A 55,426-nucleotide genomic window follows, 5' to 3' on the forward strand; every position below is an offset into this window, starting at 1 on the left:
ACCATGTGCGCGGCCGCGTCAACGCCGTGAACATGGTCTTCGTCGGCGCGTCGAACGAGCTCGGCGAATTCCGGGCCGGCACCATGGCGCGCTATTTCGGCGCCGTCCCTGCCGTCGTCATCGGCGGCATCGGTACGCTGGCCGTCGCGATCATCTGGGCAACCGGTTTTCCGCAACTACGAAAGATCGACAGTCTGAACGCGCCGGACCGAGAGGGTGAGCCGCAGGTGGCGTGAGCCACAATTTTCTTGTCATGCTGGCAACTCCGCGCGCATGTTGTCGCCATGAGCAACACGACGAGCAACGGACCGATCGAACCGGAGCCATCTGCGCCGCCGCCGGATGTGCCAACCGAGCGCCGGCGTGCGTTTCGGCTTGTCGTGGGCATAGCCAGCCTGCTGGCGCTTTGGGCGGTTTGGCAGGTTTTGACGTCATTCGTCGCCTATACCGATGATGCCTATGTCACCACGAATTTCGTGACGGTTGCGCCGCAGGTGACGGGCGTCATCGTGAGCGTCGATATTGCCAACGACCGGGAGGTACGGCGCGGCGATCTTTTGGCTGTCATCGACAAGCTGCCGTTCCAACTCGTCGTCGATCAACGCAAGGCAGCGGTTCAGGAAGCGGCTGCGAACCACAAGCTTGCCGATGATGAGCGGAAGGCCGCTCAGGATCGGCTGACGGCGGCGACGACTGCATTACAACAGGCCGGCAATGATCAGAAGCAGGTGGCCTTGACTGCCGCCGATAGGGGGGCCGCGCAACAGCGGGCGGCCACGGAACAGGCGGCGGCGCGTGAGGCGGTCGACAAGGCATCCCGGTCTGTCGCCAGCCAGGATGCCGTCGTCGCGCAGGCGCAGGCCGCGCTGGCCTTGGCGGAATGGCAGCTCAGCCAGGCCGAGATCCGCGCGCCCGTCGATGGCACGGTCAACAATCTCTCCCTGAGCGTGGGCGATACGGCCTCGGCCGGAAAGGCGCTGGTCGGGATTGTCGATGCGGCGGGCTGGCGCATCGTCGCCAACTACAAGGAGAACTACATCAGGAAGCTTGAGCCCGGCAAAGCAGCATGGGTGTGGCTCGACACGCATCCGTGGCGCCTCTATCGTGCTCGCATCGAGGGTGTCTCGCGCGGCATCAGCAGAGGTCCCGATGAGGATGGGATATTGCCTTATGTCGCTCCCACCACCGATTGGATCAGGCTGAGGCGCCGCTTCCCGGTAACATTCAAGCTGGTCGATCCTCCATCCGACCTGACCCTTTATATGGGATCGGATGCCAGCACGCTGATCTTCCCATGAGGCGGGCTCTTGCAGAGCTCGTCCATGCGATCCGCGGCGAGCTGGCGGAGCTGAGCCTTTCCGGTCCACGCTCGCTGCAAGCCAATATCGCCGCGCTGGCGGTCGGGCTCGCGCTCGTTTTCGCTCTGCTCCTGAGGCTCAACAATCCCTGGTGGGCCGCCATCAGCGCCTTCATATGCGTGCAGGCGAGCCATCCGCAATCGTGGCAGAGGGGCGGGCTGAGGATCGTGGGAACGCTGGTCGGCGCGGTGTTGAGCTTCGCCCTTGTGCCTTGGGCCGTCTATGATCCCGTGGCGACGGTGCTGCTTCTTTTCGCCACCGGCACGCTTGCCATCCTTGGTGCGTTGCTGAGCCCCCACGGCTATGCTTGGCTCCTTGGCGGGATCACGGCGATGATAGTCACGCTCGGCTCGTTGGACGATCCGACACTGGCGCTTTCCATTGCCTTCTATCGTGCCATCGAGATCGTGCTCGGCACCGCCACGGCCTTGCTGGTGACATGGCTGCTGGCACCTGCGGAAGGCGAGGTCGTGGCGCCACCGCCCGGCTGGCATAGTCTGCTGGGTGGAAACTGGCATGTATTGTCACATGCCATGCGAACGGGCATGGCGGTTGCCGCCGTGCCGCTGGTCTGGCGGCAGTTGGAATTGCCCAACCTCAGCCAGATGGCGATTTCGATCGGTGCGGTCATGGCTGTTCCCACGCTCACCGGGGTCTCGGAGGAGGACCAATCGGCGATTGCTCAGCGCATGTTGCAACGGGTGGCCGGATGCATCCTGGGCGGCTGTTTTGGCACGATGGTGCTATTCTTGCCGATCAGCCAATCCTTCGTGCCCTGGCTTCTGCTGCTGATGGCAGGCACCTGGCTTGCCATGCAGATTCAGAACGGGCAACACGGCATCGCCGGCGTCGGTTCGCAGGCGGCCATCGCATTGATCCTGACGCTCGTGCAGGATACCGGCCCCGCGGACAGTCTGCTGCCGGCCATGAATCGCATCGCCGGCATGATGGGGGCCATAGGACTGTTGGTGCTTATCAACCTGTTGCTCGGTCCGCCGATCGGCGCCCAATCCGTGAGGGAAGAAAAGCAGGGGTGACGCTTGGGGGATATGATCGTGAGCCGATCAAGCCGCCATCGCCTGCTTGCCCTCGAAAATGAGATCGAGGAAATCGGACAGCCAGGCTCTGAGCGGGGGGTCAAAGATCATGCGACCCTCCAGATGCTCGCGACCCTGTTGGGCGTTCGGCATGCAAAAGCGATGCTCGCCATGCACGACCCAGCGCTGCATCATGGCGCGGGTGAGTTCCGCGTGGAATTGCAGGCCCCAGGCATTGGCGCCATAGCGATAGGCCTGGTTAGGGTAGGTCTCGCCGGTCGCCAGAAGATCGGCGCCATGCGGCAAGTCGAAACCTTCACGGTGAAAGTGATAGACCATTTGCGGCCAGTGGCGCATCAAAAGCCGGCCCTTTTCCGTCGGCTGCAGCGGATACCAGCCGATTTCGGTCTTGCCGTCGTCGCGGGCCTTCACCTTGGCGCCGAGGTGGCGGGCGAGCATCTGTGCGCCGAGGCAGATGCCGAGATAGGGGCGATTTTCCTTCAGCGGCACGTCGAGCCAGTTGATCTCAGTCTTGACGAAATCGTCGGGATCATTGGCGCTCATCGGCCCGCCGAAGACCACTGCGCCGGCATGCCCCTCCAGTGTTGGCGGCAATCGGTCACCGAGTACCGGCCGGCGGATGTCGAGATCGTAACCCTTGTCCAAGAGCATCTGGCCGACACGGCCGGAGCTGGAGCGTTCCTGGTGCAGGATGATCAATACAGGGCGATGTCCACCGCCCTGCGGCGCCTCAATCATCATCCGCACTTTCCCTTCTGTGACCCGGGGCGCGGGCGGCTGCCTCCTGGCGTTTGACAACGCGGTCACGGTCGGAGATGCCCATGAGGTCGGCAATGCGCCAGATCGCATGATCCTCCATCTCGCTGCGTTCGCCATCGGCATAGACGATATCCCAGAGGATGCCGAGAAGCTCGAGGCGCTGTTCGCTGTTGAGATGGCGCTTCAGATCGGAGGTGAAGCGATAATAATCGACCGCCTCACTCTCGGCCTCCTGGCCTGCGGCGATCAGGGCGTCGAGCTGACGGCCATCGAGACCGTATTGGCTCTTCAGCAGCTTGCGAAGCCGCTTCTTCTCGCTTTCCTCGATCTTGCCGTCCGCTTCCATCACCTGGAAACAGAGCGCCGCAACCGCGATACGCGGATCGTCGGGAGCAAAGCCGGATTTAGGGTGTTCCTTGGTCAGATTCTGAAAGAATTCCTGAAAGCGTTCGAACATTCGATTCCATTCTTAGAAGAGCTTCAGCCGTGTCTTGGGTTCCGGTTCAAGCTTGAGATCTTTTACGCCCGGATCGTCCGGCGCGCCGCCGAAGAAGGGCTTTGGTTCCGGCTCCTTCGCCGGCTCGGTTTTGGCGGCGGGTACGGGCGCCGGCTTTTTTGCGATCGGCTCCAATTCTATAACAGAGGTGCCGGCAGCCGGCGAAGCAACTGTTGGTGAAGCGGGTTTTGTCGCAGCAGTTGCGGGCGGAGCGGTCTCGCGCACCGGCGGCAGCGACCTCAGCGCGGCATCGACCGAGACGGTCGTGCCCTCTTCCACCGGCCCTTCGAGTTGGCCGAAGGGTGCCTTCCATTCGAAGGCGTCGAGGCGGCCGGTGATCGGCGACAGCGGCAGCCATTTGTCGGAGACGAAACCATCGGCGAGCCAGGCCGGATCGCGCGGCGCGCGCAATGCCTGCGCCATCCAATGGCGGATGCGCCCCTGGTCTCCAGTCTCGGCCTCTTCTATATCGGCCAGCAGCAGGAAGGCGCCTTCGCGGGCATCGATGCGAGCCGCGGCTTCCGCCTTGGAGCGGGCTTTGGCGAAGTCGCGGGCGTCGAGTGCCGCCTTTGCCGTGATCAGCAGCGCTTCGACATTGTTCGGGCGCATCGCTTCCAGCCGTTCGGCACGCTTCAGGCGATCGGAGACGGAATCGCCGCTGCGGGCGCGGACATAGGCCCTGCCGATCTCCGGATGCGGCTCTGCCTTCCACACCTGTTCGAGAATGGAAGCGGCCTTGCGCACCTTGTCTTCGCGAAACAACGCCTTGGCGGCTGTCAGCGCGGCCGGCACGAAATCGGGGGACAGCTTCAATGCAGCCAGCGCATCGTCCCGGGCGCCGGACGGATCGCCTTCGAGCTTTTCATTGGCGCGCGCGGTCAGCAATACGGCGCGCTGGCGGTTGGCGGTATCCTTATCGATGACGCGGGCGATCTTCTGCTGGTCGAGAAGCTTGATGGCGTCGTCCCAATGGCCTGCCTGGCTGCGGTATTCCAGCGTCGCCTGCGCGGCCCATGGCAGATAGGGCGCCTGGTCGGCAGCCTTTTCGGCATAGTGCCGCGCCGCCTCGTGTGCGCCAAGCCGTTTGGCTTCGAGATAAAGGCCGCGCAGACCCAGTTCGCGGGTTTCCGGGTCGTTGGCCATCAGCTCGAATTTTTGGCGGGCCTCGTCATGCTTGCCTTCGATCAGCGCGGCCTGTGCTTCCAGCAGGTTGATCAGCGGCTCCTGGTCGGCGCGGATCAGACCGCGGGTGCGCGCCGCCATCTTGCGGGCAAGCAGCGCGTTGCCGGCACCGGCGGCGATCAGCCCCGTGGACAAGGCCTGATAGCCGCGGTCGCGCTTGCGGGCGCGAAAATAGCGGGTGACGGAATGCGGCGAGGTCCAGATGAGGCGGATAAACCACCAGACCACCATGACGGCGGCGATCAGCGCAATCAGGATGCCGGCAGCGACGATGAGCTTGGTCTGATAGAGTTCGCCACCCCAGACCAGGGAAAGATCGCCGGGGCGATCCGCCAGCCAGGAAAAGCCATAGCCAAGCAGCAGGACGAGAACGGCGAAAATAAGCAGTCTGATCATTCTCTTCCCCGCCTCAGCTTTGTTTTCCAGTGTCGGCGATCGCCTTCGACAGCGCGTCGCTGACTAGGTCTTCGACCCGGATGCGAGCTTCCAATGATTGCTTGAAGGCGGCGGAGGCCGATTTGGCGGCGTCCGGCAGGCTGTTCCATTCGGTGATCGCTCCGGGCAGATCGCCGTTCTTCACCTTGTCCTCGAAGCGGGCGGTAATGGCCTCGACGCTATCGCCGGTGACGTTGCCGACCGGGCGCACCTGCACCAGGGATTTGGCGCTGCTCAGCAGCCGGTCGCTCCAGCTCTGGTTCGGATCGTCCTGCTGCGTCGAACTGACGATCGCCGTCGCAACATCGGAGACACGGCGAATGAGATCGGCGCGCGAGGGAATGCCCGTCTGGGCGAACGCCTTCAGATCGGCAACCGCAGGGTCATCAGGTGCGACATTGGCGTAGGTATCGAGTTCAGGCTGAAAGGGACCGCCACGATCGATCGCCGCCTTCAGGGCCGCAGCCGCAATGGCGCGGGCGACAGCGCTTTCCTGGCTCGGCGCGTTCAGCTTCTTTTCAGCGTCGTCAAGGCGTTTGCTGACATCGGCGTCGGATGAGGCCTGACTTTGCGTCGCCTGAGCAAGGCTCGCCTTCAATTGATCCACTTCGGCGCTGAGCGCTGCGATCTTCTGGTCCGCATCGCCGCTGCTTGTACCGGACGATCCGCTTGCGGCCGTATTGTTGGCGGCGGTTGTCTCAAGGGCTGCGACGCGGGCTGCAAGGGTGGTGTCCGATGTTGCTGCGGGGTTGGCAGCGAGATTGGACACGGTCTGCTTCAGCCCGTCGATTTCGTCTGTGAGCGCGGCAATATCGGCGGAATGGTCTTTTGCCGGCCGGCCGCCGGGCAGGAGGCCGGCATATTGGATGGCGCCGACGCAGATGAGGGAGATCAGCCCGCCGACGATGCCCGCGGCGATCAGGCCAGACGTTGCCCCTTGCTGCCGCTGGGGCGCAGAAGGTTGCTCGGCATCGGAGCGAGGAGGTTCCGGTTCCCCCGCGGTTGCGGCTTTAGGATCTTCTGCCGCAGGCTCCGCGACCGGTTCGTCGGCCTCTTCCGCCACCGGTTCCTTTTCCATTTCCGGCGGTATTTCCACCTCATTGGCGGACGAACTGCCGGGGTCGCTGTGATTGCGCTCCGTCATCTCCTCGGAAACCGCGGTTCGAGCGGTTTCCTCAGCTTCCAGATCGATCGTGATCGGCTCGTCGTTGGGCTTCGAATGGTTTGGCGGATTTCCCGATACCATGAGGTCCTCTTTTCATGCGCTGCAGCGAAAGTAGACAGACAGATCGATTATGGAAAGAGGTTAGATCAAAATTGCGACCTCACTTCGCTGCCAGAAGCGCCAGAAGGCTGTCTTCGTCCGGCACGGCGGCGATTTCCACAAGTGATTGCAGCGCCGCCGGCACCACCTCGGCAACTGCTCCGCTGAGACAGAGCATTCGCGTTTGAGCGAGGGTGTCAGAGTGCACGCGCAGAAAAGGCAGGGCGAAAAAGCGGCGGGCGGTCTCGCGGGAATAGAAGAGGATCGCATCCGCGGGAGTATCGACAAGGACGCGGGCCAGCGTGCCGATGTCGGGCATGACGTCCTCCATGCGGTAGCATTCGACCGTTCGGAACGCGATCCCGAGCTGCGCCAACCGCGCTTCGAAGCCGGCTGCGCGCGGGGAGCCTGCCAGATAGAGCAGTGGCAAATCTCCGAATTCGGCGCTTTGCTGGCTGATCAGCTCCGCTAGCTGGGCTCCGTTGCCGCCGCCCACGCCCACGGCACTCTTGAAGCCGATCTCCCGGGCAGCCTGCGCGGTCGCGTTGCCGACCGCAAAAAGCGGCCGATGGATAATCGACCGCAATGACGGCTTCACATGTTCCAAGACACGTATGATTTCGGCGCTGGTGACGGCGATGGCGCCGCTTGTTTCCTCAAGCCCCTTTAGAGCCGCCTCGGCATCATGCACGGGCTTTGTCAGCGGCAAGAGGATCGCCTCATGCCCCATCTCCGCAAGCCGTCGGGCGGTGCGTTCACCCGAATGCTCCGGACGGGTGACGACGACACGCATCGGATATCAGGTCCAGTCTTCGAAGAAGGTGCTGCCGGCTTCAGTGCGGATCGCCTGGCCGGCATTGGTGCCGAGCGCCTCGGCGTCCCGGCGATGACCTTCGATGGTGGTGGTGTGCACTTGCTGGCCATCGGGCGTCAGGATCATGCCGAAGAACCTGATATGGTCGCCCTCGCAGACGGCATAGCCGGCGATCGGCGTGCGGCAGGAGCCGTCCAGTGCCGCCAGGAAGCCGCGTTCGCAGGAAACGGTGTCAAAGGTCGGTGCGTCGTTGATGGCGGCGAGCAGGTCGTTCGTCCTGTCGTCGCTGACGCGGCTTTCGATGCAGATCGCACCTTGCGCTGGCGCCGGCGGGAATTCATCTGGGTCGAGAATGTCAGTGATCACATTCACCTTGCCGAGCCGTTTCAGGCCGGCGAGAGCCAACAATGTCGCGTCCGCTTGGCCTTCCTCCAGCTTGCGCAGACGCGTTTCGACGGCGCCGCGAAAGGTTATGACGTTGATATCTGGGCGCAGGCGCCGGATCAGCGCCTGGCGGCGCAGCGAGGCGGAGCCGACGGTTGCGCCATGCGGCAGGTCGATCAGCTTCGGCGCGGTGCGGCCGATAAAGGAATCGCGGATATCCTCGCGCGGCAGATAGGCCGATAGCGCCAGCCCTTCCGGCAGCTTTGTCGCCATGTCCTTTGCCGAGTGTACGGCAAAGTCGAGCTCGCCTTTGGTCAGTTTCTGTTCCAGCTCTTCCGTGAACAGGCCTTTGCCGCCGATCAGCGCCAGCGAACGGTCGGTAATGCGGTCGCCCTTGGTGCTCAGAACGACGATCTCGAACATCTCCTCCGGCAAGCCATGCGCCGCCATCAGGCGGTGGCGGGCCTCGTGTGCCTGCGCCAGCGCCAGCGGGCTGCCGCGCGTGCCAATCCGGAAAGGTTTTGTTTGCATCCGCTTTGATCCGTTGTTACCGACAGTTCCCGTAACCATATTTCCGCTTCATCGCAATCGACCAACAGGCAACGAACAGCTTCCATGGCGTCCTTTCTTCGCATTCTCGGCATCGAAACAAGCTGCGACGAAACCGCCGCGGCCATTGTCGAGCGCCGGGAAGATGGCACGGCCACGATTGCCTCCGACGTGGTTTTGAGCCAGTTGGACGAGCATAGCGCCTATGGCGGCGTCGTGCCGGAAATTGCCGCGCGGGCCCATGTCGAGGCGCTGGATACGTTGATCGACGAGGCCCTGAAGCGCGCCAATGTGTCGCTGTCCGATGTCGACGCCATCGCGGCCACATCCGGCCCCGGTCTGATCGGCGGCCTGTTGGTCGGGCTAATGACCGGCAAGGCGATTTCGAGGGCGACCGGCAAGCCGCTCTACGCCATCAATCATTTAGAGGGCCATGCGTTGACGGCAAGGCTGACGGATGGCCTCACCTTTCCCTATCTCATGTTGCTCGTCTCCGGCGGCCACACGCAACTGATTTTGGTGCGCGGCGTCGGCGACTATGAGCGCTGGGGCACGACCATCGACGATGCGCTGGGCGAAGCCTTCGACAAGACGGCGAAGCTGCTCGGTCTTCCCTATCCCGGCGGCCCGGCGGTCGAAGCGGCTGCGCGAAACGGCGACGCGGATCGATTCGACTTCCCTCGGCCGCTGGTCGGCGAGACGCGGCTGGACTTTTCCTTTTCCGGCCTCAAGACTGCGGTGCGACAGGCAGCGACGGCGATCGCGCCGGTGAGCGAGCAGGATATCGCCGATATCTGCGCCTCCTTCCAGAAGGCGATTTCGCGCACCTTGAAGGACCGGATCGGGCGTGGCTTGCAGCGCTTCAAAAAGGAGTTTCCAAAGAGGGCGGACAAGCCGGCGCTGGTCGTCGCCGGCGGTGTCGCCGCCAATCTCGAGCTGCGCCGCACGCTGCAGGAGCTTTGCGATCTCAACGGTTTCCGCTTCATCGCGCCGCCACTGCACCTCTGCACCGACAATGCGGTGATGATCGCCTGGGCGGGGCTGGAGCGCATGGCGACAGGTGCGGCACCCGACGGCCTCGATGTGCAGCCGCGCTCGCGCTGGCCGCTCGATCAGAAGGCGGAAACTCTCTTGGGGCATGGCAAACGAGGAGCGAAGGCATGAGCGATAGTGAACGCATCGCAGTGGTTGGCGCCGGCGCCTTCGGCACGGCGCTCGCCGCCGTCATCGCCTTGACCGGCAAGAGCCAGGTGACGCTGGTCGGGCGCAAGGCGGCTCTGATGGCCGATCTCAGGGATGATCGTCTGCATGATACGGCTCTGCCGGGCATAGAATTGCCGGATTCGCTGCAATTTTCGGCCGAGCCGGACGCGATTTCGGACGCCGGCATCGTGCTTTTCGCCATGCCGTCGCAGGCGCAGGCGGATGCGGCGCGCCATTACGGGCCTTACCTGGCGGAAGATGCCGTCGTCGTCACCTGCGCCAAGGGCATCGACAAGGTCTCCGGCGATCTCCTGACCGACATGCTGGAGCGGGAATTGCCGCATCACACCATTGCGGTTCTCTCCGGTCCGGGCTTTGCGACCGACATTGCCAAGGGCCTGCCGACGGCTATGGCGATCGCCGCCGGCGATATGGCGGTGGCCGAACGGCTGGCGCAAGCGATTTCAGGGCCGACATTCCGTCTCTATGCCTCCGACGATCGCGTCGGTGTGCAGCTTGGCGGCGCGCTAAAGAATGTATTGGCGATTGCCTGCGGCATTGTCGAAGGGCGCGGCATCGGCGATTCTGCGCGCGCGGCACTGATCAGCCGCGGCCTTGCGGAAATGTCGCGCTTCGTCGTCGCCAAGGGCGGCAAGGCGGAAACGGTGCGCGGTCTCTCCGGCCTCGGCGACCTCGTGCTGACCGCGACCAGCCACCAATCCCGCAATCTGCGTTTCGGCATCGCGCTCGGCCGCGGCGAGGCGGCGGATCCATCGCATGGCGACCTCGTCGAAGGCGCTTATGCCGCCTCGATCGCGGCGCGTCTGGCGCTTGGGCTGGGCGTCGACATGCCGATCACCGAAGCGGTCTCGGCCATCATCGATGGCAAGCTCGACATAGCGACCGCCATTGGGCAATTGATGACCCGGCCGATTACGACGGAATGACTTGAACTTGAATGCACCGCGATTACTGGATATATTACCGGTAATATCGCGGAGGCCAGAATGGGCAGTTCACAGAAGCGTGCAATTCAAAATTACCGCTCACGTATCGAGGAGCGCGGCCTGGCTCGTTTCGAAGTGCTGGGCCTTGATAGTGATCGGGCGCTCATTCGTTCTGTGGCGCGGCGTCTGGCGGAAGGAGGGACCGAAGCGGCATATATCCGTAATGTCCTGAACCAGACGCTCTCCGGCGAGCCGCCGAAGAAAGGTGGCGTTTATGCCTGGCTGCGTAGTTCGCCCCTCGTCGGCGCGGATATCGATCTTGAACGAGTTCGTGGCAAAGTGCGCGAGATCGATCTTTGACCCGTTATTTGCTCGATACCAATATTATCAGCAACACGATCAAACCAGAGCCGTCACCTGATCTTGCCAGATGGCTTCAAGCCCAAATAGACGATGATCTCTTCATCGCAGCCTCCACGATCGCCGAGATTCAGCGCGGCATCCTGATCATGCCGGCGGGGCGTATGCGCGATGACCTCGAAACCTGGTTTCTCGGTGCACAAGGACCACTGGCGTATTTCGCCGGACGTATTCTTTCCTTCGATGAGAACGCGGCCTTGGTATGGGCGCAACTCATGGCGGAGGGGCGAGCAGCGGGGCGGCAGCGTGACCCGCTGGATATGTTGATCGCTTCCGTCGCAATCGCGAATGAATGCATCATCGTCACGCACAATGAGGCCGATTTCTGGGGCCTCGATATTATCAATCCGCTTCGCGCAGAAACAAGATGACCTTCGGTGGATGAGACTTTATCCATCACCCCTGATGATCTGCTGATTTCCATAGGAGAATGAAACAATGCTGTTTGCCTTTGTCTGCAAGGACAAGCCCGGTCATTTGAATGTCCGCATGGACACGCGCCCTGCGCATCTCGAGCATTTGAACAAGCTCAATGCCGAGGGTACGCTGAAGATGGCGGGTCCCTTCCTCGATGCCGAAGGCAAGCCGAATGGGAGCCTGGTTGTCGTCAGTGCCGAAACGATCGAGGCGGCGAAGGCGATCGCCGATGCCGATCCCTACACCAAGGCTGGCCTGTTCGAGAGCGTAGAGATCAAGCCGTTCAACTGGGTCTTCAACAATCCGGAGGTATGAACATGGCGCACTGGCTGTATAAATCCGAGCCGTCCTCCTGGTCCTGGGAGGCACAGAAGAAGGCTGGCGAGAAGGGCACGGAATGGACCGGAGTGCGCAACTATCTCGCCCGCAACAACATGCGGGCGATGCAGATCGGCGACAAGGGCTTCTTCTATCATTCCAACGAAGGGCTGGAGATCGTCGGCATTGTCGAGGTTTGCGCGCTGTCGCATCCCGATTCGACCGCCAAGGACGATCCGCGCTGGGATTGCGTGGATATCCGCGCCGTGTGCGACATGCCGAAACCGGTGTCGCTAAAGGATATCAAAGCCAATCCGAAGCTCTCGCAGATGTCGCTCGTCACCTCGATGCGGCTTTCCGTGCAGCCGGTGACCGATGAGGAATATCTCGAAGTCTGCCGCATGGGCGAACTCGACAATCCGCCCGTCTGACCCGTAATTCGAGGACGCTTTGAAGACCGATCCGGAGAGTTTCATCCGTGCGAATACCAGTCTCATGGCGCCGCCGCATGTGCCGGAAATCCGGCTGCATCTGGCAAGCGAGGCCCATGATCTCTGGCTGAAGACGGAGGAAGAACTCGAGGAGATCGGCCTGCCGCCGCCCTTCTGGGCTTTTGCCTGGGCGGGCGGGCAGGGGCTTGCGCGCTATGTGCTCGATCATCCCGACATGGTCGCCGGAAAACGGGTGCTGGATTTCGCCAGCGGCTCGGGCCTCGTCGCGATTGCGGCGAAGCTCGCGGGCGCAAGCCATGTGCTCGCCGCCGATATCGATCCCTGGGCGGAAACCGCGGTAAGGCTGAATGCCGCGGAAAACGGGGTGGCGCTCGACTTTACCGGCGACAATCTCATTGGCCGGGCGACGGATGCCGACGTCATTCTTGCCGGCGATGTCTTTTACGATCGCGATTTCGCCGATCGGCTGATTCCCTGGTTCCGGCAGCTCGCGGGAGAGGATCGCCTTGTGCTGGTCGGCGATCCGGGCAGGGCCTACCTGCCCAAGGATCGTCTGGAGCTTCAGGCGACCTATCAGGTGCCGGTGACGCGGGCGCTGGAGGATAGCGAGGTCAAGAAGACCACGGTCTGGCGATTTCTAGCCGGCTAACGACCGTCAAGGGCGAATCACACAGACGCCGGCCTCGTAGGAGCAGGCATTGCCGGCACGTTTGACGTTGATGATCTTGGCTCTCGGCTTCAATGCAGCCGGTTCGCCCTGATATTGATCATAGCCGCCGCCATAGCCGACAATATAAGTCCCATCGTCGGCCTGATACATATCGGCCGTGCCCGCATAGGTGCCGATGTCAGCGGCATATTGCCGATCCATGAGGATGATTCTGGTCGGTTGCGGCTGCGTGTAGTGCTGCGGCCAGGAGATTTGTTGCAACCGAACCGGGCCGCGATGATGGAACGGCCGATATCCATGGCGATAGCCGGTCGAAAAGGCGACCTCCGTGGCATAGGCACCGACGCGTGGGGGGTGCAGCGGAAATGGCCCATGATGCTGGAACGGGCGGTACCCATCATGATAGTCGCCTGCGGAGGCCGACATGGACGACAGGGCGGCGGCTGCCGCTAAGACGAGCGTTGCTGCCTTGAAAAGATGCTGTCCCATAGGTTGCCTCGCTCTCCAAATGCTTAATAAAATATGAAGAACAGAGTGCCGCAAGAGCGACGCCAAGTCTACTCGGTTGGCGGGAAAATCGTGTGGAATGGCCAATCGGAGAATGTCGTTTCTGCGCACTCGCTAAAAGTGTCGGCTGATCCGAATCGATTAAATTCAGGGCAGACAGCAATTGTGCTTGTCGACGTGCCTTTCCGTGATTAATGGTCGCAATTGATGCAACGCACACAGGACTTCCCCCAGGCGTGTGTTGCCCCGGAGATATTCCGGGATAGAAGCGTATCGTAACGCCGCGAGGTTCTGATGGCGAACGTCACACAAAACCGGCCCCTGTCGCCGCATCTGCAAGTCTACAAACTTATTCCCACCATGGTCATGTCGATCGTCCACCGCATCACCGGCGGCGCGCTTTATTTCGGCACGCTGCTGGTCGCCTGGTGGCTGATCGCGGCGGCGACCGGCCAGGGCTATTTCGATCTGGTCAACTGGATCATGGGCTCGATCATCGGCCGGCTCGTCCTGCTCGGTTATACCTGGGCGCTGCTGCACCACATGCTCGGCGGTTTCCGCCATTTCGTCTGGGATCTCGGATACGGCTACGACCCCGCTGTCTCGACCAGGATGGCCAAGGCGACGCTCGTCGGCTCGCTCTGTCTTACCGCGCTGGTCTGGATCATCGGCATTATCATCCGGCTGATTTGATTGGCATGATTGTTCTCGAAAGCGCTCGGACGCTCTTCGGGATCATGCTTTAAAGGATATTTCTCATGGATATGCGCACTCCCCTGGGCAAAGTCCGCGGTCTTGGTTCCGCCAAGGAAGGCACGGAGCATTTCTGGCGCCAGCGCCTGACCGCCGTCGCCAACGTTCCTCTCATCATATTCTTCGTCATCTTTCTGATGATCTATGCCGGCGCGCCCTACGCGGAAGTCGTGCACGCGCTGTCGAACCCGATCGTTGCCGTTATTTTCGGCCTGATGGTGGTCTCCGGCGTCATTCACATGCGGATCGGCATGCAGGTCATCATCGAGGACTATGTCCATAGCGAGATCAGCAAGATCGTCCTTCTTATGCTCAACACATTCTTCGCGATCATCGTGGCCGGGCTCTGTCTCTTCGCCATTCTGAAGATCGCGTTCGTAGGATAATTACCGATGGCACCGAATTCATCCGCTCAGAATGGGCCCGCTCAGAACGGGAAAGCCTATAAATATGTCGATCACTCCTACGATGTGATCGTTGTCGGCGCCGGCGGCGCTGGCCTGCGCGCCACGCTCGGCATGGCCGAGCAGGGTTTCCGAACCGCCTGCATCACCAAGGTATTCCCGACCCGCTCGCACACGGTCGCAGCCCAGGGCGGTATCGCCGCCTCACTGCAGAACATGACGCCGGATAGCTGGCAGTGGCATCTCTACGACACCGTCAAGGGTTCCGACTGGCTCGGCGACGTCGACGCCATGCAGTATCTCGCCATGGAAGCGCCGAAGGCGGTCTACGAGCTCGAGCACTACGGCGTGCCCTTCTCGCGTAGCGAAGAGGGCAAGATCTACCAGCGCCCGTTCGGCGGCCATATGCAGAACTACGGCGAAGGCCCGCCGGTTCAGCGCACCTGCGCCGCTGCCGACCGTACCGGCCACGCTATCCTGCACACGCTTTATGGCCAGTCGCTGCGCAACAACGCTGAATTCTTCATCGAATATTTCGCGCTCGATCTGATCATGTCCGACGATGGCAGCCGCTGCACCGGCGTCGTCGCCTGGTGCCTGGATGACGGAACGATCCATCGCTTCGCCGCCAAGATGGTGGTGCTGGCGACCGGCGGCTACGGCCGCGCCTATTTCTCGGCGACTTCGGCCCATACCTGCACCGGCGACGGTGGCGGCATGGTTGCCCGCGCCGGCTTGCCGCTGCAGGATATGGAATTCGTACAGTTCCATCCGACCGGCATCTATGGTTCCGGCTGTCTGATCACCGAAGGCGCACGCGGCGAAGGCGGGTATCTCGTCAACTCCGAAGGCGAGCGCTTCATGGAGCGCTACGCGCCGTCGGCCAAGGACCTTGCCTCGCGCGACGTCGTTTCGCGCTGCATGACGCTGGAAATCCGCGAAGGCCGCGGCGTCGGCAAGAACAAGGACCACATCTTCCTGCATCTCGACCATCTCGATCCGGCCGTGCTGCATGAGCGCCTGCCGGGTATTTCCGAGAGCGCGCGCATCTTCGCCGGCGTCGATGTCACCCGCGAGCCGATCCCGGTCCTGCCGACCGTTCACTACAATATGGGCGGCATTCCCACGAATTATTGGGGTGAAGTGCTGAATGCCGACAGCAACAATCCGGAGCGTGTTCTGCCGGGCCTGATGGCCGTCGGTGAAGCCGGTTGCGCCTCGGTGCACGGCGCCAATCGCCTCGGCTCCAACTCGCTGATCGACCTCGTGGTCTTCGGCCGCGCCGCCGCCATCCGCGCCGGCCAGGTCATCGACCGCAACAGCCCGGTTCCGCCGGTCAATGTTGCCGCCTGCGACAAGATTATGGAGCGTTTCGACCGCCTGCGCCACGCCAGCGGCTCGACGCCGACGGCGGTGCTGCGCGAAAAGATGCAGCGCGCCATGCAGGAAGACGCCGCCGTGTTCCGCACCCAGGAATCGCTGGAATCCGGCTGCCGCCGCCTTTCGGAGATCTGGAAGGAAATGCCCGATATCAAGGTCACCGACCGTTCGCTGATCTGGAATTCCGACCTTGTCGAGACGCTGGAGCTGCACAACCTGATGGCAAACGCCATCACGACGATCTACGGCGCCGAAGCCCGCAAGGAAAGCCGTGGCTCGCATGCCCGTGAGGACTATACCGAGGGCAAGTTTGCCGGCCGCGACGACGAAAACTGGCGCAAGCATACGCTTGCCTGGGTCAACGAGGCAGGCGACGTGAAGCTCGACTATCGTCCCGTTCACACCGACCTGATCGCCGAAGGCATCGATCCGCACAAGATCGAGCCGAAAGCACGCGTGTACTGATCTGAGAGGAACTGACCATGGTTGAACTCGCTCTCCCCAAGAACTCTCAGATGCGTGAAGGCAAGGTCTGGCCGAAGCCGGCCGGTGCCACGAACACCCGCGAATTCCGTGTCTATCGCTGGAGCCCGGATGACGGCCTGAACCCGAGCATCGACACTTATTACATCGATGTCGACGATTGCGGCCCGATGGTGCTCGACGGTCTGCTCTACATCAAGAACAAGATCGATCCGACGCTGACACTGCGCCGCTCCTGTCGCGAAGGCATTTGCGGCTCCTGCGCGATGAACATCGACGGCACCAATACGCTCGCCTGCACCAAGGGCATGGACGAGATCAAGGGCACGGTGAAAATCTATCCGCTGCCGCATATGCCGGTCGTCAAGGATCTCGTGCCGGATCTGACGAACTTCTACGCCCAGCACCGCTCGATCGAGCCCTGGCTGAAGACGGTGTCGCCGCCGCCGGCGAAGGAATGGAAGCAGAGCCATGAGGATCGTCTGAAGCTCGACGGCCTTTATGAATGCATCCTCTGCGCCTGCTGCTCGACCTCCTGTCCGAGCTACTGGTGGAATGGCGACCGCTATCTCGGCCCGGCCGTTCTTTTGCAGGCCTATCGCTGGCTGATCGACAGCCGCGACGAGGCAAAGGGCGAGCGTCTCGATAATCTCGAAGATCCGTTCCGCCTCTATCGCTGCCACACGATCATGAACTGCGCCCAGACCTGCCCCAAGGGTCTGAACCCGGCCAAGGCGATCGCCGAAATCAAGAAGATGATGGTCGAGCGGCGGATCTGACCGCCGCCGACCGTTCGTCCCTGTTGCGGCGGGAATAGCCTGACCGCCATGATTACCGCTTCGACCACATCGGATCGGAGCGGGATCATTCTGTAGGCCGCTCTCGGTGAAGAGGCGGATGCCGCCGCTGCAGCTCACGGAATTTTTATCGGCCTCGCTTGCATGTTGTTCCGATTTCTCCAGCAAACTTCGCCAGGACGCGGACCTGCAGGAACTCGTCGGATGAGGTTTGTCTGGTTAAGCCTTGAAATGACCGGATTCTTGCGGAGCTATGCCCTCCAGCGATTTGTGCCCCGTAGCGACTTGATTAACCAAAGTGAAATAAGATAATCCCAACCTAACTAAGCGCCAGTGCAAACCTCGATGGTGGACAATTAGGAGTATGATGATGCAATTGAGATATGCAGCGACGGCTGCGGCGATAGGTCTGTCGCTTGCCGGTTGCCAGCGCACAGCATACAACGACGAATATTCTGCCGCGCCATTGCAGGCTCAACCCGTTCCTTCCGTCCAATCCAGCCAGCTTCCGCCGACCACCGGCGGCGCCTCGCAGTTTCCGGCAGCGCCGACGAATACGCCGAATGCTGCCAACCAGCAGCAACAGCAGGCGATGGCCGCTTCCGCGCAGGACGTGACCAAGGAATCCATGGTCGGTAGCTGGAAGGTCAGCAATGGCGGCGCGAGCTGCGACATGTTCCTGACGCTCACCAATCTCGGCAGCGGTTCGCGCGGCGGCACGCGCGGTTGCGCGGGCGAGCTGACGACAATGGGTTCCTGGGAAGTGTCCGGCAAGCAGGTCATCCTCAAGAATCGTGACGGCAGCCAGATCGGCTCGCTCTACAAGACGGCCGCTTCGCGCTTCGACGGTTCCACGGCATCCGGCCAGCCGCTCAGCCTCAGCCGATAAGCTCTTTTGAAGCGGCTGGGCCGTCCAGCCGCTTCCTCCTTGCACAGGCGGGTATTTCCCCATGCAGCCCATGCCCGACTATTCCATCAGCGTCGTCGAACATCTAAAGACGCTGACGGCTTCCGGATCGCTTCAGGTGGATTCGGCGCAGATGGATGTCGCAAAATCCCTCGATCGCGTGCTTGCCGATCTCAAGCGGAAGCGACCGGCGACCAAATCGAGCGCGCTTGGCTGGATGTTTGCCGCGCGCAAGAGGCCGACGGGGATCGTTCGTGGCCTCTACATCCATGGCAGTGTCGGGCGCGGCAAGACCATGCTGATGGACATGTTCTTCAACATGGCGCCTTGCAGCAAGAAACGTCGGGCACATTTCCATGAGTTCATGGCGGATGTGCACAACCGCATCGCTGCTCACCGGCTGAAGTTCAAGAATGGCGAGACCAAGCAGGCCGATCCGGTACCGCCGGTCGCAGCCGACCTTTATGGTCAGGCGGAGCTGCTGTGCTTCGATGAATTCACCGTGACCGATATCGCCGATGCGATGATCCTGTCGCGGCTGTTTTCCGAATTGTTTTCGCTCGGCTGCGTCTTGGTTGCCACATCGAATGTCGAGCCGGACAATCTCTATCGCGATGGCCTCAATCGCGGCCTGTTCCTGCCTTTCATCGATCTTTTGAAACGCCATGTCGATGTCGTCACGCTGGACTCGCCAACGGATTACCGCATGGAGAAGCTGAATAGCCAGCCGGTCTATCTGACCCCGATCAATGATCGCACCGATATGGCAATGGATGCGTCGTGGGTGCAGGTGCTGCACGGACGCAAGGCACAGCCGTCAGACATTCCGATGAAGGGGCGTTCCATCCATGTGCCGCTCGCCGTCGATCGCGCGGCGCGCTTCTCGTTCGCCGATCTCTGTGAAGCGCCGCTGGGTGCGGCCGATTTTCTGGCCATCGCCAATCGGTTCGACACGATATTTCTCGACCGCGTTCCGAAGCTCGGGCCGGAAAAGCGCAACCAGACCAAGCGCTTCATCATTCTCATCGACACGCTTTACGATCATGCCATCCGGCTTTACGTTTCGGCCGAGGTGATGCCGGAGGAGCTTCTGATCGAAAAACGCGGCACGGAAGGCTTCGAGTTCGACCGCACCGCATCGCGGCTTTTCGAGATGCGCAGCGCGGAATATCTTGCCCAGACTCAGGCAAAACGCGCCGCCGAGTAACGCTTTGGTGACAAAATGTCTTACGTTTACGTAAGACATTTTCGATCTAACCGATTGAAATACCTGATCCAAAAATAATCAATTGCCAATTTCGACCTTTGGGTCTATGCGATTGGCGGCAATGGTGGATGCCTTGCAAGGTGTCCCGCCACGGATTTTGATCGCAAAGGATACACCGAAATGGCGCGCAACAAGATCGCACTTATTGGTTCTGGCATGATTGGTGGCACGCTGGCGCATCTCGCCGGCCTGAAAGAATTGGGCGACATCGTCCTGTTCGACATCGCGGACGGCATTCCCCAGGGCAAGGGTCTCGACATCGCCCAGTCTTCTCCTGTCGAAGGCTTCGACGCCAACCTCACCGGCGCCAGCGACTATTCCGCGATCGAAGGCGCTGACGTCTGCATCGTCACCGCCGGCGTTCCCCGCAAGCCGGGCATGAGCCGCGACGATCTTCTCGGCATCAACCTCAAGGTCATGGAACAGGTCGGCGCCGGCATCAAGAAATATGCCCCGGACGCTTTCGTGATCTGCATCACCAATCCGCTCGACGCCATGGTCTGGGCTCTGCAGAAGTTCTCGGGCCTGCCGACCAACAAGGTCGTCGGCATGGCTGGCGTGCTCGACTCGTCGCGCTTCCGCCTTTTCCTCTCCCAGGAATTCAACGTCTCCGTCGAAGACGTCACCGCTTTCGTTCTCGGCGGCCACGGCGACTCGATGGTGCCGCTCGCCCGTTACTCCACCGTTGCCGGCATTCCGCTGACCGACCTCGTCACCATGGGCTGGGTCACCAAGGAACGCCTCGAAGAAATCATCCAGCGCACCCGTGACGGCGGCGCCGAGATCGTCGGCCTCCTGAAGACCGGCTCGGCCTACTATGCTCCGGCCGCTTCCGCCATCGCGATGGCCGAATCCTACCTCAAGGACAAGAAGCGCGTCCTGCCGTGCGCTGCCTACCTCTCCGGCCAGTACGGCGTGAAGGACATGTATGTCGGCGTTCCCACCGTCATCGGTGCCGGCGGCATCGAGCGCGTCATCGAGATCGACCTGAACAAGGCCGAGAAGGAAGCCTTCGACAAGTCCGTCGCAGCCGTTGCCGGCCTCTGCGAAGCCTGCGCTACCATCGCGCCGTCGCTGAAGTAATTTCCGCGTTCCAATAGGGATAAATCCATGAACATTCATGAATACCAGGCCAAGGCTCTGCTGAAGACCTATGGCGCACCCGTCGCGGACGGCGTTGCCATTTTCTCCGCCGATGAAGCCGAAGCCGCCGCAAAGCAGCTTCCGGGCCCGCTTTATGTCGTCAAGAGCCAGATCCATGCCGGCGGTCGCGGCAAAGGCAAGTTCAAGGAACTCGGCCCCGACGCCAAGGGCGGCGTTCGCCTCGCCAAGTCGATCGAGGACGTCGTTGCCAACGCCAAGGAAATGCTCGGCCACACGTTGGTGACCAAGCAGACCGGCCCGGCCGGCAAGCAGGTCAACCGCCTCTACATCGAAGACGGCGCCGATATCGACCGCGAGCTCTACCTCTCGATCCTGGTCGACCGCTCGGTCGGCAAGGTTGCCTTCGTCGTTTCGACCGAAGGTGGCATGGACATCGAGACCGTTGCACACGACACGCCGGAAAAGATCATCACCGTCGCCATCGACCCGTCGACCGGCGTTACGGCTGCCAACTCGGCTGCCCTATCCGACGCGCTGAAGCTCGAAGGCGCTGCCCGTGAAGACGCTGCCAAGCTCTTCCCAGTCCTCTACAAGGCCTTTGTCGAAAAGGACATGGCCCTGCTCGAAGTCAACCCGCTGATCGTCATGACCAACGGCAACCTGCGCGTCCTCGACGCCAAGGTCTCCTTCGACGGCAACGCGCTGTTCCGCCACGAGGACATCGTTGCGCTGCGCGACACGACTGAGGAAGACGCCAAGGAAATCGAAGCGCACAAGTATGACCTCGCCTATGTCGCCCTCGACGGCAACATCGGCTGCATGGTCAACGGCGCCGGCCTTGCCATGGCGACCATGGACATCATCAAGCTCTACGGCGCAGAGCCGGCGAACTTCCTCGATGTCGGCGGCGGCGCTACCAAGGAAAAGGTCACCGCGGCCTTCAAGATCATCACCGCCGATCCGGCTGTCGAAGGCATCCTCGTCAACATCTTCGGCGGCATCATGAAGTGCGATGTCATTGCCGAAGGCGTGCTCGCAGCTGTCAAGGAAGTCGGTCTGAAGGTTCCGCTCGTCGTTCGCCTCGAAGGCACGAACGTCGAGCTCGGCAAGAAGATCATCAACGAATCCGGTCTCAACGTCATCTCCGCTGATGACCTGGACGATGCCGCCCAGAAGATCGTGAAGGCAGTCAAGGGCTGATCGGGATGGCTGCTTCCTTCGCTCCAACGGCTGCTCATCTTCGCCTCGGTGCCTTCGCCGGCACCTGGGAAGGGGAAGAGCATGTCGCGGCCTCGGCCTGGACGAAGGAAGGAAAGGCAACCGCGCAGCTCACGGCCGAGTGTCTGTTCGGCGGATTTTTCGTCGAACAGCGCTACGTGCAGACGCGGGACGGCAGCACATCGTTCGAAGCCCGGAACATTCTCGGCTTCGACGCTGCGGATCAGGCCTACAAGCTCTATCAGTTCGATACGGTCGGCTTCGTGCCCGCCGCGCCGGCTTCCGGCGAGTGGATCGACGACAAGCTTGTCCTGACCAAGGTCTCGCCGCGCGGTCAACAACGCACTCTCTTCCAGTTCGAAAATGAAGACTGCTACCGCATGGGCGTCACTTTCTCGCCCGCCGGCAGCGATACATGGCAGGAGGTCGTCAGCGGCGTCTATCGTCGCGTTGCCTCCGCGTCTTCCAACCTCTCGTAACAAAGGCCTCGCATGTCTATTCTCATCAACAAAGACACCAAGGTCCTGGTTCAGGGCCTGACCGGCAAGACCGGTACTTTCCACACTGAACAGGCGCTTGCCTATCACGGCACGAAGATGGTCGGCGGTATCCACCCTTTCAAGGGCGGTGAAACCTGGGCCGGCAAGGACGGCGAAAAGCTGCCGATCTTCAAGTCCGTCGCCGAAGGCAAAGAAGCAACCGGTGCCAACGCCTCGGTCATCTACGTGCCGCCGGCAGGCGCTGCGGCCGCGATCCTCGAAGCGATCGAAGCCGAGATCCCGCTGATCGTCTGCATCACGGAAGGCATTCCGGTCGCCGACATGGTCAAGGTCAAGGACCGTCTCATCAAGTCGAAGTCGCGCCTGATCGGGCCGAACTGCCCGGGCGTTCTGACCCCGAACGAATGCAAGATCGGCATCATGCCGGGCTCCATCTTCAAGAAGGGCTCCGTCGGCGTTCTCTCGCGTTCCGGCACGCTGACCTATGAGGCCGTGTTCCAGACCACCAATGAAGGCCTCGGCCAGACGACGGCTGTCGGCATCGGCGGCGACCCGGTCAAGGGCACCGAATTCATCGACGTCCTGGAAATGTTCCTCGCCGACGACGAAACCAAGTCGATCATCATGATCGGCGAAATCGGCGGCTCGGCGGAAGAAGACGCCGCGCAGTTCCTCAAGGACGAAGCCAAGAAGGGCCGCAAGAAGCCGATGGTCGGCTTCATCGCCGGCCGCACGGCACCTCCCGGCCGCACGATGGGCCATGCCGGCGCCGTAATTTCCGGCGGCAAGGGCGGCGCGGAAGACAAGATCGCAGCGATGGAATCGGCAGGCATCCGCGTGTCGCCGTCGCCGGCGCGTCTCGGCAAGACGCTGGTAGAAGTCCTGAAGGGCTGATCCTACCTATTGCAAGACCCGGACGGGAAGCGGCAGTCGCCAGCCCGTCCGGCCTTCGAATTCGTAAAAGCAGATACGTGATCCCAAGGGATCGCGGACGAAATATGGTCGCCGGATTTCCATAAGCCGGCAAAGCAAACAAGTCGGGAGGCGGACGAGAGCGTCCGCATATCACCATGGCAAGGCAAGAAGCCAACGAGCAATTTCAGATCACCTCGTTCCTGGACGGCGCCAACGCTGCTTATATCGAGCAGCTTTATGCGCGCTTCGAGGAAGACCCATCGTCGGTCTCCGACGAATGGCGGTCGTTCTTCAAGGCACTGGAAGACAGTCCTGACGATGTGAAGAAGGCGGCCAAGGGCGCCTCCTGGCAGCGCAAGAACTGGCCGATCCAGGCAAACGGCGAGCTCGTCTCCGCGCTCGACGGCAACTGGGGCATCGTCGAGAAGGCGATCGAGACCAAGGTGAAGGCCAAGGCCGAAGCCGCAGGTAAGCCGACGGACACCGCCGACATTCTGCAGGCGACGCGCGATTCTGTCCGCGCCATCATGATGATCCGCGCCTATCGCATGCGCGGCCACCTGCACGCCAAGCTCGACCCGCTGGGTATCGCCGCTGCGGTCGAAGACTACAAGGAGCTGTCGCCGGAAGCCTATGGCTTCACCGAGGCCGACCTCGACCGCAAGATCTTCATCGATAACGTGCTCGGCCTCGAATATGCGAGCGTGCGCGAGATGATGGAAATCCTCGAGCGCACCTACTGCTCGACGCTCGGCGTCGAATTCATGCATATCTCCAATCCGGAGGAGAAGGCCTGGATTCAGGAACGCATCGAGGGCGTCGACAAGGGCATCGCCTTCAGCGCGGAGCGCAAGAAGGCGATCCTGCAGAAAGTGATCGAATCCGAGGGCTACGAGCAGTTCCTTGACGTCAAGTTCAAGGGCACGAAGCGTTTCGGCCTCGATGGCGGCGAATCGCTCATCCCGGCACTGGAGCAGATTCTGAAGAGCGGCAGCCAGCTCGGCCTCAAGGAAGCCGTGTTCGGCATGGCCCATCGCGGCCGTCTCAACGTGCTTTCCCAGGTCATGGGCAAGCCGCACCGCGCCATCTTCCATGAGTTCAAGGGCGGCTCCTACGCGCCGGACGAAGTCGAAGGCTCGGGCGACGTCAAGTACCATCTCGGCGCCTCCTCGGACCGCGATTTCGACGGCACCAAGGTGCACGTTTCGCTGACAGCCAACCCGTCGCATCTGGAAATCGTCAATCCGGTTGTCATGGGCAAGGTCCGCGCCAAGCAGGATATGAGCGCCACTCTCTGGGACGGCGATATCATTCCGCTCTCCGAACGCGCCAAGGTCGTGCCGTTGCTGATCCACGGCGACGCCGCTTTCGCCGGTCAGGGCGTCGTGGCTGAAATCCTCGGCCTATCCGGTCTGCGCGGCCACCGTGTCGCCGGCACGATGCACGTCATCATCAACAACCAGATCGGCTTCACCACCAATCCGGCTTTCTCGCGTTCGTCGCCCTATCCGTCCGACGTCGCCAAGATGATCGAAGCGCCGATCTTCCACGTCAACGGCGACGATCCGGAAGCGGTGGTCTATGCGGCCAAGATCGCGACCGAATTCCGCATGAAGTTCCACAAGCCTGTTGTGGTCGACCTGTTCTGCTACCGCCGCTACGGCCACAATGAAGGCGACGAGCCGTCCTTCACGCAGCCGAAGATGTACAAGGTCATTCGCGCCCACAAGACGGTGCTGCAGCTCTATTCCGAGCGGCTGGTCGCCGAAGGTGTCTTGAGCGAAGGCGAAGTCGAGAAGATGAAGGCCGACTGGCGCGCCCATCTCGAACAGGAGTTCGAGGCCGGCCAGTCCTACAAGCCGAACAAGGCCGACTGGCTGGACGGCGAATGGTCGGGCCTGCATACGGCTGACAATGCCGACGAGCAGCGTCGCGGCAAGACTGCGGTGCCGATGAAGACGCTGAAGGATATCGGCCGCAAGCTGTCGGAAATTCCGGCCGGCTTTCATGCGCATCGCACCATCCAGCGCTTCATGGAAAACCGTGCTGGCATGGTCCAGACAGGCGAAGGCATCGACTGGGCAATGGCGGAAGCGCTCGCTTTCGGCTCGCTCGTGGTCGAAGGCCACAAGATCCGTCTGTCCGGTCAGGATTGCGAGCGCGGCACGTTCTCGCAGCGTCATTCGGTTCTCTACGATCAGGAAACCGAAGATCGCTACATCCCGCTCGCCAACCTGTCGCCGACCCAGGCCCGCTACGAAGTCATCAACTCGATGCTGTCGGAAGAGGCGGTTCTCGGCTTCGAATACGGCTATTCGCTGGCCCGTCCGAATGCGCTGACGCTGTGGGAAGCGCAGTTCGGTGACTTCGCCAACGGTGCGCAGGTCGTGTTCGACCAGTTCATCTCGTCGGGCGAACGCAAGTGGCTGCGCATGTCCGGCCTCGTCTGCCTGCTGCCGCATGGCTATGAAGGTCAGGGTCCGGAACACTCTTCGGCCCGCCTGGAACGCTATCTGCAGCTCTGTGCCGAAGACAACATGCAGGTCGCCAACGTCACGACGCCGGCGAACTACTTCCATATCCTGCGTCGCCAGTTGAAGCGTGACTTCCGCAAGCCGCTGATCCTGATGACGCCGAAGTCGCTGCTGCGCCATAAGCGTGCGGTATCGGGCCTGGCGGAGATGGCGGGGGAAACCTCCTTCCATCGCCTGCTCTGGGACGATGCGGAAGTGATCAAAGACGGCCCGATCAAGCTGCAGAAGGACGCCAAGATTCGTCGCGTCGTCATCTGCTCGGGCAAGGTCTATTACGACCTGCTGGAAGAGCGCGAGAAGCGCGGCATCGACGATATCTACCTGCTGCGTATCGAACAGCTCTATCCGTTCCCGGCCAAGGCGCTCATCAACGAGCTCAGCCGCTTCCGCAATGCGGAGATGGTCTGGTGCCAGGAAGAGCCGAAGAACATGGGCGCATGGTCCTTCATCGATCCGTATCTGGAATGGGTGCTCGCCCATATCGACGCTAAGTACCAGCGGGTTCGCTACACCGGCCGTCCGGCCGCCGCCTCTCCCGCGACGGGCCTGATGTCCAAGCATCTGGCGCAGCTCGCTGCATTCCTTGAGGATGCGCTCGGCGGTTAAGGCATGAGCCGGAAAGGGGGTGCGCGATGGCCTATTTTCATCTGAAACTTGTGCCGCCGCGCCCCAGCTTCCCGCATGACGCCACAGGGGAGGAGATGGCCGCCATGCAGAAACACGCCGCTTATTGGCGCGATCATGCAAGTGGCGGAACAGCTGTTATCGTCGGTCCGGTTTTCGCGGCCGATGGTGCTTTCGGCATGGCTGTCCTCGACGTGGAAGACGCCGATGCCGCTAAGGCGCTTGGCGATGCCGATCCCGTCCTTCTCGCCGGGCTCGGTTTCCGCATCGAAATCTCGCCGATGCCCTCACTCATTCTCCGGCCGTCCGTCGCCGGTAATTCTATCTCAGTCATAACGACGAAAAATCAGGATCTGAACAATGGCCACTGAAATCCGCGTTCCTACCCTCGGCGAATCCGTCAGCGAAGCGACCGTCGGTACCTGGTTCAAGAAGGTCGGCGATGTCATCAAGGCTGATGAGCCGCTTCTCGAACTCGAAACCGACAAGGTGACGATCGAAGTCCCTGCGCCTTCGGCCGGCACGCTTTCCGAAATCGTTGCCCAGGCCGGCGAAACCGTAGGCCTCGGCGCGCTGCTCGGCCAGATCTCCGCCGGCAACGGTGCTGCGGTTGCTCCGGCCCAGGCTACCGCACCGGCCGCTGCTGCCGCGTCTGCACCGGTCGCCGCTGCACCAGTCGCCGCACCGGCTTCCGCCATGCCGGCTGCTCCGGCCGCCGCCAAGCTGCTCGCCGAAAACAATCTTTCCGCCGATCAGGTCGATGGCAGCGGCAAGCGCGGCCAGGTCCTGAAGGGTGATGTCATCGCCGCCGTCGCCAAGGCTGCCTCGGCGCCTGCCGCCGCACCGGCTGCTCCGGTTGCCGCCCGCGCCCCGACCACCGTCGAAGATGCCGGCCGCGAAGAGCGCGTGAAGATGACGCGCCTGCGCCAGACGATCGCCAAGCGCCTCAAGGATGCGCAGAACACCGCCGCCATGCTCACCACCTATAACGAGGTGGACATGAAGGCCGTCATGGACCTGCGCAACAGGTACAAGGACATCTTCGAGAAGAAGCATGGCGTGAAGCTCGGCTTCATGGGCTTCTTCACCAAGGCAGTCACGCACGCGCTGAAGGAACTCCCGGCCGTCAACGCCGAGATCGACGGCACCGACATCATCTACAAGAACTACTGCCACATCGGCGTTGCCGTCGGCACGGACAAGGGCCTCGTGGTTCCGATCGTGCGTGATGCCGACCAGATGTCGATCGCCGGCATCGAGAAGGAAATCGGCCGCCTCGGCAAGGCAGCCCGTGACGGCCAGCTCTCCATGGCCGACATGCAGGGCGGTACCTTCACCATCTCCAACGGCGGCGTCTACGGCTCGCTGATGTCCTCGCCGATCCTGAATGCGCCGCAGTCGGGCATTCTCGGCATGCACAAGATCCAGGAGCGTCCGGTCGCCATCGGCGGCCAGGTCGTCATCCGCCCGATGATGTATCTGGCGCTCTCCTACGATCACCGCATCGTCGACGGCAAGGAAGCGGTTACCTTCCTCGTGCGCGTCAAGGAAAGCCTGGAAGATCCGGAACGTCTGGTTCTCGATCTCTAAGGGAGCGCTGGCTCATGTCGAAATGGCCCATGCGGACGATGCGCGGACTCTTGTGCGCCGTCGCCGCGTGGATGCCATTTTCCGCCGCCGCGGATGATTTCGACGTTGCCAAGCTCAGCAGCAATCTCGATCTGGCGTCGCTGAGCGACGCCGATCTCGCCGCCCGGTCGATCACTGTCTTTCACATGGGCGATGTCGAATTGACGTCCGGCCGCATCGTCGCCAGCGATCCTCTGGTCGGGCCGGATCGTCCGGCCTTCGTCCGGACCGTTGCGCCGGGCAACTATCCCGTGTCCATCTACAAGGCCTTCGGCCGCGTTGCCGCGGCCGGCCTGCGCTTTGCCGATGGCAAGCCGGCGCGCTGGGAGCTGGCGCTCATTCCCGGCCAGGATATCAAGTCGCTGAAGAACGACGAGTTCTTCGGTTATCCGGTCGATGCCGGTCTCGGCTGCTATATGGATGCGGAAACATACGCCCTGATCCAGGAACGGGAGCAGCAGGTCCGCACCCAGAAGTCCGCCACCGACATCAATTACTACGATGATGTGCTCGCTCCCGAGATCGAGGCGAATGACGACAAATATGTCATGCATCGGCCGGTGACCGGCAAGCGCGGCAACGTCGCCGTGTTCTGGAGCGGATGGGGCGACGGTTCCTACCCGGTGTTCTGGGGGCTCGATGCGGAGGATCGCCCGCTTGTCCTTTTCACGGATTTTTGGGTGACTGAAAATGCAGACGGTCGGCACGAACCGGGGGGAGGGTGATCATGCTGGCGAACCGAGGGATGGCACGACTAGGCCCCGTGCACTGGGCGATGATGGCGTTTGCGGCAATTCCGGCGCCGGCGCTTGCGGATGAATGCGTACAGGAAAAGGCTGTTTATGGGGACATGGACGATGCCTACGAGCTGCGTTTCGAACCGGTCGATTCCGAGGCGGCGGCCACCAGCAACAAATTCAAATTCTCTGTGCGCAACACGCCGATCGTGGCGGATGGCGTGGTGATGCGCTCGGATGATCAACTGCGCGCCAACGGCCTGATCATGTTCAACTGCCCGGAAGGCGATGTGACCGGCGCCGATCTCCGCGCCTGCACTGTTTGGCAGGGCATGATCTACGCCTCTGACCTGAAGGGCAATATCGGTGTCTTGCCGGCGGAGGGCGCAGGCGCCGCGGCGCGGCTGTTCCTGCCGGCGCTCGGACCTTCGATCCGTGAATCCTCCATCTGGGGCAAAGGCAAAGCGACCGTCGCCCCCTGGGATGTCCTGACCTTGAAAGGATGCGGCGAATGACTGGCAAATCCCCTGTTCTTCTCGTCACCGGCGGCAGCCGCGGCATCGGGGCGGCAGTGTCGATTGCGGCTGCCCGGCAAGGCTGGGCCGTGGCCGTCAATTACGCTTCGAACAAGGCGGCTGCTGAGGCGGTCGTAACCGCGATCCGGGATGCCGGCGGCGAGGCGATTGCGGTCGCCGGCGATGTCGGCTCGCCTGATGATATCAGATCCATTTTCTCCACCGTCGACCAGCATTTCGGCCGGCTGGACGGTCTCGTCAACAATGCCGGCATCGTCGATCGCGTGCAGCGTCTGGATGAGATGACGCCGGAGCGCCTCGACCGCATGTTTCGCATCAACATCACCGGCTCCATGCTGGCCGCCGCGGAAGCTGTTCGCCGCATGTCCACCCGCCATGGCGGCAAGGGTGGCGCGATCGTTAACCTCTCCTCCGTGGCAGCCACCCTTGGTGGCGGTGGGCAATATGTCGATTATGCGGCTTCCAAGGGCGCGATCGATACGTTCACGCTCGGCCTGGCGCGCGAGGTGGCGGCCGAGGGCATAAGGGTCAATGCGGTGCGGCCGGGCATTATCGATACGGAAATCCACGCGGCGGCAGGCCTGCCAGACCGTGCGCGCGAGATCGCTCCGCAACTGCCGATGAAGAGGGCGGGGACCGCGGAAGAGGTGGCGGACGCCATCCTCTACCTCTTGGGGCCACAGGCATCCTATATAACGGGCGCCGTCCTCGATGTGAGCGGCGGCCGCTGATCGGAAAGGGCAGAAATCATGCAATATGTCTTGGAATTCCTCGGCCTGATGGCGGTGTTTTCGATTTTCATCGTCGCACCGGGCGCTGACTTCGCCGTCATCCTGCGCCAGAGCATCGTGCGTGGCCGCCGCGCGGCCGTCATGACCGGCCTCGGCATGGGCTTTTCGCTGCTTTTCCACGTCAGCTATACCATTCTCGGCCTCGGTCTCATCGTCTCGCAATCGCTGATGCTCTTCAGCCTGATCAAATGGGCCGGCGTCCTTTATCTCGTCTATCTCGGCATCAAGTCTTTCCGGGAGCCCGGCTTCAAGGTGAAGGAGATCGAGATCGGCGAGGAGGATCGCAAGCCGGTTTCCATCTGGCGCTGCCTGGCAACGGGTTTCATCACCAATGCGCTCAATCCGAAGCCGGTGCTGTTTTTCCTGTCGCTGTTTTCGACGCTCGTGCATCACGACACGCCGGCGCTCATTCAGTTTTCCTATGGGATCGGCATGGCGACGGCGCTCGTCGCCTGGTTTGCCGGCGTTTCCGTCTTCTTCACCGTCAAGCCGGTTCGCGATCGTTTCATCGCCGGCGGCAAATGGTTCAACCGCATCACTGGAGCGGCACTTGTCGGCTTCGGTATCCGCCTCGCATTGGCGCGGGCGACTGACTAACAGAGATACAAAACAAGGAAATTAAAACCATGTCCTACGATGTGATCATTATCGGAACCGGCCCCGGCGGCTATGTCTGCGCTATCAAGGCGGCGCAGCTCGGCCTCAAGGTGGCAGTCATCGAAAAGCGCGCCACGTTCGGCGGCACCTGCCTCAACATCGGCTGCATCCCGTCCAAGGCGCTGCTGCATGCCTCCGAAATGTTCCATCATGCCGGCCATGGCATGGACGCGCTCGGCGTCGAAGTCGCAGCACCGACGCTCAATCTTTCGAAGATGATGGCGCACAAGGATGCGACGGTGAAGGCGAACACCGACGGCGTCGCTTTCCTCTTCAAGAAGAACAAGATCGATACCTTCCAGGGCACCGGCAAGATCGTCGCTGCCGGCAAGGTTTCCGTCACGGCCGAGGATGGCAAGGTGACCGAGATAGAGGGCAAGAACATCGTCATCGCCACCGGCTCCGACGTTGCCGGGATTCCGGGCGTGTCGCTCGAAATCGATGAGAAGGTGATCATTTCGTCCACCGGCGGCATCGCGCTCGACAAGGTGCCGGCCAACATGATCGTCGTCGGCGGCGGTGTCATCGGCCTCGAGCTTGGCTCGGTCTGGTCGCGCCTCGGCGCCAAGGTCACGGTCGTCGAATATCTCGACACCATTCTCGGCGGCATGGACGGCGAAGTCTCCAAGCAGTTCCAGCGCATGCTGGCCAAGCAGGGCATCGACTTCCATCTCAGCGCCAAGGTCACCGGCGTCGAGAAGGTCGGCGACGGCGCCAAGGTCACCTTTGAGCCGGTCAAGGGCGGCGACAAGGTGGTGCTCGACGCCGATGTCGTGCTGGTATCGACCGGCCGCAAGCCCTACACGGCCGGTCTCGGCCTGGAAGAGGCAGGCGTTGTCCTCGATGTCAGGGGCCGCGTCGAAAGCGATGGCCATTTCAAGACCAATGTTCCCGGCATCTATGCCATCGGCGACGTGGTGAAGGGCCCGATGCTGGCGCACAAGGCGGAAGACGAGGGCGTGGCGCTTGCCGAAATCCTCGCCGGTCAGGCTGGCCATGTGAATTACGATGTCATTCCGAGCGTGGTCTACACGCAGCCCGAAGTCGCCTCCGTCGGCAAGACCGAGGAAGAGCTGAAGGCCGCGGGCATCGCCTACAAGGTCGGCAAATTCCCCTTCACCGCCAATGGCCGCGCCCGCGCCATGCTGGCGACGGACGGTTTCGTCAAGATCCTGGCGGACAAAGAGACTGACCGCGTTCTCGGCGGCCACATCGTCGGCTTCGGCGCTGGCGAGATGATCCACGAGATTGCCGTGCTGATGGAATTCGGCGGCTCGTCGGAAGATCTCGGCCGCACCTGCCATGCGCATCCGACCATGTCGGAAGCCGTAAAGGAAGCCGCGCTCGCGACCTTCTTCAAGCCGATCCATATGTAAATTATAGAGACGTATCCTTTGATGTGAGCGGCGGCGGTGATGACGGCCGCCGTTTCCTTTTGCGGGTTGTCGTGAGCGAATTGCCGCAGCCGTCGTTTGTATGTCTGGCTATACGTTGGCTGTGCTACTTTGCAGAGAGTGAAACAGCAGACGACAAAATGCCGGCAAAGCCCATAATGGTTAAACCAAATATGCCGCATCCCGCATTGCCGGGCGCGGACTGGGCTGATTGTTACGAGCTACAGGTACAGGAATCGGATTTTACGGCAGTCGCTGCCGCGCGCACAATGTTCGGCAAATTTCCTTTTTGGGTGCGGTCACTGCTAAAGCTGCGCGATACGGTCGTCAGCGTCTTCGGCCTGAAATCTACGGGACATCACTCCCTAAATACGTCGGAAACAATCGGCTTCTTTCCGATCGTCAGCAAATCAGAGAACCAAGTTGTTCTCGGCTTCGACGACAAGCACCTTGATTTCCGTGTCGTAATCGATGTGCGGGATGATGGTCAGGGGCGTCGACTCATCGATATAACGACGCTCGTGAAACGGAAAATCTTGCTCGGCCAGATCTATATCGCTGTGATCACGCCGTTCCATCGGTTGATTGTCGAGACAGTGCTGACTGACTTCGGCAAACGAATGGGCGCACTCAGTTCGCCGCCGTCACCGTAAAACCCTGCTTGCGCAGCAGTTCCACCAGACCTTGATCGCCGACCAGATGCAGTGCGCCGACGGCGATGAAGGCGTTGCCCTTGGCGAGGATCGGCGCGGCGCGCTCGGCCATTACCTTGTTGCGGTCCAAAATGATGCGCTGTTCGAAGGCGGCGGTATCATCGTCGGACAGGTTCTGATCCGGCACGATGCTCTTCAGCATCGGGACGATCGCGCCGATATTGCCGGCGAGATAGAGATCGGTCATGGTTTCGTTGACGTCGTTGATCTTGTCGCCGAGTTCCAGCGTCTGGATCAGCGATTTCACGTGAAGTTCGATCGGCAGATCGCTCATGGCCTTGGCCTGTTCGGCCAGTGTTTCCAGCCCCTTGACCTGTTTGCCGCTAGCGATCGCGTCGCTCGCAAGCTTCTGATCGAGGAATTTCATGCCGGCCGTCTTGCGGCGGACTTCACAGCCGGTCATTTCGAAAGAGCTCGAAATCAGCCAGGGCTGCATGTGGGCGACGGTGGCGAGCGACACGCCGCGCTGTTTCAGGCCCGCTTCCAGCTTGGCATTCTCTTCGGGCGACAGATGCTGGCTAATGGTCGAGCCGTCGGTCAGCATCATCAAAGACGGATTGCCGAAGAGAGCTGCCATCGCCTTCTTGTCGTCGAGGATTTCATCGGATTCGACGACGATCGTATCCGCCCCGGCACTTGCTTCGGCTGCGCCCTTCGGCATGGTCACCACGCGCGCGTCGCTGACATGCATGGTGCCGAGCAGCCAGGAGGGTTTCAGGCCGAGCTTTTCGATCTTCCAGAAGATGCTCTTGCCATTCGCCACCTTGTCACCCTCGGCGAGGATCGAGGCATATTTGGCGGGATCGCTTTTCTGCAGTTCAGCCATCAGATCTTTGCCGCCGCAGCTATCGGACGCGGCCTCTTCGGCATGCGCAGGCGCCAGCGACAACAGAGCCACGATCAATGCCGTCATCAGCATCCAGGGAAAGGCCGTCGCCAGCCAGAGGAGAATGTCACCGAATCTCGACGCTGTCAGCCGCGCTGTCTTGATTCCGAGAGCAGACATTATCTCAACCTTCCGAAAGCAGGGGACATGATCGCGACTTTGGCCGGGATCATGTCGAATTAGCTTCTGCTCTATCCGCCTGAAACGCATATTCCCTTAACGCGAGAGGTTAACGCTTTCTTACGCCCGCGGGTGAGCCCGGTCATAGACCTCCAGCAACCGCGATGAATCGACGCCGGTGTAGACCTGTGTTGTCGAAAGGCTGGCATGGCCGAGCAATTCCTGGATCGTACGCAGATCGCCGCCACCTGCGAGCAGATGCGTGGCGAAAGAATGGCGCAGCGCATGGGGCGTCGCCGTGTCCGGCAGCCCGAAGGCGCTACGCAGCTTCTGCATGCCGCGCTGGATGAGGCCCGCATGCAGCTTGCCGCCGCGCGCGCCCCGAAAGAGCGGGGCATCTGCGTCGAGATGATAGGGGCAGAGCGCACGGTATTTCTCGACCGCTTCGACGACAATGGGCAGCAGCGGCACCAGCCGGGTCTTGTTGCCCTTGCCGGTGATCCGTAGCGCCGTCGCGCCGGGGCGCACGTCTTCCGGCGTCAGATCCAGCGCTTCGGAGATGCGCAGGCCACAGCCATAGAGCAGGGTCAGCACGGCCGTGTCGCGCGCGGCGATCCAGGGCTCGTCATGCATCTGCGCCTCGTCGCTGACGACGGTGATCGCCTGGGTGTCCGACAGCGGCTTCGGCAGTGATTTCGGCTGCTTCGGCGAGCGTACCGCTCCGGCGCCGGCCGCGTTCACCAGGCCTTTCTTTTCAAGATAGCGCAGCAGCGAACGAAGGCCGGCGAGGTTGCGCCCGAGCGAACGCGCACCTGCGCCATCCTTGCGGCGCGCAGCCAGAAAACCGCGGAAGTCGGCGGGGCGTAGCGCATGGATATCCTTGATTGTCGCCGGGCCACCGAGATGGCCTGTCAGAAACGTCAGGAATTGCCGCGTGTCACGCTCGTAGGCATCCAGCGTATGGGCCGAAAGCCGCCGCTCCTGGCCGAGCGTATCCAACCAACGGCTGCGCTCAGCCATCAGCTCGGGATCGGCGATAATCAGCAACTCGTTCAGTGGAAAACCCCTTGAAATTCAAATTCCTTCTGCCACTTTGAAGGAGGGAAGGTTATGGAATCGCTAACATTCCTACTGCGCCGTGTCTCTCCTTTGCGTACGGAAAGATCGCAGTAGTTCTTTTCAACTGCGTATAGGCTGCGCCTTGAATCAAAATCGATTTAAGCGGTTATACGCGAGGCGCTTGTCATGCTTCGATCATATTCGATTGCAATAGAGTACAACCCAACCATCCAGGGCATTTCATGGCACGTCGCGGTTCGATAACTGCATTGGGACAACTTGCAGAAGCAATTGCTTTGGTGTCCCAGGGCCAGCCCGGACATATCGTCGATACGCTGATCGCCGAGCGCGGCCAGAAGATCGTTCGCAACCCGCTCTGGCCCTTGATGCGGCCCTTTCTCTACACGCTGCTGCGCTACAACAAGGCGATCGAATTTGCCAACGACATCGCCAAGCTGCCGGGTTTCCAGTGCTTCGAATATATGAGCGATCTGCTGCGGCTCGATATAGGGGTAACCCATGCCGAACGCATCCCGGCTTCCGGCGGCTTCATTCTCGTCAGCAACCATCCGACCGGCATTGCCGACGGCGTCGCCGTCTTCGATCTCCTGAAGACGCGCCGGCCCGATATGATGGTTTTCGCCAATCGCGACGCTGTCCGCGTCAATCCGCGATTCGCCGAGATGATCATCCCGGTCGAATGGCGTGAGGAATATAAGAGCAAACTGAAGACGCGCGAAACGCTGCAGATCACCAATCGCGCCGTTGCCGAGGGCAAGGTCACCGTGCTCTTCCCCTCCGGCCGCATCGCCTATTGGGCAAACGGCAAGCTGAACGAGCGGCCTTGGAAGACGTCGGCCGTGGGGCTGGCGCGCAAGTACAATCTGCCGATCCTGCCGGTGCATCTGACGGCGCGCAATTCCGGGCTGTTCTACTGGTTCGCCAAATGGTCGACGGAGCTGCGCGACATGACGGTGTTCCACGAGCTCCTCAACAAGCGCGGCGACCGCTTCGATTTCCTGATCGGCAATCTCATCCCGGTCGAGCATCTGGACGGCGACGTCAACGAAGTGACGAAGGCGCTGGAGAAGCATACGGTGTTCGATCTGGCTGCCGACGGAAATACGACGTTTGCGCCGGTCGGTCCTCCGGCTGCGGTCCAGGATATGGCAGCCGCCGTCGCGGAGCATTCCGTTTGACGGCTGTTGGCGGCTCATTGCTTCGGCATCCTGTGTCAAAAGACAACAGCGGTGAAAGTTTGAAGTGGCTTCGGACAATATGATGCCGAACCACCCCGGGTTTCTTTTTGTCGCCGCTCGGGGCATGGTCTGGCGCGATGACTAAAGATTCGTCCGATCTGTTCGGCGCGCTGTTTGAAGCTGCGCCCGCACACCCGACCATGAGCCGCACGGTCCCGGTTCTGGTGCCGATGCCAGCGCCGAAGCCCTATTCCTATGCGGTGCCGGAAGGCATGGCGGTTGAGCCCGGCTCGGTCGTGCAGGTGCCGCTCGGACCGAGGCAGGTGATCGGCGTCGTCTGGGATGGCGGCGACGAGGGCGGCGTCGATCCGAAGAAGCTGCGGCCGATCAGCCATGTCTTCGATTGCCCGCCGCTGACCAAGGAGATGCGCGATTTCATCGACTGGGTGGCCGCCTATACGCTGTCGCCGCCGGGGCTGGTGGCGCGCATGGCGCTGCGCGCGCCCGCAGCCTTCGATCCCGAACCGATGGTCGAGGGCCTTCGTTTTGTCGGCGGCGCACCGGAACGGCTGACACCCGCCCGCACCCGAGTCATGGAGACGGCAAAGGACGGCCTCTCGTGGACGCGCAGCGGGCTGGCGCACGCTGCCGGCGTTTCGACTGGAGTCGTCGACGGGCTGATCGCGCAGGGCATTTTCGAAACCATATTCCTGCCGCCGCCGCCCGTGGTCGCCAGGCCCGATCCGGATTTCACCGCCTCGCGGCTCGAAGGCCCGCAGCGCGAAGCGGCCGATGAAATCCTTGCCGAGGTGCGCAAGGGCGAATTCACCGTGTCGCTGATCGACGGCGTTACCGGCTCGGGCAAGACCGAGGTCTATTTCGAGGCGATCGCCGAGACGCTGAAGCGCGGCAAGCAGGTGCTGATCCTGCTGCCGGAAATCGCGCTGACGGCGAGTTTCCTCGAGCGCTTTCAGGATCGCTTCGGCGCTAAGCCGGCCGAATGGCACTCGGATCTGGCGCCGCGCATGCGCGAAAAAGTCTGGCGGCAGGCGGTGACCGGCGAGGTCCGGGTCGTTGCCGGCGCGCGCTCGGCGCTGTTCCTGCCCTTCGAAGACCTTGGCCTGATCATCGTCGACGAAGAGCACGATCCCGCCTACAAGCAGGAGGATCGGGTCTATTACAACGCCCGCGACATGGCGGTCGTGCGCGGCCGGATCGGCGATTTTCCGGTGGTGCTGGTTTCGGCGACCCCCTCCGTCGAGAGCCAGGTTAACGGCCAGAGCGGGCGTTACAGCACCATCCATCTGCCGACCCGCTACGGGGATGCAGCTCTTCCGGACCTGCATCTGATCGACATGCGCCGGCATGCGCCGGAGCGCGGTGGGTTCCTCTCGCCGCTGCTGATCCGGGCGATCGGCAAGACGGTGGAAAAGGGCGAGCAGTCATTGTTGTTCCTCAACAGGCGCGGCTATGCGCCGTTGACGCTCTGCCGGGTCTGCGGGCATCGCTTCCAATGTCCGCAATGTTCGAGTTGGCTGGTGGAACATCGTTTCCGTGGTCAGATCCAGTGCCATCAATGCGGCTACGCCGAACGGACGCCAGAGGCCTGCCCGGAATGCGGCACGCTCGACCATCTCGTCGCCTGCGGTCCGGGCGTCGAGCGCATTGCCGAGGAGGTTGAGCGGCATTTCCCCGAAGCGCGGACGATCGTGCTCTCCTCCGATATCATGGGCGGCGTCAAGCGGCTGCGGCTGGAGCTGGAGGCCATTGCCAAAGGCGAGGCGGATATCGTCATCGGCACGCAGCTCGTCGCCAAAGGACACAATTTCCCGCTGATGACGCTGGTCGGCATCGTCGACGCCGATCTTGGTCTTGCCAATGGCGATCCGCGTGCGGCCGAGCGGACATTCCAGCTTCTGTCGCAGGTGACCGGCCGCGCCGGGCGAACCGGGCTCAAGAGCCACGGCCTGTTGCAGACCTATCAGCCGCAGCACCCCGTCATGCAGGCGATCGTCTCCGGCGATGCCGGCGCTTTCTATGAGCGCGAGATTTCGGAGCGCGAAAGAGCCATATTGCCGCCCTTCGGCCGGCTCGCCTCGATCATCGTCTCGGCCGATACCCGGCAGGATGCGGAAACTCATGCCCGCGGCCTGCGCAATGCGGCGCCGCAGGTCCAGGGCATATCGGTGCTCGGGCCGGCTGAAGCGCCGCTCGCCCTGGTGCGGGGCCGCCATCGTTTCCGCCTGCTTGTGCACGGCCGGCGCAATTCAGATATGCAGGGGTTCCTTCGCGCTTTGCTGGCACAATCGCCGAAGGAGCGCGGTTCCGTGCAGGTGCAGCTTGACATCGATCCACAGAGTTTCCTGTAGTTTCGCGAAACGGTGCCTTTCCGGCGTCTTCCCCTGTTTCGCCTGTTCATGCCATAAGTCAGCCTCTTGATATGATTGATTTGGTTTAGGTTGATTTGGGGACGACCGATGGAGCTTTATTTTCCGACTGACCTGGGCGAACAGCTTGCCTATTGCTCGGCGGCGTTTACGGCGCTCATCGGGTTCCTCGCGATGTTCGCGCCTGGCTATACCTATCGTTTCCTGAAGTTGCAGGTGCGCGAAGGGCGGCCGGAAGCCTATGCCGAGGGACGTTCGGCCGGCGGCTTCTATCTGGGCTTCGGGCTGGTCGCTATCCTGCTGGCGCAGCCGATGGTCTACCTGGCGCTCGGGGCGTCCTTTGCCGTTGCCGCATTCGGTCGCATCCTCTCGATCATGTCGGATCGGGGAAGCGTTCTCGTGAATTTGTTACTTCTGGTTGTCCAGGCGATTTTGGCGGCTCTACCGCTTCTTTACGGATTGGGCTATATTTGATCGAAAATGATCTCGCTTCGGCTGCAATTGCCCGCGCTATCCCCATGGTTTTGAACTTTTTGCCATCATAAATTCACCCGAATAGCGTATTCGGCTATTACGCGTGTTGCGAGTCTCAATATCCTATGTTAGACGAACCCCGAATTTCGGATGAGGTAGGGGGAAGCCCCTGCTGATTTCTGGGGGAAATCAAAACGAATTCAAGAACATGTGGCTTCCGTCTCCCGGAAGCCGGATTCTTGGGTTGAAATCAGGGAATTTTGTGCCCGTGGCAGACACATCCCAGCATATTTCTGGTGTCGCAGAGCGATATGCCTCGTCATTGTTCGAGCTGGCCCTCGAAGAGGGTGCTGTTCCGGCAGTGACCGCCGATCTCGATCGGTTTCAAGCCATGCTGGATGACAGCGAAGATCTGAAGCGTTTCGTCTCGAGCCCGGTCTTTTCGGCCGAAGAGCAGGTCGGTGCCGTCCAGGCGCTGGCAACGAAGGCGGGCTTCGGCAATTACGTCACCAATTTCCTCAAGGTCGTGGCAGGCAACCGGCGCCTTTTTGCGCTGCCGGGCATGATCAAGGCTTTCCGTATCATCGCCGCGAAGCATCGCGGCGAAGTTTCCGCCGAGGTCACCTCGGCGCATGCGCTGACCCCGGCGCAGGAAGATGAATTGAAGGCGGCGCTGAAGGGCGTCACCGGCAAGGACGTGGCGATTGCCGTCACCGTCGATCCGTCGATTCTTGGTGGCCTGATCGTCAAGGTCGGTTCGCGTCAGATCGATACGTCCCTTCGCACCAAACTCTCCACCCTTAAGCTTGCATTGAAAGAGGTCGGCTGATGGATATCCGCGCCGCGGAAATTTCCGCAATTCTGAAAGATCAGATCAAAAACTTCGGCAAGGAAGCTGAAGTCTCCGAAGTCGGCCAGGTTCTCTCCGTCGGTGACGGTATCGCCCGCGTCTACGGTCTGGACAATGTTCAGGCCGGCGAAATGGTCGAATTCCCCGGCGGCATCCGTGGCATGGCGCTGAACCTCGAATCCGACAACGTCGGCGTGGTTATCTTCGGCTCCGACCGTGACATCAAGGAAGGCGACACTGTCAAGCGCACCGGCGCGATCGTTGACGTTCCGGTTGGTCCGGAGCTTCTCGGCCGCGTTGTCGACGCGCTCGGTAACCCGATCGACGGCAAGGGCCCGATCAATGCGACCCGCCGCGCTCGCGTCGACGTCAAGGCTCCGGGCATCATTCCGCGCAAGTCGGTTCATGAGCCGATGTCGACCGGCCTGAAGGCCATCGACGCTCTGATCCCGGTTGGCCGCGGCCAGCGCGAGCTTGTCATCGGCGACCGCCAGACCGGCAAGACCGCCATCATTCTCGACACGATCCTGAACCAGAAGGCCATCCACGATGCCGGTCCGGACAGCGAAAAGCTGTACTGCGTCTACGTCGCTATCGGGCAGAAGCGTTCGACCGTTGCTCAGTTCGTCAAGGTGCTCGAAGAGCGCGGTGCGCTGAAGTACTCGATCGTCGTCGCCGCAACGGCTTCCGACCCGGCCCCGATGCAGTACTTGGCGCCGTTCGCCGGTTGCGCCATGGGCGAATATTTCCGTGACAACGGCATGCACGCCCTGATCGGCTACGACGACCTGTCGAAGCAGGCTGTTTCCTATCGTCAGATGTCGCTGCTGCTGCGCCGCCCGCCGGGCCGCGAAGCCTATCCGGGCGACGTTTTCTACCTGCATTCGCGCCTTCTCGAGCGCGCCGCCAAGATGAACGACGAACAGGGCGCCGGTTCGCTGACCGCTCTTCCGGTCATCGAAACGCAGGGTAACGACGTTTCGGCGTTCATCCCGACCAACGTGATCTCGATCACCGACGGCCAGATCTTCCTCGAAACCGACCTGTTCTATCAGGGTATCCGCCCGGCCGTTAACGTCGGTCTGTCGGTTTCGCGCGTCGGTTCGTCCGCACAGATCAAGGCGATGAAGCAGGTTGCCGGCTCGATCAAGGGCGAACTCGCCCAGTATCGCGAAATGGCCGCCTTCGCTCAGTTCGGTTCGGACCTCGATGCCGCAACGCAGCGCCTGCTGAACCGCGGCGCCCGCCTGACCGAGCTCCTGAAGCAGCCGCAGTTCTCGCCGCTGAAGACGGAAGAGCAGGTTGCGGTGATCTTCTCCGGCGTCAACGGCTATCTCGATAAGATCGGCGTTGCCCTGGTCGGCAAGTTTGAGCAGGGCCTGCTTTCCTACCTGCGGTCGGAAGGCAAGGACATCCTCGACGCGATCCGCACTGAAAAGGCCATCAGCGATGCGACCAAGAGCAAGCTCATCGCTGCTCTCGACAGCTACGCCAAGTCTTTCGCCTGATCGGACCTCACTTCTAGGACGGATACCGGATGCCTTCACTTAAGGATCTGAAAAACCGGATCGCCTCCGTCAAGGCGACGCAGAAGATCACCAAGGCGATGAAAATGGTCGCCGCGGCGAAGCTTCGGCGCGCCCAGGAGGCGGCCGAGGCCGCACGGCCCTATTCGGAACGCATGAGCGCCGTTCTTGCCAATATCACGGCTGCCGTCAGCGACGCGGACGGTGCGCCGCCGCTGATGACCGGCACCGGCAAGAGCGATGTGCATTTGCTCATCGTCTGCACGGCTGAGCGTGGCCTTTGCGGCGGTTTCAACTCGCAGATCGCACGTTTTGCCCGCGATCACGTCCGCAAGCTGCTGGCCGACGGCAAGACCGTGAAGATCTTCACGGTCGGCAAGAAGGGCTACGACATCCTGCGCCGTGAATATGCTTCGCTGATCGTCGAGCGCAAGGAACTGCGCGACGTCAAGCGTATCGGTTTCGACAATGCCGATGCCATCGGCAAGCGTGTCATCGAAATGTTCGAAGGCGGCGAGTTCGACGTCTGCACGCTGTTCTATTCCGAGTTCAAGTCGGTGATCAGCCAGGTGCCGACCGCGTTTCAGCTCGTCCCGGCTTCGGCTCCGACCGTTGTCGAAGAGGATGCTGAGCATAAGGGTGCCGTTTACGAATACGAGCCGGATGCGGCTTCGATCCTCGCGGACCTGATTCCGCGCAACATCTCCGTCCAGATCTTCCGCGCGCTCCTCGAGAACGTCGCCGGCGAGATGGGCGCCAAGATGAGCGCGATGGACAATGCGACGCGCAACGCTGGTGAGATGATCAACAAGCTGACGCTCAATTACAACCGTCAGCGCCAGGCACAGATCACCAAGGAATTGATTGAAATCATTTCGGGCGCGGAAGCGCTCTGAGGTTAGGAAAAGAGGGTAAGAATATGGCTGACGCAGCTACCCCCGCAGGTTCTGTCGGTAAGGTTACGCAGGTTATCGGCGCCGTTGTGGACGTTGCTTTCGAAGGCGAACTCCCGGCGATCCTGAACGCGCTTGAAACCGACAACAATGGCAACCGTCTGGTTCTCGAAGTCGCACAGCACCTCGGCGAAAACGCGGTCCGCACCATCGCCATGGACTCGACCGAAGGTCTGGTTCGCGGCCAGTCCGTCAAGGACACGGGCGCGCCGATCTCGGTTCCGGTCGGACATGAAACGCTTGGCCGTATCATGAACGTTATCGGCGAGCCGGTCGACGAAGCAGGTCCGCTGAATACCCAGAAGAAGCGCGCCATCCACCAGGATGCTCCGTCCTACGTCGAGCAGTCCACGGAAGCGCAGATTCTCGTCACCGGCATCAAGGTCGTTGACCTGCTCGCTCCCTACGCTAAGGGCGGCAAGATCGGCCTCTTCGGCGGCGCAGGCGTCGGCAAGACCGTTCTCATCATGGAACTGATCAACAACGTCGCCAAGGCGCACGGTGGTTACTCGGTGTTCGCAGGCGTGGGTGAACGTACCCGCGAAGGCAACGACCTCTACCACGAAATGATCGAATCTGGCGTCAACAAGCATGGCGGCGGCGAAGGCTCCAAGGCTGCGCTCGTTTACGGCCAGATGAACGAACCGCCGGGCGCTCGTGCTCGCGTCGCTCTGACCGGTCTGACCGTTGCTGAAAACTTCCGCGATGAAGGCCAGGACGTTCTGTTCTTCGTCGACAACATCTTCCGCTTCACCCAGGCTGGTTCGGAAGTGTCGGCTCTGCTCGGCCGTATTCCTTCGGCCGTGGGCTATCAGCCGACGCTCGCCACCGACATGGGCCAGATGCAGGAACGCATCACCACGACGACGACGGGCTCGATCACCTCGGTTCAGGCCATTTACGTTCCGGCCGACGACTTGACCGACCCGGCACCGGCAACCTCGTTCGCCCACTTGGACGCAACGACGGTTCTGTCGCGCTCGATCGCTGAAAAGGGTATCTACCCGGCCGTCGACCCGCTCGACTCCACCTCGCGCATGCTCGACCCGATGGTCGTCGGCGAAGAGCACTATGAAGTCGCTCGTAAGGTTCAGTCGACCCTGCAGCGCTACAAGGCTCTCCAGGACATCATCGCCATCCTCGGCATGGACGAACTGTCGGAAGAAGACAAGCTGGCCGTTGCCCGCGCCCGCAAGATCGAGCGCTTCCTGTCGCAGCCGTTCTTCGTCGCAGAAGTCTTCACCGGTTCGCCGGGTAAGCTCGTCGCTCTCGAAGACACGATCAAGGGCTTCAAGGGCCTAGTCAACGGCGAATACGATCACCTGCCGGAAGCCGCTTTCTACATGGTCGGCTCGATCGAAGAGGCGATGGAAAAAGCCAAGAAGCTGGCTGCCTGATAAGACCAATCGAACGGCGCGCGAGGTTTCGTGCGCCGTTGCCTTGAAATAAAGACAATCGAGAAGAGACCGGTCATGCCTGACAATTTCAATTTCGAACTGGTATCTCCGGAGCGTCTGCTTCTGTCGGAGCAGGTTATCGATGTCGTCATTCCCGCCAGCGAAGGCGAGATGACCGTCATGGCCCATCATGCGCCGACGATGACCATGATCAAGCCGGGCGTCGTCAAGGTGCATGCCGCATCGGGCAAGAAGCAGGATTACGTCGTGTTCGGCGGCTTCGCCGACATCCTGCCGACCGGCTGCACGCTGCTGGCCGAATCCGCAATTCCGGTAGAAGATCTCAACCAGGATGAGCTGACGCGTCGTATCGATATCGCCAGGGCAGAACTCGAAGATGCCGAGCATCACGAGCACAAGTCGCGCCTTGAGCACTACATCATGGAAATGACGCGGCTGCGCGGCGCAATCGGCCAAGATTGATCCGGTACCTAGTCTCAGGTTTTGAATGAGAGCGGCCTTTGGGGGCCGCTTTTTTGTTGGGTGGTTCGGTTTGCGTCAGCCCTGATAGCCGCCGAGCAAATGCCGATGCAACTGGCTTGCTTCCGGCGAGAGCGCACGGAAGCGGGGGGCGCCCAGATAATAACCGAAGCCGCTTTCGACCCGGTCGTTGCCGATGGTAATCAGTGCGCCCGAGCGCAGATGTTCCTCGATAAGTCCGAGGCTGCCGAGCGCGATACCCTCGCCGCGCAATGCCGCCTCGACCGCCATGATGTAGGTGGAGAAGGATAGCCGCGGTCGGGGCAGTTTGCTCCTCAATGGGTTGCCGATGCGGCCGAACCATTGGCGGAAGCTGATCCAGTGGGCGTTGAAGCGCTCGTAATCGATGAGATCCAGCCCGGCTATGTCAGCCGATGTCAAAGCCTGCGGCTCCAGGCCGCGGCTGGCGAGATAATCGGGCGAGGCGATCGGAACCAGCACTTCCTTCATCAATAGCGTCAGGTTCCAGCGCGGATGTTCGCCGGTGGAATAGAGAATGACGAGGTCGTTGGTTTCCGATGCAAGTTCCGAAGGCGAGTCCGTCGTCAGCAGGCGGACGGAGATGCCGGGGCTCTCCTTGCCGAAATCCTTGAGCCGCTGCCCGAGCCAGAGATGCGAGACCGAGCCGCTGGCAGCGATCGAAATGATCTCGCCTGTGCCGGCGCGGAAAGGCTCCAGGCTCTCCTCGAGATATTCCAGCGTGGCGCGGACGCGCTGAAACAGCCGTTCGCCTTCCGGCGTCAGCGCCAAGTTCCGGCCGCGCCGGGTAAAGAGCGCGGCGCCCAGATGATCCTCCAGCCCCTTGATACGTCGGCTGACGGCCGCTTGCGTGATGTTCAATTCGCGGCCGGCGCGGGAAAAGTTCATCGCGCGCGCCGCGGCATCGAACACGCGAAAGGATTCCAGCGGTATCTTCTCCAGCATTGTCTCTCCATAACTTCAAGTCATCAATATTCCCGATAAATGGCCAGATTTGAAGAGCTGAAATTGTGATGCAGGATTGCGGCATCGAATCTGCTGCGCTTTTCCTGGTGATCCTCGTGTCCTTTTCCATTTCCGCCATTCCAGACATCCACTTTGGCAGCGGCGCGCTGTCCGGCCTTGCCAGCGCCGTCAAATCCTTCGATGGTGTTTCCGCCGCTTTCTTGGTGATCGATGCCTTTCTGGCTCAGTCGGGTCTTGCGAATAAAATCAGAAGCGATCTGACGGAAGCGGGCATCGCCACGCAGGTATTCTCGAATTTCTCCGGCGAGCCGAAACTCGCGCATATCCGCTCGGCGATAGAAGCGGCGAAGGGCGCGGATCTGGTAATCGGCGTCGGCGGCGGTTCGGCGCTGGATATCGCCAAGATCGTCGCCTGTTGCGCAGCATCGGGCGAAGACCCGATGTTTTATGCACTGGCCGCCAATCCCCTACCGAAGAGCCCGCTGAAGAAGATCATGGTGCCGACGACGGCCGGTACTGGCTCGGAGACCTCGGCCACCAATATTTTTGCAGGCCCCGAGGGCAAGAAGCTCTGGATCTGGGGGCTGGAAACCAAGGCAGATCTCGTCATCCTCGATCCGGCTCTGACGACCACGCTGCCGGCGGGTCTCACCGCCTGGTGCGGCCTCGATGCCTTCATCCATGCTTTCGAGGCGGCGACGAACCGCAACACGCATCGCGGTGCGCAGCTCTACGCCTATCAGGCACTGCGGCTGATCACCGGCGCGCTGGAAACGGCGGTGAAGGAGCCCGGCAATATCGAGGCGCGGGGTGACGTGCTGCTCGGCTCCTGCTTCGCCGGCATCGCCATCGACAATTGCGGCACGGCGATTGCCCACAATATCAGCCACGCGCTGGCCGGCCTTGCGCCGGTCCACCATGGGCTTGCAACCGCCCTCGGCTTTGAAGCGACGCTGCCCTGGCTGGTCGAGGCGGATACGGTTGATCTCAACGCTGCCGCAAGGGCTTGCGGCCTCGAAGGTGCGGCGGCGCTGCCCGCCTTCCTCTCCGATTGGATGGACCGTTGCGGTATTGTCCACGCTTTGCCGGCAGCGTTCATACCTTTCGATACGACCGATCTCGCGCGCGAAATGCGCGCTCCGGAAAACCAGCCGATGCGGCGTTCGACCGTACGCGATGTCACGGATGCCGACATCGACCGCTTCGCCGCCACCGTCATGGCGCTGCCGAAAGGAATTTGAGATGACCAAGAATTATACGCGCGACTATTGGGAAGGCGTTCTATCCGGCCTCAAGCTCGAAGGGCGGCATTTCATCGATGGCGCCTATCGCGCCTCTTCCTCCGGCGCGACCTTCACCCGCGTCCGGCCGATGGATGGCAGACCAGGTGCGGAACTGGCCCGTGGCAACGCGGCCGATATTGACGCTGCCGTGGCTGCCGCGCGTGCCGCCTTCGAAAGCGGCATCTGGCGCAGGAAGGAGCCGCTGGAAAAGAAGCGGATCATGCTGAAATGGGCCGAACTCATCCGCGCCCATGGCGAAGAACTCGCCATGCTGGAAACACTTGATGTCGGCAAGCCGGTCATGGCCTCGCTCACCGTCGATGTGCGCCTCTGCGCCGACGGCATCCAGTTTTACGGTGAGATGATCGACAAGATGTATGACGAGATCGCGCCGACCGGGCAGAATGCCCGCGCTTTGGTGCGCAAGGTACCGCTCGGTGTCATCGGGGCGATTACGCCTTGGAACTATCCGATGATCATCGATGCCTGGAAACTCGGCCCGGCCATCGCGGCCGGCAATTCCGTGGTGCTGAAGCCGGCGGAGCAGTCCTCGCTATCCGCCATCCGCCTGGCCGAACTTGCGTTCGAAGCAGGGCTGCCCGCCGGTGTCTTCAACGTCGTCACCGGCTATGGCGAAGAGACCGGCAAGCCGCTGGCGCTGCATATGGATGTCGACATGATCGCCTTCACCGGCTCGACCGAGGTCGGCAAGCTGATCATGGGCTATGCGGCGCAGTCGAACGTCAAGCGCGTGGCGCTGGAACTCGGCGGCAAGTCGCCGTTGGTCGTCTTCGAAGACGCCAATCTCGATGCGGCGGCGAGTGCGGCCGCCTGGGGCTGCTTCTACAATTCCGGCGAAACCTGCCATGCCTCGACGCGGCTGATCGTGCAGCGCTCGATGCAGGAGAAGCTGATTGCGAAGATCGAGGCAGTGACCCGCTTCGATATCGCGCTCAAGCATCCGCTGGACCCCACGGCGCAGATCGGCGCGCTGATCGAGGAGGAGCATATGAACAAGGTGCTGTCGATGATTGCCGCCGGCGAGAAGGAAGGCGCGCGCCGCGCCTTCGGCGCCGAGCGTGTCTTGAGCGAGACTGGTGGCTATTATGTTTCGCCCGGCGTCTTCGTCGACATGAGCAACGACATGAGCCTGGCGCGGCAGGAGATTTTCGGGCCCGTGCTCGCCGCTATTCCCTTCGATACCGAGGAGCAGGCCCTAAAGATCGCAAATGACACCATCTACGGCCTCGCCGGCGCCGTCTTCACCAAGGACATGGATCGTGCTCACCGCTTTGCCGAGGCGATCCATGCGGGCACCGTATGGATCAACACCTATGATATGTCGAATTTTGCCACGCCCTTCGGCGGCTTCAAGCAGTCTGGCTTCGGCCGCGACCGCTCGGTGCATGCGATCGACAAATATTGCGACTACAAGACCATCTGGCAGCAGTTCGGCTAAGGTTTGGGGGGCATGACCATGAGCAAGATTGTTTCCATCGAAATCACCCATCACCGGCTGCCGCTCGATCCGCCGTTCAAGGCGAGCTGGGATGGGCGGCCGCGCTGGCATTTCGATGCGACGATCGTCCGCGTTCGGGATGACGAGGGCCGCGAGGGCATCGGCTCCGGTGACCTAATGAAAGGGTTCGAGGGGCACGAGGATCTGTTCATCGGTCAGGACCCGCGGCATCTGGAGCGCCATTACGAGGTCCTGTCGCATATTAATTTTCACTACGGCCGCTGCTGGCCGATGGATCTGGCGCTCTGGGATCTCTCCGGCAAGATCACTGGCGAGCCGGTTTGGCGGATGCTTGGCGGCCGGGCCAGCCGTGTGCGCCTCTACGCTTCCTCCGGCGTGTTGCGAGAGCCGGCTGCAATGGCGGAGCAGGCGGAACGTTATCTCGAAGAAGGCTTTCCGGCGATGAAGGTGCGTTTCTCTTCGTCTGCGGGCGGGCGCGGCAGTTGGCGGGACGATGTGAAGGCCCTGGAGGCGATCCGTGCGCGTGTGGGCACCAGGCTGGAACTGATGGTCGACTGCAACCAGGGTTGGCGCATGCCGTGGGATACGACATTACCATGGACTTTCAAGGATGCGCTGGCGGTTGCAAAAGAGCTGGAGCGGCTCGGCATCTATTGGATGGAGGAGCCGTTGCATCGTTCTGACCGCAAGGGCATGCAGGAGCTGAAGCAGGCGACCTCCGTGCGCATTGCCGGCGGCGAGATGACGCGGGAGCTGTATGAGTTCCGTGACATCATCGAGGAACGCGCCTTCGATGTCATTCAGCCGGATGTGGCGCTGGTCGGCGGCATCACCGGCTGCCGGCGGCTGGTCTACCAGGCGCGCGAGGCGGGTGTCCAATTTACGCCGCACTCATGGACGAATGGTATCGGTGTGCTGGCGAACGCGCATTTGACCGCGGGTGTCGGGGATGCGCCTTGGCTCGAATATCCGTATGACAATCCGGAATGGAGCGAGGCCCGTCGTGACTATCCGATGGCGATGCCGCTCAAGCACGATGAGGGCTGGCTGGATTTGGGGCTATCTCCCGGCCTCGGTGTTGTTCTCGATGAGGAGCGACTGAAAGCCACTCGCATCTGACATGATGCTCGGCCTTCCCGGTCGAGTTTCGTTTCCCACCTTATCTGCCGCCCAATGGTTTCCCTTGGGCGGCTTTTTTGTCGGATGTGGGCATCGTCCGTGTCGCCTGCTCGCGGGTGCGCGCCCAGCGAATGATTGGGCGTTCCAGGCAGAAATAGCTGAAGGTGCCGATCGCGAAAATGATGAGGATTGCGACGAGGCTCGATGTGATCCATCCGCCAAGCACATCGTCGGAGCCGGTGCCGAAGGTCCAGGGGAAGAGCGTCTTCATCAGCGTCAGCACGATATCCTGCCAGATATAGACGCCGAAGGAGACGGTGGCGACATAGCGGATGAGACTGAAGTCGACAACTCTTCCCAGAAAGACCGACTGCGGCAGAACGCAGAGCGCGACAGCGGCCGCCAGGGGAAGCAGCGGGAATTGATAGGGAATGCCAAGCCAGGCATAGCCTTCCGCTGGGCCGCCGATGGAGTGCGGCAACTGCCATGCGCCCATGACGATCATAAGCGCTCCGATGACATCGTAGATTGCCGAGCGGCGGGCAGGAAGGATGGTCTGGATTCCGGCAGCCAGCGCGCCGATCGCGAATATCGCGAAGAAACCGATGGGATTGTAGCGCGGCATCCATTCCTTGGCGCCGCCCTCGAAGCCATATTGCCATCCCTTCCCGATGTTGTCTGTCGGGAGATAGCTCACCACCAGCCAATGGCCTACCAGCGCCGCCGCGATGATGCCGATCCAGAGCAACCGGCTGACGAGAACGGAGCGTGATCTCGGCGTTGCATGGAACAGCAGCAGGAAGCCGATCGGCAAAAGGACATAGCAGGTTGTCTCGAAGGGGATCGACCATAGGGGGCCGTCACCCTGCACCGGAAAAAAGGTGCGCCAATGCCATTGGCTCATCAGGAAGAAGCCGGCGACGTAGCGGCCGATCAGCTCTCCATCGAGCGGAAATTCATAGATGGTGAAACTCAGCACGAAGCCGACCGTCAGGGCGACCCAGAAGCCCGGCAGGATGCGTGCAGCGCGGCGCATGGTGTAAATCTTCAAAGACGGTAACGGCTGGGCTCTATCCAGCGCCAGCCAGAAGGGACGGGAGAGAAGAAAGCCGCTGAGAACGAAGAAGACCGAGACGCCGTGATTGCCGAAGCGCGCCAACATGAAGGTCAAGTCCAAGGTCGGGGGGATCTTGTTGAAATCCATCCGGAGCGCGAGATGGTGGGCGAGCACCATCAGACATGCGACGGCGCGCATGAAATCCGCTCCCCCAAGACGTTTCTCGTTCTCCATCGCAATACCGCCGAAACTGTCTTCCTATTGGGTTAGGTCATCGAGGCGACTTCGGCAAGCGCAGCTTTGCGGCAAGGTAAACTTCTGGGTGTATAACAGACGTCCGGACCTGGGGTACCAGGTCCGGACGTCAAACCGGTCTTTCGCACCTGCCAGAAACGAAAGACCGTGTTCGGATATTGCAGAAGGCGCTCAGGCGGCGACGGAGCGATAGGGGCGCGTTGCGTGAGCCGGTTTCAAGGCCGCGCTCCACCAATGCAGCTTCGCCATCATCCGCACCAGCGATTGACGTGCCTCGATCGGGTTTTCAAGGGAGCCATCTTCGGCGAACCGGCCCCAGGGATTGGCGAAGCTGACGGTGTCGCGCACGGTTACGGCATGCAGCTCGGCAAAGACCAGCCGCAATTGTTCGACGGCACGAAGCCCGCCGGAAATGCCGCCATAGGAAACGAAGGCGACCGGCTTGCCCTGCCATGGCTCATAAACGAGATCGAGCACGAATTTCAGCGAGGCGGTGAAGCTGTGATTGTATTCCGGCGTGACGACGATGAAGGCATCGGCCTTGGAGAGCCGCTCGGCGAGGGCCGCGACGGCCGGATGCTCGCGGTCGTGCTGCGCCGGCAGGTCGAATTCAAGGGGATCGATAATGTCGATGTCGATCAGCGGATAGTTTTCCAGCTCACGGACGACCCAATTGACCACGCGGTCACATAGTCGGCCCTTGCGGGTGCTGCCGTAGAGAATTGCCAGCTTGGTAGGTCCAGTCATGCGTTGCTCCTGCTTTACGCGCTTCGGAGCAGGAGCTATAGAACCTCAAGTAAAGTTGAGGTCAAGGACGTATGATGGAAAAAATCGAATCCGATCAATTTTCCAAATTGCTGACGGTCGGCGAGGTGGCGGCGCGCAGCGGCGTCGCGGTCTCGACGCTGCATTTCTACGAGGCAAAAGGGCTGATCGAGAGCCATCGCAGCCGCGGCAATCAGCGGCGTTACGCCCGCGAGGTCCTGCGCCGGGTGGCGGTCATCAAGGTGGCGCAGCGTGTCGGCATTCCGCTTGCTGAGATTCAAGCGGCACTCGACACGCTGCCGCAAAGCCGGACGCCGACAGGCGCCGATTGGCGGGCGCTCTCGGCACACTGGAAGGATGATCTCGACAAAAGGATCAAGCGGCTGCAGGGCCTGCGTGATCAACTCGACGGCTGCATCGGCTGCGGCTGTCTCTCGATGCAGACCTGCCCCTTACGCAATCCCTGGGATGTGCTGTCAGAAGAGGGGCCTGGGCCGCGTCTGCTGGATCCCTAGAGTATCCGTGTTTCTTCGAACCACGGAAGTACTCTATCTCTTTGTTTTCAAGCAGGATGCAACACCGTTTCGCACTTTTGCTGGAATTGCTCTGGAGCGCCGTGCCTGCCTAAGCATGAACGCGCGTGCCGGCCATATAATCATCCAGCGCGGCGGCTTCATCCTTCGAGAGATAGAGGCCTTTCTTCGAACGACGCCAAAGGACGTCGGCGGCGGTGTAGGCCCATTCATGCGCCATGAGATAGCGGACTTCCGCTTCATAGAGATCGCTGCCGAAGCTGCGGCCGAGATCGGCCACGGCCTTCGCCTCTCCAAGGAGCATGGCGGCGCGGGTGCCATATCGGCGCACCAGCCGGCGGGCATGCGGGTCGGCGAGGAAGGGATAACGTGCCTTCAACTTAGCGACCTCGGCCTCATAGCCGCGAACCGGAAAATCGCCGCCCGGAAGGGAGCTCTTGGCCGTCCATGGCGTTCCCTTGAGGCCGATGACCTCTCCGATCTTTTCCAGCGCATGTTCGCTAAGGCGGCGATAGGTGGTGAGCTTGCCCCCGAAAACGTTGAGCAACGGCGCCTGTCCCTCGGCGCCTTCGACCTTCAGCACATAATCGCGCGTCGCTTCCTGCGCCTTGGAAGCGCCGTCGTCATAGAGCGGACGTACGGCGGAATAGGACCAGACGATGTCCTCGCGCCGGACCGGCTCCTTGAAATATTCGCTGGCGGCGTTGCAGAGATAGGTGGTTTCCTCGTCGGAAATCTTCACATCCTTCGGATCATCCTTGTAGTCGCGATCCGTCGTGCCGATCAGGGTGAAATCCTGTTCATAGGGGATGGCGAAGATGATACGGTTATCCGGATTTTGGAAGAAATAGGCGCGAGGATCGTCGAACTTTTTGCGGACGATGATATGGCTGCCCTGCACCAGGCGGACATTGTGCACCTGGTTCTTGCCGAAGGCGTCGGACAGGACATGGTCGACCCAAGGACCGGCGGCATTAATGAGCATGCGCGACTGGAACGTGCGCTTCTCGCCGGTGACGGTGTTCTGTGTTTCAATCGTCCAGGTGCCCCCTTCGCGACGAGCGGAAATTACCTTGGTCCGCGGCATGATCGTGGCGCCGCGATCGGCCGCGTCGCGGGCGTTGAGCACGACCATGCGCGCATCGTCCACCCAGCCGTCGGAATATTCGAAAGCCTTGGTAAACAACGCCTTCAGCGGTTTTCCCGCCGGGTCCCTCTTCATGTCCAGCGTCGCGGTCGGCGGCAGCAGCTTGCGGCCACCGAGATGATCATAGAGGAAGAGGCCGAGGCGGATCAACCAGGCCGGGCGGATGCCGCCCTTGTGGTAAGGCAGGACGAAACGCATCGGCCAGATGATGTGCGGCGCCATCGCCCAGAGCACTTCACGCTCCATCAGCGACTCGCGCACCAGGCGGAATTCATAATGTTCGAGGTAGCGCAGGCCGCCGTGGATGAGCTTGGTCGCCCCGGACGATGTGCCGGAGGCGAAATCATTCATTTCCGCAAGCGCCACCTTGTAGCCGCGTCCGGCAGCGTCACGAGCTATGCCGCAGCCGTTGATGCCGCCGCCGATAACGAAAATGTCGTAAATCTGCTCGCTCACCCGCCCCTCCGAAAAGGTCTGCCATTTTGGGAAATGGAAAATTCGAAAATTGATTCATCTAAAACGAAATCAATCCGAATGTCAAACGAACGTTTCGTGACGAAAGCGATGTGAGGATCAATTCTGGCGGCGCGAGGTTTCCAACAGGCGAACGCCGTGTTCCGCCGCGGCGGCGCGGACGGATTCGACGCGACATTCGTCGGTAACGAAAGTATGGACTTGCGAGAGATGGCCGATGCGCACCGGAGCGGTGCGTTCGAACTTGGTGCTGTCGGCCACCAGGATGACATGGCGGGCATTGGCAATGATTGCCTGCGCCACTTTCACTTCGCGGAAATCGAAATCCAAAAGCGCGCCGTCGGCGTCGACAGCCGAAGTCCCGATGATGGCGTAGTCCACCTTGAATTGCCTGATAAAATCGACCGCGGCTTCCCCGACGATGCCGCCATCCGAGCCGCGCACGACGCCGCCCGCGATAACCACTTCGATCGATGGGAAAATACGTAACTTATTGGCAACGTTGATGTTATTGGTGATTACCATCAGTTCGTGATGGCCGAGGAGCGCCTCGCCGACCGCTTCCGTGGTGGTGCCGATATTGATGAAAAGAGAGGTGTTGTTGGGGATCAAGCCGGCGGCGGCGCGGCCGATCGCCTGCTTTTCAGGGGCGGCGATGGAGCGGCGCGCTTCGTATTTGACGTTTTCCGTCCCGCCGGGAAAGATCGCGCCACCGTGGACGCGCGATAGAACGCGGCCGTCACAGAGATCGTTCAAATCCTTGCGGATGGTTTGTGGCGTTACCGAAAAACGCAGCGCCAGTTCCTCCACCAGCACGCGCCCCTCAGCCTTGGCGATTTCCAGAATCTCAGTCTGGCGTCCGGATAGGAACATTGTCGACGCTCCCTTTCTTTCGTTTTTTCGTCATCATATGATAAAGTGAAAATTCCGCAATTGCCGACGCGCGGATTCTGCACATTGGGGAGGTCATGGTGTTTCATCCGAAGCTATTCGAAAATCGCAATGTCGTCGTCACCGGCGCCGGCCGTGGCATCGGGCTGGAGGTGGCGCGGCAGTTTCTCGATTGCAGTGCGCGCGTTCTCGTCCATGTCGGCCGCGACCCCGGCCGCGAGCTGCCGGATTTTTTGATGGAGGCAGAACTCGATCGTCGCGCCTTTCTCGTTCCTGCTGATTTCACCAGTGAAAGCGGCACCAGGGACTTTGCTCTCGCCGCCGCTGATGTATTCGACCGCATCGATGTGCTGGTCAATAATGCCGGTACCATGGTCGGCCGCTTTCCGGCCGGCGAATTGACCGACGAGTGGTATGACCGGATTGTCCAGCTCAACCAGACCTCGGTCGTCGAGGTGACCAGGGCGCTGTTGCCGCTATTGCGGGCGGCCGGGCAGGCGGCGATCGTCAATACGGTCTCGATCTCGGCTTTGACCGGCGGCAGTCCTGGGTCGGCGATCTATTCCGCCTCCAAGGCTTTCGTCGCTACCTACTCGAAGGCTTTGGCGCGCGAGCTGGCGCCGGACGGGATCCGGGTGAATTGCGTATCGCCGGGAACCATCGCCACCGATTTCCACGAGCGTTATTCGTCGAAGGAAAAACTCGAACAGACCCGCCGGTCGATCCCGTTGCAGCGTCTGGGCACAGCGGAGGATTGTGCGCCTGCCTATCTCTTCCTCGCCGCGCCAACGCTCTCGGGCTACATCACCGGCCAAGTGATCGAGATCAACGGAGGACAGCTTATCTGCTGATAATCGGACCTTTTTTGGTGTTCTGCGACCTTTTGAACCAGCTTATGGATTCATAATATTATAAACATATCTCTATGTGAGTTATCACTAGAGGCCATCCTATGTCGCTGTCTCCACCGCCTGGCGGTGCCGCCGAGCATAATGTCGAGGAACTGACGGCGGAGGCCCGGCGGGCGAGCATTTTGTTGAAGGCTCTGTCGCACGAGACGCGGCTGATCATCCTCTTTATGCTGGCCACAGGCGAAAAGACCGTTACGGAGATCGAGGGGTTGCTCGGTCTGCAGCAGGCGGTGGTTTCTCAGCACCTGGCGCGGCTTCGCCTGGAAAAGCTGGTCGATACGCGTCGCGAAGGCCGGCTCATCTATTATGCTGTCGCCAGTTCTGAAATCTGCGCCGCAATCAATTCGCTGCAAAAAATCTTCTGCACGGGCGATTGCTGAAACGTCCTCCTCGGGCTCTGTCTGGCTTGAGCCGCGACTGCCGACTGGCCTCTGCGTTTATTCGGAAATTTCCGAAGCCTCGTTTTGGCCTTCAATTCATCATCGTATCGTCAACTGCCTGACATCACAGTGTTATGCAAGGCCGCTAATACTCCCTTATAAGATAAAAGGAGGATAGGCCGTGCAGAATAGTGAAATGACGATTTCGGAAGTTCTGCG

Annotated in this window: 58 protein-coding genes (2 of these 58 only partly in view); 44 read left to right on the forward strand and 14 right to left on the reverse strand. The window is 61.3% G+C overall.

The features are described 5' to 3' along the window. The 3 genes in view from ACXHXG_RS18655 to ACXHXG_RS18665 are tightly spaced (at most 48 nt apart) and all read left to right on the forward strand, a layout consistent with a single transcriptional unit that may run on beyond the window. Positions 1-236, forward strand: the 3' end of a protein-coding gene (locus tag ACXHXG_RS18655; protein ID WP_457900227.1) for an MFS transporter. The gene continues 1,021 nt to the left of window position 1, outside the view; only the last 236 of its 1,257 coding nucleotides appear in the window; its start codon lies beyond the left edge, outside the window; it ends in the stop codon at positions 234-236. 48 nt (positions 237-284) lie between these two features. Next, positions 285-1,298 carry an HlyD family secretion protein gene (locus ACXHXG_RS18660; protein WP_457900228.1) on the forward strand — a complete coding sequence of 338 codons (1,014 nt, stop codon included), beginning with the start codon at positions 285-287 and terminating at the stop codon, positions 1,296-1,298. Continuing rightward, positions 1,295-2,395, forward strand: a complete 1,101-nt coding sequence (locus ACXHXG_RS18665; RefSeq protein WP_457900229.1) for an FUSC family protein — start codon at positions 1,295-1,297, stop codon at positions 2,393-2,395. The genes ACXHXG_RS18660 and ACXHXG_RS18665 overlap by 4 nt, the downstream gene beginning before the upstream one ends. A gap of 27 nt (positions 2,396-2,422) precedes the next feature. On the opposite strand, the gene ACXHXG_RS18670 is transcribed toward ACXHXG_RS18665, so the two are convergent. From ACXHXG_RS18670 to hemC, 6 genes are all read right to left on the reverse strand, one after another. Further along, positions 2,423-3,154 carry a glutamine amidotransferase gene (locus ACXHXG_RS18670; RefSeq protein WP_104825246.1) on the reverse strand — a complete coding sequence of 244 codons (732 nt, stop codon included), beginning with the start codon at positions 3,152-3,154 and terminating at the stop codon, positions 2,423-2,425. Then, a complete protein-coding gene (locus ACXHXG_RS18675; protein ID WP_104824622.1) occupies positions 3,147-3,632 on the reverse strand; it encodes a tellurite resistance TerB family protein in 486 nt (161 codons plus the stop codon). Before ACXHXG_RS18675 ends, ACXHXG_RS18670 begins: the two co-directional genes overlap by 8 nt. Positions 3,633-3,644: 12 nt before the next feature. Next, on the reverse strand, positions 3,645-5,249 hold the full coding sequence (locus ACXHXG_RS18680; RefSeq protein ID WP_457900230.1) for a heme biosynthesis HemY N-terminal domain-containing protein: 1,605 nt from the start codon (positions 5,247-5,249) through the stop codon (positions 3,645-3,647). A 13-nt stretch (positions 5,250-5,262) separates the two neighbouring features. Beyond that, positions 5,263-6,534 (reverse strand): COG4223 family protein, encoded by a 1,272-nt coding sequence (locus tag ACXHXG_RS18685; protein ID WP_283047808.1) that lies wholly within the window; start codon positions 6,532-6,534, stop codon positions 5,263-5,265. Positions 6,535-6,613: 79 nt separating this feature from the next. Beyond that, entirely contained in the window at positions 6,614-7,345 is a 732-nt protein-coding gene (locus tag ACXHXG_RS18690; protein ID WP_457900231.1) for a uroporphyrinogen-III synthase, read from the reverse strand. Positions 7,346-7,351: 6 nt separating this feature from the next. Beyond that, complete coding sequence (gene hemC, locus ACXHXG_RS18695; protein ID WP_285168359.1) at positions 7,352-8,281, reverse strand: hydroxymethylbilane synthase; 930 nt, start codon at positions 8,279-8,281, stop codon at positions 7,352-7,354. Positions 8,282-8,365: 84 nt separating this feature from the next. Between hemC and tsaD the strand changes: the two genes are divergently transcribed. The 7 genes from tsaD to ACXHXG_RS18730 all read left to right on the forward strand — a co-directional run bounded on the left by tsaD (position 8,366) and on the right by ACXHXG_RS18730 (position 12,705). Then, the gene (tsaD, locus tag ACXHXG_RS18700) at positions 8,366-9,463 is read left to right on the forward strand and encodes a tRNA (adenosine(37)-N6)-threonylcarbamoyltransferase complex transferase subunit TsaD (protein WP_457900232.1); all 1,098 of its coding nucleotides are present in this window, start codon (positions 8,366-8,368) and stop codon (positions 9,461-9,463) included. Next, positions 9,460-10,449, forward strand: coding sequence for an NAD(P)H-dependent glycerol-3-phosphate dehydrogenase (locus tag ACXHXG_RS18705; protein WP_457900233.1), 990 nt, complete (start codon positions 9,460-9,462; stop codon positions 10,447-10,449). Before tsaD ends, ACXHXG_RS18705 begins: the two co-directional genes overlap by 4 nt. Before the next feature lie 60 nt (positions 10,450-10,509). Continuing rightward, positions 10,510-10,809: a hypothetical protein gene (locus ACXHXG_RS18710; RefSeq protein ID WP_104824615.1), complete on the forward strand. Its 300-nt coding sequence runs from the start codon at positions 10,510-10,512 to the stop codon at positions 10,807-10,809. Next, positions 10,806-11,240: a PIN domain-containing protein gene (locus tag ACXHXG_RS18715; protein ID WP_104824614.1), complete on the forward strand. Its 435-nt coding sequence runs from the start codon at positions 10,806-10,808 to the stop codon at positions 11,238-11,240. The genes ACXHXG_RS18710 and ACXHXG_RS18715 overlap by 4 nt, the downstream gene beginning before the upstream one ends. A 67-nt stretch (positions 11,241-11,307) precedes the next feature. Continuing rightward, positions 11,308-11,601 carry a YciI-like protein gene (locus ACXHXG_RS18720; RefSeq protein ID WP_104824613.1) on the forward strand — a complete coding sequence of 98 codons (294 nt, stop codon included), beginning with the start codon at positions 11,308-11,310 and terminating at the stop codon, positions 11,599-11,601. A gap of 2 nt (positions 11,602-11,603) precedes the next feature. Continuing rightward, complete coding sequence (locus tag ACXHXG_RS18725; protein WP_104824612.1) at positions 11,604-12,035, forward strand: EVE domain-containing protein; 432 nt, start codon at positions 11,604-11,606, stop codon at positions 12,033-12,035. 19 nt (positions 12,036-12,054) lie between these two features. Next, positions 12,055-12,705, forward strand: coding sequence for a class I SAM-dependent methyltransferase (locus ACXHXG_RS18730; protein ID WP_457900234.1), 651 nt, complete (start codon positions 12,055-12,057; stop codon positions 12,703-12,705). A gap of 6 nt (positions 12,706-12,711) precedes the next feature. On the opposite strand, the gene ACXHXG_RS18735 is transcribed toward ACXHXG_RS18730, so the two are convergent. Next, positions 12,712-13,215: a hypothetical protein gene (locus ACXHXG_RS18735; protein WP_457900235.1), complete on the reverse strand. Its 504-nt coding sequence runs from the start codon at positions 13,213-13,215 to the stop codon at positions 12,712-12,714. Positions 13,216-13,527: 312 nt separating this feature from the next. Between ACXHXG_RS18735 and sdhC the strand changes: the two genes are divergently transcribed. The 19 genes from sdhC to ACXHXG_RS18830 all read left to right on the forward strand — a co-directional run bounded on the left by sdhC (position 13,528) and on the right by ACXHXG_RS18830 (position 32,516). Next, positions 13,528-13,926 carry a succinate dehydrogenase, cytochrome b556 subunit gene (sdhC, locus tag ACXHXG_RS18740; protein ID WP_104824610.1) on the forward strand — a complete coding sequence of 133 codons (399 nt, stop codon included), beginning with the start codon at positions 13,528-13,530 and terminating at the stop codon, positions 13,924-13,926. 65 nt (positions 13,927-13,991) lie between these two features. After that, a complete protein-coding gene (sdhD, locus tag ACXHXG_RS18745; protein WP_283047794.1) occupies positions 13,992-14,372 on the forward strand; it encodes a succinate dehydrogenase, hydrophobic membrane anchor protein in 381 nt (126 codons plus the stop codon). Between the two features lie 6 nt (positions 14,373-14,378). Beyond that, a complete protein-coding gene (gene sdhA, locus ACXHXG_RS18750) occupies positions 14,379-16,235 on the forward strand; it encodes a succinate dehydrogenase flavoprotein subunit (RefSeq protein ID WP_457900236.1) in 1,857 nt (618 codons plus the stop codon). 17 nt (positions 16,236-16,252) lie between these two features. Further along, positions 16,253-17,032, forward strand: a complete 780-nt coding sequence (locus tag ACXHXG_RS18755) for a succinate dehydrogenase iron-sulfur subunit (protein WP_104824606.1) — start codon at positions 16,253-16,255, stop codon at positions 17,030-17,032. A 388-nt stretch (positions 17,033-17,420) separates the two neighbouring features. After that, a complete protein-coding gene (locus ACXHXG_RS18760; RefSeq protein WP_104824605.1) occupies positions 17,421-17,939 on the forward strand; it encodes a protease inhibitor Inh/omp19 family protein in 519 nt (172 codons plus the stop codon). A gap of 61 nt (positions 17,940-18,000) precedes the next feature. Beyond that, complete coding sequence (gene zapE, locus ACXHXG_RS18765; protein WP_457900237.1) at positions 18,001-19,164, forward strand: cell division protein ZapE; 1,164 nt, start codon at positions 18,001-18,003, stop codon at positions 19,162-19,164. Positions 19,165-19,344: 180 nt separating this feature from the next. Continuing rightward, the gene (gene mdh, locus ACXHXG_RS18770; protein WP_283047790.1) at positions 19,345-20,307 is read left to right on the forward strand and encodes a malate dehydrogenase; all 963 of its coding nucleotides are present in this window, start codon (positions 19,345-19,347) and stop codon (positions 20,305-20,307) included. Between the two features lie 27 nt (positions 20,308-20,334). Beyond that, positions 20,335-21,528, forward strand: a complete 1,194-nt coding sequence (gene sucC / locus ACXHXG_RS18775; protein ID WP_457900238.1) for an ADP-forming succinate--CoA ligase subunit beta — start codon at positions 20,335-20,337, stop codon at positions 21,526-21,528. Positions 21,529-21,533: 5 nt separating this feature from the next. Beyond that, positions 21,534-22,025, forward strand: coding sequence for a DUF1579 family protein (locus ACXHXG_RS18780; protein WP_457900239.1), 492 nt, complete (start codon positions 21,534-21,536; stop codon positions 22,023-22,025). Positions 22,026-22,037: 12 nt separating this feature from the next. Then, positions 22,038-22,940, forward strand: coding sequence for a succinate--CoA ligase subunit alpha (gene sucD, locus ACXHXG_RS18785; RefSeq protein WP_457900240.1), 903 nt, complete (start codon positions 22,038-22,040; stop codon positions 22,938-22,940). 176 nt (positions 22,941-23,116) lie between these two features. Further along, positions 23,117-26,101, forward strand: coding sequence for a 2-oxoglutarate dehydrogenase E1 component (locus ACXHXG_RS18790; RefSeq protein ID WP_104824599.1), 2,985 nt, complete (start codon positions 23,117-23,119; stop codon positions 26,099-26,101). A 26-nt stretch (positions 26,102-26,127) separates the two neighbouring features. Continuing rightward, on the forward strand, positions 26,128-26,490 hold the full coding sequence (locus ACXHXG_RS18795; RefSeq protein WP_457900241.1) for a YciI family protein: 363 nt from the start codon (positions 26,128-26,130) through the stop codon (positions 26,488-26,490). Then, positions 26,480-27,709: a 2-oxoglutarate dehydrogenase complex dihydrolipoyllysine-residue succinyltransferase gene (gene odhB, locus ACXHXG_RS18800; RefSeq protein WP_283047782.1), complete on the forward strand. Its 1,230-nt coding sequence runs from the start codon at positions 26,480-26,482 to the stop codon at positions 27,707-27,709. The genes ACXHXG_RS18795 and odhB overlap by 11 nt, the downstream gene beginning before the upstream one ends. A 14-nt stretch (positions 27,710-27,723) precedes the next feature. Beyond that, a complete protein-coding gene (locus tag ACXHXG_RS18805; protein ID WP_457900242.1) occupies positions 27,724-28,473 on the forward strand; it encodes a DUF4241 domain-containing protein in 750 nt (249 codons plus the stop codon). A 20-nt stretch (positions 28,474-28,493) separates the two neighbouring features. After that, positions 28,494-29,000, forward strand: a complete 507-nt coding sequence (locus ACXHXG_RS18810; RefSeq protein ID WP_457900296.1) for a hypothetical protein — start codon at positions 28,494-28,496, stop codon at positions 28,998-29,000. Then, positions 28,997-29,752, forward strand: a complete 756-nt coding sequence (locus ACXHXG_RS18815) for an SDR family oxidoreductase (protein ID WP_457900243.1) — start codon at positions 28,997-28,999, stop codon at positions 29,750-29,752. Before ACXHXG_RS18810 ends, ACXHXG_RS18815 begins: the two co-directional genes overlap by 4 nt. A gap of 18 nt (positions 29,753-29,770) precedes the next feature. Continuing rightward, the gene (locus ACXHXG_RS18820) at positions 29,771-30,409 is read left to right on the forward strand and encodes a LysE family translocator (RefSeq protein ID WP_457900244.1); all 639 of its coding nucleotides are present in this window, start codon (positions 29,771-29,773) and stop codon (positions 30,407-30,409) included. A 29-nt stretch (positions 30,410-30,438) separates the two neighbouring features. Beyond that, positions 30,439-31,845, forward strand: coding sequence for a dihydrolipoyl dehydrogenase (gene lpdA / locus ACXHXG_RS18825; RefSeq protein WP_457900245.1), 1,407 nt, complete (start codon positions 30,439-30,441; stop codon positions 31,843-31,845). A 23-nt stretch (positions 31,846-31,868) separates the two neighbouring features. Further along, complete coding sequence (locus tag ACXHXG_RS18830; RefSeq protein WP_349254294.1) at positions 31,869-32,516, forward strand: DUF2867 domain-containing protein; 648 nt, start codon at positions 31,869-31,871, stop codon at positions 32,514-32,516. Here the strand turns inward: ACXHXG_RS18830 and ACXHXG_RS18835 are convergent. Then, entirely contained in the window at positions 32,494-33,585 is a 1,092-nt protein-coding gene (locus tag ACXHXG_RS18835; protein WP_457900297.1) for a TraB/GumN family protein, read from the reverse strand. The genes ACXHXG_RS18830 and ACXHXG_RS18835 overlap by 23 nt on opposite strands. A gap of 117 nt (positions 33,586-33,702) precedes the next feature. Beyond that, the gene (locus tag ACXHXG_RS18840; protein ID WP_457900298.1) at positions 33,703-34,638 is read right to left on the reverse strand and encodes a tyrosine recombinase XerC; all 936 of its coding nucleotides are present in this window, start codon (positions 34,636-34,638) and stop codon (positions 33,703-33,705) included. Between the two features lie 245 nt (positions 34,639-34,883). Between ACXHXG_RS18840 and ACXHXG_RS18845 the strand changes: the two genes are divergently transcribed. The 8 genes from ACXHXG_RS18845 (at position 34,884) to ACXHXG_RS18880 (ending at position 43,910) form a co-directional block, all read left to right on the forward strand. Then, complete coding sequence (locus ACXHXG_RS18845) at positions 34,884-35,840, forward strand: GNAT family N-acetyltransferase (protein ID WP_104824590.1); 957 nt, start codon at positions 34,884-34,886, stop codon at positions 35,838-35,840. A gap of 137 nt (positions 35,841-35,977) precedes the next feature. After that, on the forward strand, positions 35,978-38,209 hold the full coding sequence (locus ACXHXG_RS18850) for a primosomal protein N' (RefSeq protein ID WP_457900246.1): 2,232 nt from the start codon (positions 35,978-35,980) through the stop codon (positions 38,207-38,209). A 108-nt stretch (positions 38,210-38,317) separates the two neighbouring features. Continuing rightward, the gene (locus ACXHXG_RS18855; protein WP_104824588.1) at positions 38,318-38,701 is read left to right on the forward strand and encodes an AGROH133_08824 family phage infection protein; all 384 of its coding nucleotides are present in this window, start codon (positions 38,318-38,320) and stop codon (positions 38,699-38,701) included. A 262-nt stretch (positions 38,702-38,963) separates the two neighbouring features. Next, a complete protein-coding gene (locus tag ACXHXG_RS18860; protein ID WP_104825243.1) occupies positions 38,964-39,530 on the forward strand; it encodes a F0F1 ATP synthase subunit delta in 567 nt (188 codons plus the stop codon). After that, the gene (gene atpA, locus ACXHXG_RS18865; RefSeq protein WP_104824587.1) at positions 39,530-41,059 is read left to right on the forward strand and encodes a F0F1 ATP synthase subunit alpha; all 1,530 of its coding nucleotides are present in this window, start codon (positions 39,530-39,532) and stop codon (positions 41,057-41,059) included. Before ACXHXG_RS18860 ends, atpA begins: the two co-directional genes overlap by 1 nt. 29 nt (positions 41,060-41,088) lie before the next feature. After that, positions 41,089-41,973 (forward strand): F0F1 ATP synthase subunit gamma, encoded by an 885-nt coding sequence (locus ACXHXG_RS18870; protein WP_104824586.1) that lies wholly within the window; start codon positions 41,089-41,091, stop codon positions 41,971-41,973. A 23-nt stretch (positions 41,974-41,996) separates the two neighbouring features. Beyond that, on the forward strand, positions 41,997-43,427 hold the full coding sequence (atpD, locus tag ACXHXG_RS18875) for a F0F1 ATP synthase subunit beta (protein ID WP_104824585.1): 1,431 nt from the start codon (positions 41,997-41,999) through the stop codon (positions 43,425-43,427). A 75-nt stretch (positions 43,428-43,502) separates the two neighbouring features. Then, positions 43,503-43,910 (forward strand): F0F1 ATP synthase subunit epsilon, encoded by a 408-nt coding sequence (locus tag ACXHXG_RS18880; RefSeq protein WP_104824584.1) that lies wholly within the window; start codon positions 43,503-43,505, stop codon positions 43,908-43,910. A 75-nt stretch (positions 43,911-43,985) separates the two neighbouring features. On the opposite strand, the gene ACXHXG_RS18885 is transcribed toward ACXHXG_RS18880, so the two are convergent. Further along, positions 43,986-44,891: a LysR substrate-binding domain-containing protein gene (locus ACXHXG_RS18885; protein WP_457900247.1), complete on the reverse strand. Its 906-nt coding sequence runs from the start codon at positions 44,889-44,891 to the stop codon at positions 43,986-43,988. A gap of 68 nt (positions 44,892-44,959) precedes the next feature. On the opposite strand from ACXHXG_RS18885, the gene ACXHXG_RS18890 reads away from it, so the two are divergent. The 3 genes from ACXHXG_RS18890 to ACXHXG_RS18900 are packed head-to-tail and all read left to right on the forward strand — an operon-like array spanning position 44,960 to position 48,794. Then, a complete protein-coding gene (locus ACXHXG_RS18890) occupies positions 44,960-46,153 on the forward strand; it encodes an iron-containing alcohol dehydrogenase (protein ID WP_457900299.1) in 1,194 nt (397 codons plus the stop codon). Position 46,154: 1 nt separating this feature from the next. Next, positions 46,155-47,654 carry an aldehyde dehydrogenase gene (locus tag ACXHXG_RS18895; RefSeq protein WP_457900248.1) on the forward strand — a complete coding sequence of 500 codons (1,500 nt, stop codon included), beginning with the start codon at positions 46,155-46,157 and terminating at the stop codon, positions 47,652-47,654. Between the two features lie 18 nt (positions 47,655-47,672). Beyond that, positions 47,673-48,794 carry a mandelate racemase/muconate lactonizing enzyme family protein gene (locus ACXHXG_RS18900; protein ID WP_283047766.1) on the forward strand — a complete coding sequence of 374 codons (1,122 nt, stop codon included), beginning with the start codon at positions 47,673-47,675 and terminating at the stop codon, positions 48,792-48,794. 40 nt (positions 48,795-48,834) lie between these two features. Here the strand turns inward: ACXHXG_RS18900 and ACXHXG_RS18905 are convergent, their stop codons facing one another. Together ACXHXG_RS18905 and ACXHXG_RS18910 are read right to left on the reverse strand one after the other, a co-directional pair. Then, on the reverse strand, positions 48,835-50,085 hold the full coding sequence (locus tag ACXHXG_RS18905) for an acyltransferase family protein (RefSeq protein WP_457900249.1): 1,251 nt from the start codon (positions 50,083-50,085) through the stop codon (positions 48,835-48,837). Between the two features lie 192 nt (positions 50,086-50,277). Then, on the reverse strand, positions 50,278-50,853 hold the full coding sequence (locus ACXHXG_RS18910; protein ID WP_104824580.1) for an NADPH-dependent FMN reductase: 576 nt from the start codon (positions 50,851-50,853) through the stop codon (positions 50,278-50,280). A gap of 74 nt (positions 50,854-50,927) precedes the next feature. Here ACXHXG_RS18910 and soxR point away from each other — a divergent pair, with 74 nt between their 5' ends. After that, positions 50,928-51,386, forward strand: coding sequence for a redox-sensitive transcriptional activator SoxR (soxR, locus tag ACXHXG_RS18915; RefSeq protein ID WP_104825240.1), 459 nt, complete (start codon positions 50,928-50,930; stop codon positions 51,384-51,386). A gap of 109 nt (positions 51,387-51,495) precedes the next feature. Here the strand turns inward: soxR and glpD are convergent, their stop codons facing one another. Beyond that, positions 51,496-53,007 carry a glycerol-3-phosphate dehydrogenase gene (gene glpD, locus ACXHXG_RS18920; RefSeq protein WP_457900250.1) on the reverse strand — a complete coding sequence of 504 codons (1,512 nt, stop codon included), beginning with the start codon at positions 53,005-53,007 and terminating at the stop codon, positions 51,496-51,498. A 117-nt stretch (positions 53,008-53,124) separates the two neighbouring features. Next, positions 53,125-53,898 (reverse strand): DeoR/GlpR family DNA-binding transcription regulator, encoded by a 774-nt coding sequence (locus ACXHXG_RS18925; protein WP_104824578.1) that lies wholly within the window; start codon positions 53,896-53,898, stop codon positions 53,125-53,127. Between the two features lie 98 nt (positions 53,899-53,996). Between ACXHXG_RS18925 and ACXHXG_RS18930 the strand changes: the two genes are divergently transcribed. The 3 genes from ACXHXG_RS18930 to ACXHXG_RS18940 all read left to right on the forward strand — a co-directional run. Continuing rightward, a complete protein-coding gene (locus ACXHXG_RS18930) occupies positions 53,997-54,767 on the forward strand; it encodes an SDR family NAD(P)-dependent oxidoreductase (protein WP_457900300.1) in 771 nt (256 codons plus the stop codon). A gap of 101 nt (positions 54,768-54,868) precedes the next feature. Further along, positions 54,869-55,207, forward strand: a complete 339-nt coding sequence (locus ACXHXG_RS18935; protein ID WP_104824577.1) for an ArsR/SmtB family transcription factor — start codon at positions 54,869-54,871, stop codon at positions 55,205-55,207. A gap of 181 nt (positions 55,208-55,388) precedes the next feature. Continuing rightward, positions 55,389-55,426, forward strand: the 5' end (the start) of a protein-coding gene (locus ACXHXG_RS18940) for a hypothetical protein (RefSeq protein WP_104824576.1). The gene runs 178 nt beyond the window's last position; 38 of the gene's 216 nt are visible here — the first part of the coding sequence; its start codon is at positions 55,389-55,391; its stop codon lies beyond the right edge, outside the window.

It is taken from the genome of Rhizobium sp. LEGMi-198b (assembly GCF_054114205.1).

What these genes read in the sequence shown, in the direction of transcription:
- sucD (WP_457900240.1), top strand. Translation starts at nt 22,038, where the DNA reads ATGTCTATTCTCATCAACAAAGACACCAAGGTCCTGGTTCAGGGCCTG.
- ACXHXG_RS18780 (WP_457900239.1), top strand. Translation starts at nt 21,534, where the DNA reads ATGGCTGCTTCCTTCGCTCCAACGGCTGCTCATCTTCGCCTCGGTGCC.
- ACXHXG_RS18710 (WP_104824615.1), top strand. Translation starts at nt 10,510, where the DNA reads ATGGGCAGTTCACAGAAGCGTGCAATTCAAAATTACCGCTCACGTATC.
- tsaD (WP_457900232.1), top strand. Translation starts at nt 8,366, where the DNA reads ATGGCGTCCTTTCTTCGCATTCTCGGCATCGAAACAAGCTGCGACGAA.
- sdhA (WP_457900236.1), top strand. Translation starts at nt 14,379, where the DNA reads ATGGCACCGAATTCATCCGCTCAGAATGGGCCCGCTCAGAACGGGAAA.
- ACXHXG_RS18820 (WP_457900244.1), top strand. Translation starts at nt 29,771, where the DNA reads ATGCAATATGTCTTGGAATTCCTCGGCCTGATGGCGGTGTTTTCGATT.
- ACXHXG_RS18720 (WP_104824613.1), top strand. Translation starts at nt 11,308, where the DNA reads ATGCTGTTTGCCTTTGTCTGCAAGGACAAGCCCGGTCATTTGAATGTC.
- ACXHXG_RS18760 (WP_104824605.1), top strand. Translation starts at nt 17,421, where the DNA reads ATGCAATTGAGATATGCAGCGACGGCTGCGGCGATAGGTCTGTCGCTT.
- ACXHXG_RS18910 (WP_104824580.1), bottom strand. Translation starts at nt 50,853, where the DNA reads ATGACTGGACCTACCAAGCTGGCAATTCTCTACGGCAGCACCCGCAAG.
- ACXHXG_RS18705 (WP_457900233.1), top strand. Translation starts at nt 9,460, where the DNA reads ATGAGCGATAGTGAACGCATCGCAGTGGTTGGCGCCGGCGCCTTCGGC.
- ACXHXG_RS18755 (WP_104824606.1), top strand. Translation starts at nt 16,253, where the DNA reads ATGGTTGAACTCGCTCTCCCCAAGAACTCTCAGATGCGTGAAGGCAAG.
- ACXHXG_RS18850 (WP_457900246.1), top strand. Translation starts at nt 35,978, where the DNA reads ATGACTAAAGATTCGTCCGATCTGTTCGGCGCGCTGTTTGAAGCTGCG.
- zapE (WP_457900237.1), top strand. Translation starts at nt 18,001, where the DNA reads ATGCAGCCCATGCCCGACTATTCCATCAGCGTCGTCGAACATCTAAAG.
- ACXHXG_RS18900 (WP_283047766.1), top strand. Translation starts at nt 47,673, where the DNA reads ATGAGCAAGATTGTTTCCATCGAAATCACCCATCACCGGCTGCCGCTC.
- ACXHXG_RS18815 (WP_457900243.1), top strand. Translation starts at nt 28,997, where the DNA reads ATGACTGGCAAATCCCCTGTTCTTCTCGTCACCGGCGGCAGCCGCGGC.
- ACXHXG_RS18670 (WP_104825246.1), bottom strand. Translation starts at nt 3,154, where the DNA reads ATGATTGAGGCGCCGCAGGGCGGTGGACATCGCCCTGTATTGATCATC.
- ACXHXG_RS18725 (WP_104824612.1), top strand. Translation starts at nt 11,604, where the DNA reads ATGGCGCACTGGCTGTATAAATCCGAGCCGTCCTCCTGGTCCTGGGAG.
- ACXHXG_RS18795 (WP_457900241.1), top strand. Translation starts at nt 26,128, where the DNA reads ATGGCCTATTTTCATCTGAAACTTGTGCCGCCGCGCCCCAGCTTCCCG.
- ACXHXG_RS18810 (WP_457900296.1), top strand. Translation starts at nt 28,494, where the DNA reads ATGGCACGACTAGGCCCCGTGCACTGGGCGATGATGGCGTTTGCGGCA.
- sucC (WP_457900238.1), top strand. Translation starts at nt 20,335, where the DNA reads ATGAACATTCATGAATACCAGGCCAAGGCTCTGCTGAAGACCTATGGC.
- ACXHXG_RS18845 (WP_104824590.1), top strand. Translation starts at nt 34,884, where the DNA reads ATGGCACGTCGCGGTTCGATAACTGCATTGGGACAACTTGCAGAAGCA.
- ACXHXG_RS18665 (WP_457900229.1), top strand. Translation starts at nt 1,295, where the DNA reads ATGAGGCGGGCTCTTGCAGAGCTCGTCCATGCGATCCGCGGCGAGCTG.
- atpA (WP_104824587.1), top strand. Translation starts at nt 39,530, where the DNA reads ATGGATATCCGCGCCGCGGAAATTTCCGCAATTCTGAAAGATCAGATC.
- soxR (WP_104825240.1), top strand. Translation starts at nt 50,928, where the DNA reads ATGGAAAAAATCGAATCCGATCAATTTTCCAAATTGCTGACGGTCGGC.
- sdhD (WP_283047794.1), top strand. Translation starts at nt 13,992, where the DNA reads ATGGATATGCGCACTCCCCTGGGCAAAGTCCGCGGTCTTGGTTCCGCC.
- sdhC (WP_104824610.1), top strand. Translation starts at nt 13,528, where the DNA reads ATGGCGAACGTCACACAAAACCGGCCCCTGTCGCCGCATCTGCAAGTC.
- hemC (WP_285168359.1), bottom strand. Translation starts at nt 8,281, where the DNA reads ATGCAAACAAAACCTTTCCGGATTGGCACGCGCGGCAGCCCGCTGGCG.
- lpdA (WP_457900245.1), top strand. Translation starts at nt 30,439, where the DNA reads ATGTCCTACGATGTGATCATTATCGGAACCGGCCCCGGCGGCTATGTC.
- ACXHXG_RS18895 (WP_457900248.1), top strand. Translation starts at nt 46,155, where the DNA reads ATGACCAAGAATTATACGCGCGACTATTGGGAAGGCGTTCTATCCGGC.
- ACXHXG_RS18690 (WP_457900231.1), bottom strand. Translation starts at nt 7,345, where the DNA reads ATGCGTGTCGTCGTCACCCGTCCGGAGCATTCGGGTGAACGCACCGCC.
- ACXHXG_RS18885 (WP_457900247.1), bottom strand. Translation starts at nt 44,891, where the DNA reads ATGCTGGAGAAGATACCGCTGGAATCCTTTCGCGTGTTCGATGCCGCG.
- ACXHXG_RS18880 (WP_104824584.1), top strand. Translation starts at nt 43,503, where the DNA reads ATGCCTGACAATTTCAATTTCGAACTGGTATCTCCGGAGCGTCTGCTT.
- odhB (WP_283047782.1), top strand. Translation starts at nt 26,480, where the DNA reads ATGGCCACTGAAATCCGCGTTCCTACCCTCGGCGAATCCGTCAGCGAA.
- ACXHXG_RS18870 (WP_104824586.1), top strand. Translation starts at nt 41,089, where the DNA reads ATGCCTTCACTTAAGGATCTGAAAAACCGGATCGCCTCCGTCAAGGCG.
- ACXHXG_RS18790 (WP_104824599.1), top strand. Translation starts at nt 23,117, where the DNA reads ATGGCAAGGCAAGAAGCCAACGAGCAATTTCAGATCACCTCGTTCCTG.
- ACXHXG_RS18855 (WP_104824588.1), top strand. Translation starts at nt 38,318, where the DNA reads ATGGAGCTTTATTTTCCGACTGACCTGGGCGAACAGCTTGCCTATTGC.
- ACXHXG_RS18680 (WP_457900230.1), bottom strand. Translation starts at nt 5,249, where the DNA reads ATGATCAGACTGCTTATTTTCGCCGTTCTCGTCCTGCTGCTTGGCTAT.
- ACXHXG_RS18685 (WP_283047808.1), bottom strand. Translation starts at nt 6,534, where the DNA reads ATGGTATCGGGAAATCCGCCAAACCATTCGAAGCCCAACGACGAGCCG.
- ACXHXG_RS18660 (WP_457900228.1), top strand. Translation starts at nt 285, where the DNA reads ATGAGCAACACGACGAGCAACGGACCGATCGAACCGGAGCCATCTGCG.
- mdh (WP_283047790.1), top strand. Translation starts at nt 19,345, where the DNA reads ATGGCGCGCAACAAGATCGCACTTATTGGTTCTGGCATGATTGGTGGC.
- ACXHXG_RS18890 (WP_457900299.1), top strand. Translation starts at nt 44,960, where the DNA reads ATGCAGGATTGCGGCATCGAATCTGCTGCGCTTTTCCTGGTGATCCTC.
- ACXHXG_RS18675 (WP_104824622.1), bottom strand. Translation starts at nt 3,632, where the DNA reads ATGTTCGAACGCTTTCAGGAATTCTTTCAGAATCTGACCAAGGAACAC.
- ACXHXG_RS18735 (WP_457900235.1), bottom strand. Translation starts at nt 13,215, where the DNA reads ATGGGACAGCATCTTTTCAAGGCAGCAACGCTCGTCTTAGCGGCAGCC.
- ACXHXG_RS18935 (WP_104824577.1), top strand. Translation starts at nt 54,869, where the DNA reads ATGTCGCTGTCTCCACCGCCTGGCGGTGCCGCCGAGCATAATGTCGAG.
- atpD (WP_104824585.1), top strand. Translation starts at nt 41,997, where the DNA reads ATGGCTGACGCAGCTACCCCCGCAGGTTCTGTCGGTAAGGTTACGCAG.
- ACXHXG_RS18925 (WP_104824578.1), bottom strand. Translation starts at nt 53,898, where the DNA reads ATGTTCCTATCCGGACGCCAGACTGAGATTCTGGAAATCGCCAAGGCT.
- ACXHXG_RS18905 (WP_457900249.1), bottom strand. Translation starts at nt 50,085, where the DNA reads ATGGAGAACGAGAAACGTCTTGGGGGAGCGGATTTCATGCGCGCCGTC.
- ACXHXG_RS18805 (WP_457900242.1), top strand. Translation starts at nt 27,724, where the DNA reads ATGTCGAAATGGCCCATGCGGACGATGCGCGGACTCTTGTGCGCCGTC.